Source organism: Streptomyces sp. NPDC057438 (genome assembly GCF_042802995.1).
Lineage (GTDB): Bacteria > Actinomycetota > Actinomycetes > Streptomycetales > Streptomycetaceae > Streptomyces.
Window position 1 is genome coordinate 113,531 of record NZ_JBHVDD010000008.1, and the last position, 41,183, is coordinate 154,713.

A 41,183-nucleotide genomic window follows, 5' to 3' on the forward strand; every position below is an offset into this window, starting at 1 on the left:
ATCCGGCGGTGCGCGGCACCCGTGAAGTGGGCCGGAGTCTCGCGGTCCCGGTCTGTTCGACTCCCCGCGGCGAGCGTCGCACAGTATGCCGTACGCGTACTCCTTCGCGCTGGAATATGCCCGAAGCGCTTGTTGGGGTGACTGTACGTCAACCATGCTGTCCTGTAAGGGGATCACGTTCCGTGATCCCGGTGCCGACGGTGTCGAAGACGGTGGCGTCGGCCAGGCAGCAGATGACCACGATCGTGGCCCCTGAGGGGCGTGCGGCGATGTGTCCGCCGGTTCGGATGGTGTGAGCGGTGCAGGTGCTTCAAGTGCAGCTGGAGATCCGGCCCGACCCCGCAGAGGTGGGTCGCGCACGGAGATGGGCCCGTTCACGGCTCGCCGGGTCCGGGATAGGGGACGACGAGCCGCTCGCCGAGACGCTGATCCTCCTCGTCTCCGAGCTGGTCACCAACGCGGTGGTCCACACCGGCCGTCCGGCGGTGCTGCGACTGCTGCTGTCCGGCCTGCGTGACGGCGTGGTCGGCAAGGTCCGCCTGGAGGTCGCCGACACCAGCGCGTGTCCGCCGGCCCCGCGGTGCGCCGACGGTGACGAGACGGGCGGGCGCGGCCTCGCCCTCGTCGAGGTCCTCGCGGACCGCTGGGGCTGGTCCTACGAGGGCATCGGCAAACGCATCTGGTGCGAGCTGGACCGGGTCGTGCCGGGTGTCGCCGGGGCGGTCGGCTTCTCGGGCGCGTCGGGTGGCGCGGGCGGCGGCGCCGTGGCGCCGGCGGTCTACCCGGCGTGCGGCGCGGTGACCGGGGTCGCGGCGGTGACCCACGAGAGCCGGGCACGCGAGGGAATGGCGTACGAGGCGGTCTAGGCGGGGGCTCGGGCTCGCCTGCGGGGCGCCGGCCCGGCGGAGCTCGGGTTCGCGGCCGGGTCCTCGGCTCACGCCCGGGTCCCGGGGTGTGCGGAGGGACCCAGGGGGGATGGCCGACCGGGTTGCCGCCGGGCCGGAGTCGCTGTCGGCCGGATGCGCGGCCGGGCGGGCCGGGCCGGGGGTGCCGCAGCCGTCACGCCGCCGACCGCCCGTTTCCCCGCACCCCTTCACCGGGGTCACCCCTTCGCCCCCGACCACGGACGACCCCGCCACCGGCACCCCACGCCACCGACGCGTGAAGGGTCCGGCTTTCGGTTCGTCAGAAGCGTGCGGTCGCCCGGCTGTGCGCCGCACGCGCCTGCGCGCGAGCGCGCGGCGCGGGGCGGTCGGTCGGCGGGGGCCGATCCGTGCGCCGGGACGTGCTTCCGTACGCACCGCCGCGATGCCGGTTCCGCGCGGTCGGCGCCCGAACGGGTGTTGACGTGTCGTGTCCGTTTGATCACGCTTGTGTCCAGCGATTCGCCGCGAGGGGACGACGAGGGTTTCGATGACGGAGGCCCTCGACGAGCGTGGGTCGTGTTCGGCGTCGGCTCGCGCAGGGTTCCCGGGGGCGGAGCGGGCCCGCCGAGGCCGGATGGCGGCGCGCGGTGCCGTGCTCGGGGCGGGCAGGGCGCGCCGCCAGCCGGCTCAGGGACCTCCCGGTCCGAGGCCCCGTGGCGCGGCGTGCCTAGAGGATGGCGATCGGCGCCACCGGTGTACCCGTGGCGCCGACGAACGGCTCGGGCATCGCCGAGAGCAGGAAGTCGTACCGTCCAGCTTGTCCACAGGCTGTGGACAACTCTTCCAGGTTCCAGTTCTGCCCCTGCGGCATGCCCATCTCCACCAGGTCGAGCGCGTGCACCGGCAGCCACAGGTCCTCGATCTCGGGCGGGAAGATCTCGAACGTCAGCGTGTCGTTGGCGACGGCGGCGACGTCGCGCGCGTGGAACCACTCCGGCGTGCGCAGGGAGAGCCCCGGCGAGGGGAACGCGTACGCGTGCTTGTCGCCGGTGAGGTAGGTCCGGATCTGCCCGGTGCGGACCAGCACGATGTCCCCCGCGCGGACCCGGGTGCCCGCCAACTCCTCGGCCGCGTCGAGGTCTTCGGGGGTGACCGCGTGGTTGCCGGGCAGTCGGTCGTCGCCCAGCCCGAGGGCGCGCGGGATGTCCAGGAGCACCCCGCGCGAGACGATGTGCCGGGCCTTGTCGATGCCGGCGAAGGCCGCGCCGCCGTGCGGGGTGATGGTGTCCGCCGGGCGGCCGTTGTAGATCCGGCCCGAGTGCGAGACATGGGTGAGCGCGTCCCAGTGCGTCGCCGCCTGGAGCCCCATGGTCACGGCGTCGTCGCTGCACGCGACCGTGCCCGGCCCGAAGATCTCCTGGTTGATCTGCACCATCGCGTGCAGCGGGTTCACCCGGCCCGGCATCATCCCCGTCTGCACCCCGTCCTGTTGCAGGGGCAGCGCGAGCGGTACCCGGCGTCCGGAACGGACCGAGGCGGCGGCCTCCCGGACGACCGCGTCGGTGATCAGGTTGAGGGTGCCGATCTCGTCGTCCACCCCCCAACGCCCCCAGTTGTTCACGCGCTTGGCGATGTCGTGGAACTCCACGGGCAATGACATCGGCCCTCCCCGGGGCTTGTGTGGGTGTGTCGGGCGGGCCGTAGAATCGCCGTACGAGCAGATCTGACGGCTCGTCAGGTAATGGTGCGTCAGATAACGGTCCGTCAGACACCGTGATGAGGGGAAGGGGCCGGGGTGGGAAACTTCTTGGCAGGCAAGGTCGTCGCCGTCACCGGAGCGGGGCGGGGGATCGGCCGGGCGGTCGCCCTCGGCGCGGCGGCCGAGGGCGCGCGGGTCGTCGTCAACGACTACGGCGTCTCCGTGGACGGTTCCGAACCCACCAGCTCCGTCGCCGAGACGGTCGTCAAGGAGATCGAGGCGGCCGGAGGCGAGGCCGTCGCCGTCGCCGACGACATCGCCACGATGGCCGGCGGACAGCGGCTCGTGGACACGGCGGTGCGGACGTACGGGCGCATCGACGGGGTCGTCTGCGTCGCCGGGATCCTGCGGGAGCGGATGCTGTTCAACATGGCCGAGGACGAGTGGGATCCGGTGATCGCCACCCACCTGAAGGGAACGTTCACCGTGTTCCGGGCCGCCTCCGCCGTCATGCGCAAGCAACGGGCCGGCACCCTGATCGGATTCACGAGCGGCAACCACCAGGGGTCCGTGTCGCAGGCCAACTACAGCGCGGCCAAGGGCGGCATCATCTCCCTGGTCCGCAGCGCGGCCCTGGGCCTGCACCGGTACGGGGTCACCGCCAACGCGGTGGCGCCGGTGGCGCGTACGCGGATGTCCGCGGGTGTGCCGACGGAACTGACCGAGATCGGTGAGCCGGAGGACGTGGCCGCGTTCGTGGTGTACCTGCTGTCGGACCGGGCCCGGGAGGAGCGGATCACCGGGCAGGTCTACACGGTCGCCGGGCCGAAGATCGCGGTGTGGGCGCAGCCACGGGAGCTGCGCTCGGCGTACGCGGAGCAGGGGTGGACCCCGGAGCGGATCGCGGAGGTGCTGCCGGGAGCGGTGGGCACGGACCCGATGCCGATGCTGGAACGGGTGGAGGCGATGGCCCGGGCGGCGGCGGCCGGCGAGCGGCCCAACGCGTGAGGAACGCCTGAGAGAGGGGGCCGCACCCCTAGGTGTGCGGCCCTCTGCCCGCGGCCGGTGAACGGGAGGTGGCATGGACTTCGGGTTCAGTGACGAGGACGAGGCGTTCCGGGCGGAGGTGCGGGCCTGGCTGGGGGCGCACGCCGGGGCGGGCGAGGACCGGCGGGCCTGGGAACGGACACTGGGGGCCGCCGGGTGGATCGGGCTCGGCTGGAGCGAGGGCGGCTACGGCAACCGGACGGCCACGCTCGTCCGACAGGTCGTGTGGGCCGAGGAGTACGCGCGGGCCGGGCTGCCCGCGCGGTCGGGGCACATCGGGGAGAAGCTGCTGGCGCCGACCCTGATCGCGTTCGGCAGCCCGGAGCAGAAACGGCGGTTCCTGCCGCCGGTCGCGCGCGGCGAGGAACTCTGGTGCCAGGGGTACAGCGAACCCGGCGCCGGATCGGATCTCGCCGGGGTGCGCACCAGGGCGGAGCACGCGGAGGACGGGTCGTACCGGATCACCGGGCAGAAGATCTGGACCTCGCTCGCCCACGAGGCCGACTGGTGCTTCGTGCTCGCCCGTACCGAGGCCGGGTCGAAGCGGCACCACGGGTTGTCGCTGCTGCTCGTGCCCATGGACCAGCCGGGGCGCGTCGAGGTGCGGCCGATCCGGCAGATGACCGGCACGAGCGAGTTCAACGAGGTGTTCTTCGACGGGGCGCACGCCCGCGCGGAACACGTCGTCGGGGGCGAGGGGAACGGCTGGCGGGTCGCCGTGGGCCTCCTCGGCTTCGAGCGGGGCGTGTCGACCCTCGCCCAGCAGATCGGTTTCGAGCGGGAGTTGGGCGACGTCGTACGGGCGGCCGTGACGAGCGGGGCGGCCGGCGATCCCGTCGTCCGCGACCGCCTGGTACGGCAGTGGGCCGAGTTGCGGGTGATGCGATGGAACGCCCTGCGGACGCTCGGCGGTGCCGAGGGCGGGGCGGAGCCGGGCGCGCCGAGTGTGGCCAAGCTGCTGTGGGGGCGGTGGCACCAGCGGCTCGGCGAGCTGGCGATGGAGGTGCGGGGCGCGGCGGCGGTGCTGGGGCCGCGGGACTGGTCGGCGCCGGAGCCGTACACCCTGGACCCCTTCCAGTACCTGTTCCTGTTCAGCCGGGCCGACACCGTCTACGGCGGTTCGGACGAGGTCCAGCGCACGATCATCGCCGAGCGGGTGCTCGGTCTGCCGAGGGAGCCGAGAGGCCGAGCGGAGGGGTGAGGGCCATGCGCGGAGTGGTGTTCGACGGGAAGCGGGCCGAGGTCGTCGACGATCTGGTCGTGCGGGAGCCGGGGCCCGGGGAGGTACGGGTGGCCGTCTCGGCCGCCGGGCTCTGCCACAGCGACCTCTCGGTGGTGGACGGGACGATTCCGTTCCCGGTCCCGGTGGTGCTGGGACACGAGGGGGCGGGGGTCGTCGAGGCGGTGGGGGCGGGGGTCCGGCATGTCCGGCCCGGGGACCATGTGGCCCTGTCCACCCTCGCCAACTGCGGGGCCTGCGCCGACTGCGACCGGGGGCGGCCGACCATGTGCCGCAGGGCGATCGGACGGCCCACGCGGCCGTTCTCGCGCGGCGGCCGGGAGTTGTTCCAGTTCGCCGCGAACTCCGCCTTCGCGGAGCGGACGGTGGTCAAGGCCGTACAGGCCGTGCGGATACCGGACGACGTCCCGCTCACCTCCGCCGCGCTGATCGGCTGCGGGGTGCTGACCGGCGTCGGCGCGGTCCTCAACCGGGCGCGCGTCGACCGGGGGGACGGTGTCGTGGTGATCGGTACCGGGGGCATCGGGCTCAACGTCGTGCAGGGCGCGCGGATCGCGGGGGCGACACGGATCGTCGCCGTGGACGCCAATCCGGAGAAGGAGGCGGTGGCGCGGCTGTTCGGGGCCACCCACTTCCTGACCTCGGCCGCGGGCGTCCGGGACATCCTCCCCACGGGCGCCGACCACGCCTTCGAGTGCGTCGGCCGCGTCGACCTCATCCGCCAGGCGATCGACCTGCTGGACCGGCACGGCCAGGCCGTCCTGCTCGGCGTGCCGGCCGCGACCGCCAAGGCGTCCTTCCTCGTCTCCTCCCTCTACCTGGACAAGTCGATCCTCGGCTGCCGGTACGGCTCCTCCCGCCCGCAACGGGACATCGCGCTCTACGCCGACCTCTACCGGGAGGGCCGCCTGCTCCTGGACGAACTGGTCACGGCCACCTACCCGGTGGAGGAGTTCGCCAAGGCGGCGCAGGACGCGGGGGAGGGACGGGTGGCGAGGGCGGTGCTCACCTTCTAGTTCACGGGTTCGTGGGCCCCGTGTGGGGCAACCGTTCCGGTCGGGGAACACTCCCTTCGAGTGGGAGGGGTGCCGGTGATGACGAGGATGGCGGCGGCCGGGGTGACGGGGGAGGGCACGGTCCGTGAGGGGGCCGCGCCGTCGGCGGTGTCCATGGCCGTGCTGGGGGTGGAGGGCGCGCTGCTGTGCGCGGTGCTGTTCCTCCTAGGGCTCGACGCGCTGCCCGGGCCCGGGATCGGTACGGCTTTCGCCGTCGCCCCGCTGCTGCTCGTGCTCGTCCTGTTCGCCGCGACCGTCCTGACCGTGGCGTACGTACTCCCGGCCGTCCTGCTCGCCCACTGGACGGCACGGCACCTGTCCGGCCGCATCGCCTGGTGGTGGATCCCGCCCGCCTGCACGCTGTGGGTGCTCCCCGCCCTGGCCGTCCCGTCGTGGCAGCTCACCGGCCTCGCCCTCTACGCGGCCGTCCTGCCCCCGGCCCTGTCCGCACACCACACCGTCGTTCGCGCCGAGGCCGGCCGCCCTGTCCAGCCCTGCACGGCGATCCTCGGGTGGGGGACGCTGGCCGTGCTGGGTGTGGCGGCCGTGGGTGCGGTGGTGGTCGTCAGGTCCTGAGCTGTCCGAAGCGTCCCTTGTGGAACAGCAGCGGCGCCGTCCCGTCGTCCGCGTCCAGCGCCTCCACGCGGCCCACCACGATCAGGTGGTCGCCGCCGGTGTGCACGGCGTGGATCGTGCAGTCGATCCAGGCGGCGGCGCCGGTGAGGCGAGGGGAACCCGTGACGGGGGCCGGGGTGTGGGCGACACCGGCGAACTTGTCCACCCCGCTGACCGCGAACCGTCGGCACAACTCGCCCTGGTCCGCGCCGAGTACGTTCACGCAGAAGACGCCCGCGCGGGCGATCCGGGGCCAGGTCGTCGACGTACGGCCGACCATGAACGCCACCAGCGGCGGTTCGAGCGAGAGGGACGAGAACGACTGGCAGGCGAAGCCGGCGGGGGGTTCGGCGGAGGGCTGGGCGGAGACCCGGGAGGGGAGCCGGGTGAGGGCTTCCGCGGGGGCCGAGGCGTCGGGCCCCGGCCCCGGCCCCGGCCCCGGCCCCGGTGCCGGGGCGGTGATCACCGTGACGCCCGTGGCGAAGGCGCCCAGGACGCGGCGGAACGCGGCCTGGTCGACCGGTGCCCGCTCGTTCTCGCCGACGCAGCGCAGCTCGGGGCGCGGCAGCGCTTCGACGACCGCTTCCGGATGCGTCGTCCGTCGGCCCCTGTCCGCCGGGTCCGCCCGTAGATAGCGGACGGCGGCGGCTGCCATTCCCGCATGTCCCATCACCCCACCATTGAAACTGACGGCCCGTCAGAAGTGAAGTGCGGTTCGGTAAAGTCCCGCCCCCGGTATCTCCGTGGCCGGGGAGGAGGTTCTCAGCGGCCCTCGTACCGCGGCGTCCGTCGCTCCACGAAGCTCGTCACGCCCTCCTGCGCGTCCGCCGTCGTCATGTTGATCTCCTGCGCGGCGGCCTCGGCGGCGAAGGCGGTGGCGCGGTCGCTGTCGAGGGAGGCGTTGACCAGGTGTTTGGTCAGCGCCAGGGCGCGGGTCGGGCCGACGGCGAGGCGTTCGGCCCACTCGCGGGCCGTCTTCTCCAGGTCCGGGGCGGGGACGACGCGGTTGACGAGGCCGAGGCGTTCCGCGTCGGCGGCGGACAGGGCGTCACCGAAGAACATCAGCTCCTTCGCCCGGTGGAGCCCGACGAGGCGGGGCAGCAGATACGCGCCGCCCCCGTCGGGCACGAGGCCGCGCCGGACGAACACCTCGATGAAGCGGGCCTCCTCGGCCGCCAGGACGAGGTCGCAGGCGAGGGCGAGATGCGCTCCGAGGCCGGCCGCCGTGCCGTTCACCGCCGCGATCACCGGCTTCTCGCAGTCGAGGACGGCCCCGACGAGGCGCTGTGCGCCGAGCCGGATGGTGCGCGCCACGTCGCCGGCCACCCGCTCCCCGCCGACCGATGCGCCGCGCAGGTCCGCCCCCGTGCAGAAGCCCCGGCCCGTCGCGGTGATGACGACCGCGCGCACGGCGGGGTCGCCGGAGGCCTCGGAGAGAAGCCGGATGAGGTGTTCCCGCTGCTCGGGGGTGAGGGCGTTCATCGCCTCGGGACGGTTGAGGGTGATCCACGAGACGCCGTTGTCAGTGGTGTGCCGTATCAATGAGTCACGGGATTTTTCGGGATGTTCACGGGGGGAAGCGGACATGTGGGTGCTCCTGTTCCTACGTGGAGTGATGGCTGTCCCAGTGGTGCCGGCCGTCCTGGGTGGCCTGACTGTTCCGGGTGTGCCGTCGCGCAGGCGCTCAGCGGCACACCGCCAGCGCGTCCAGTGCCACGGCCCCCTGTCCCCTCGGCAGCACCATCAGCGGATTGATGTCCAGCTCCGCTATCTCGTCCCCGAGTTCCAGCGCCATGCGCTGCACGCGGAGCACGACCTCCACGAGGGCGTCCACGTCGGCCGGGGGAGCCCCGCGCACCCCGTCCAGCAGGGCCCGCCCGCGCAGTTCGGCGAGCATGGCGTGCGCCTGGTCCTCGGCGAAGGGGGGCACGCGTACGGCGGAGTCGCGCAGCACCTCCACGAGGACACCGCCGAGACCGACCGTGACGGTGGGCCCGAAGAGGTCGTCGTGGGTGACGCCAACGACCATCTCCACACCCCGCTCGACCATCTGGCACACCAGCACCCCGTCGAGGGAGACGTCCTCGTAGCGGGCGATGTCGGTCAGTTCGCGATAGGCGTCCCGGATCTGGCTCGCGGAGGTCAGTCCGACCTTCACCAGGCCCAGTTCCGTCTTGTGGGCGATGCGGGCGCCGGACGCCTTCATCACCACCGGGTAGCCCACGAGGCTCGCCGCGCGTACGGCCGCCGCCGCGCTGGTCACCAACTGCTCGCGCGGCACACGTATCCCGTACGCGCGCAGCAGCTGCTTGGCCGCGTGCTCGCTCAGCTGCTGCCCCGGCCGCATCAGCGCCTTCGCCTTCCGGAAGGAGGGGGAGGGGGAGCGCGGGGCCTCGTCGAAGGGGGAGCGGTAGGCGCTGGTGAAGCGGGTGTGGTCGAGGTGGGCACGGACGGCCGTGATGCAGTTGGCGAAGGTACGGAAGGTCGCCACCCGGGACGAGCCGAGCAGCGTCTCGCGGTACGCGGCCTCGGTGCCCACCGGCGACCCCCACACCACGCACACCAGCTTGTCCGTACGCTCCGCGGCGGCCACCAGGTCCTGGGCCAGCTTGTCGCTCATCGGCGGGAAGGGGCCCGTGATGGGACAGATCAGCACGCCCACCGAGGGGTCGTCGAGGATCGCGTCGAGGATGCGGGGGCCGCGCCAGTCGCCCACGGGGTGGCCGCCGTTGTCGACGGGGTTGGCCACGCTCAGGTAGTCCGGGATCCACTGGTGCAGCTCTGCCTGCTTGGCGGCGGAGAGCGTGGGGAGGGGGAGTCCTGCCTCGGTGGCCAGGTCGGCGAAGTGGGCGCCTGTGCCGCCCGAGATCGAATAGACGACGACGCCCTCGGGCCTGGGGTCGGCCGCTCCGGCGGCGCGCGGGCGCCGTGCCCGCGCCAGCAGGGTAGCCGTGTCCTGCAGTTCGTCGAGACCGTCGACGCGGATCACGCCGTACTGCCGCATCGCCGCGTCGACCACCGCGTCCGCGCCGGTCAGCTTGCCGGTGTGAGAGGCGGCGGTGCGGGCGCCGGTCTCGGTGCGGCCGACCTTGACGGCGACGACCGGCACACCGCGCCGGGCGGCCCGGTCGGCGGCGAGCAGGAAGGCGCGGCCGTCCTTGAGGCCCTCGACGTAGGCGGCGATGGCGCCGACCTCGGGGCGTTCGGCGAAGTAGGAGATGAAGTCGGCGGTCTCCAGATCGGCCTCGTTGCCGGTGGGGGCCCAGTGGGAGAGGCGGATGCCGAGTTCCTGGAGGGAGAAGACGGGGCGGCCCTGGTGGCCGGACTGGGTGATCAGGGCGATCGCCGGGCCGTCGAGGTCGTCGCGGAAGCGCTCGAAGGCGTTGAGGTTGGTGTTGGGGCCGAGCAGTCGCAGACCGTCGGCGCGGGCCACGGCCGCGGCCAGCCGCTCCTGCGCGGCGGCGCCCTCCGCGCCGGTCTCGGCGAAGCCGGAGGCGAAGGCGACGGCGAACTTCACCTTGGCCTCGGCCAGTTCGCCGATCACGGGAAGGGGGTCGGAGAGGAGCAGCACGGCGAGGTCGACCTGCTCGGGCAGATCGGCGACGGAGGGGACGCAGGGGATGCCGAAGACCGCCTCCCGCGTGGGGTGCACGGGGTGCAGCCGGGCGCCGACGCGTTCGGACCAGGCGAGCAACTGCCGGGTGATCCCCGTGTTCGGTCGTCCTTCGGCGTCCGAGGCGCCGACGACGGCCACGGATTCCGGGCGGAACAGCCGGTCCAGATCGGGGACGTCGGCGTACAGCGGACGCCCGCTGACGTCCAGGTCGCCGGCCTCGGCGGGCCTGCCGTGCACGACCTGCGCGGGGTGCTCCCCGCACGCGATGGCCCGGGCCCGGCGGGAGTCGGTGGTGAGGGTGCCGTGGGTTGATCCAAGCATCGGTCCGCCCGCTCCTGTGTGACAGCCAATTCAGGGACGTGACGCGTTCACGTTTCTGACGACACGTCAGATTTCAGACTACTGAACTGACGCTGTGTCAGGAATGGTTGTGCGGGCAAAGCTACGCGGCAGTAAGGAGGTTGTACCCGTGCGGGGGGACGGTCAGACGTGGGGGAGGGGGTGGGTCTGGGACGGGAGGGGGCGAGGGGGGAAGGGGCGGGCGGCAAGCGGGAAGAGAGTGGGGGCGAGGTGGCCGGGTGGCCGGGTGGCCGGGTGGATGAGTGGGTGAGTGGGTGGCCGTGCGGGTGGCTGGGCTGGCGGGCCGGGTGGCGGACCGGTGACCCTCTGGTCGCTCGCCCGCCGTCCGCCCCCGTGGTCCGCCGTCCGCCGTCCGCCCCCGTGGTTCCCCGTCCGTCGCCCGTGGCCGTCGTCTTCTGCCGCTGCTCGCGGCCCGGTCCTTCCCTGTCCCGGCCCTCGTGTCTTCCGGAGGTCGGCTCAGCGGGTGGTGCGGATCTGTACGGTGACCGCGTCGCGCGTGGCGACGCCGCCCGTCTTCGCGACCTTCGTGGCGATCTTCGCTGCGTCGAGGGCGAGTTCGCGGAACATGCCGCTGATGGGGTTGGTGAAGCCGGTGAAGTAGAGGCCGGGCGCGTTCTTCGGGGTGTGGGCCCCGTGCACGACCGGCTTCCCGCGTCCGTCGAGGACGTCGAGGTGTCCGACGAGCCCCTCCAGGCCGCGGCGGTAGCCGGTCGCGGCGATCACGGCGTCGGCCTCGATCCGGGTGCCGTCGCCGAGGGCGACCTTGCCGTCCTCGAACCCCTCGACCGAGGCGACGATCTCGACCTTGCCCTTCCGTACGGCGTCGATGAGCCCGACGTCCTGCACGGGCACGGCGCCCTCCTGCACGCGGGAGTAGAGGCCGGTGTCGGGCCGGGCCAGGCCGTGCGCGGACAGGTCCGGCACGCTGAGCTTCGCCATCGGCTTGGCGAGCCGGTCCACGAGGGCGACGGGCAGCCGCCGTACGAGGACGCCCGTGTACTGGGCCGCCCAGCCGGCGGTCGACCGGCGCACGATGTGCGGGGCCGTGCGCACCGCGAGCCGTACGCGCCGGGCGCCGCCCTCGACGAGGTCGACGGCGATCTCGGCACCGGTGTTGCCGATGCCGACGACGAGGACGTCCCGGCCCGCGTAGGACTCGGGGTTGCGGTACCCGGAGGCGTGCACGAGGTCGCCGGTGTACGTGTCGCGGCCGGGCCAGTCGGGGACGTGGGGCGTGTGGTTGTAGCCGGTGGCGACGACGACCGCGCCGCCGGTCAGCTCGCGGCCGCCGGTGGCGTGCAGCAGCCAGCCGGTGTTGTCGGCGGTCCGCTCGACGCGGGAAACCTCGACGCCGGTCACGATCTCCAACTGGTGCACCTCGGCGTACTTCTCCAGGTAGCGGACCACGTTGTCCCGCGACACCCATCGGCCGAACCGGCGCGGCATGGGCAGGCCGGGCAGCGCCGACAGCCGGCGGGTGGTGTGCAGGTGCAGCCGGTCGTAGTGCCGCCGCCAGGACGCCCCGACCCCGTCGGCCTTCTCCAGCACCACGGCCCGAACCCCCCGAGCCCGCAACGCGTACGCGACGGCCAGCCCACCGGGGCCGCCGCCGATCACGTAGACGGGGCGGTCGGAAGAGGTGGGAGTCACGGAAGCTCTGGAGTCGGCCATGCGCCTGAGCGTATTCACGCCCTCATTTGTTGGGTCTCGGTCAAGCCCGGAATTGGTTGCGGATTGATCACGGGTGTAGGAGGTGTGGGTGAGGTCTGTGGCGTAGGTCTCTCGGAGTGTGGGGGTGAGGTGTTCCTCGGGGGAAGGCCCAATCAGTCACTGCGGGCTGGCCTTCCTCAGCGCGGCGGGATTCAGTGATGCTCTGCGCGCCAAGGCCGAGGAAGGTGGCGTGCTGCTGGTCGGCCTCGACGAACTCTACGGGCGTGCCATGCCGATCGGGTTCGCGCCCTGGGCTTCGTCGGCCCGCCCGGGTCTCTTGTGCATTTTCCTCCCATCCGCTGAACTGACGTACCGTCAGAAACCCGCGCGGGCGCGGAAGGGTGGCGATGTGCATGGAGACGATCTGGCTCGGCGGTGCCGAATGGCTGGCCGTTCTTCGTATCGGGCTCGGGCTGTGGTGGCTGGAGAGCTGGCGGCACAAGGACAAGAGGACGTGGTTCGAGGGGGCCGGGATCGAGTGGGCCGCGGGGGTGGCGGAGAAGCATCGGTGGGGGGCGGTGCGCAGCGGGTTCGACGTGGTCGTCAAGCCGCGGGCCAAGGCGATGGCGTACGTCGTCGCCTATGCCGAACTCGCCCTCGGGCTGGGGCTGATCCTCGGGTTCCTCACGCCGGTCGCGCTCGTGGCCGGGCTGCTGCTCAACCTTCTCTACCTCGTGCTGATGATCCACGACTGGGCCGAGCAGGGGCAGAACTCGATGATGGCGCTCATCTCGGTGGTGGGGCTGTTCGGGATGTCCTGGCAGTCGTGGTCCGTCGACAGCGCGTTGGGGCTGTTCTGAAGTCCGGAGTCCGAAGGGGGTGCGACGGTTGAGCGGTGGTGGCGGTGGTGACGCTGGTGGTGGTGCGCGGTTCGATCTGCCCGAGGTGGACGACTTCACGCGCACGTACTGGGACGCCGCCGCCGGCGGGCGGCTGCTCCTGCGGCGCTGCGGGGCGGCGGGATGCGGGCGCGCTCATCACTATCCGCGGGAGTTCTGCCCGTACTGCTGGAGCGAGGACGTGCGGTGGGAGGAGGCGTCCGGGCGCGCCACGCTCTACACCTGGTCCGTCGTCCACCGCAACGACCTGCCGCCCTTCGGGGGGCGGACGCCGTACGTCCCCGCGGTCGTCGATCTCGCCGAGGGGCCGCGGATGATGACCGAGGTGGTGCCGGAGGAGGGGGCTCCGGAAGGGGGGCTGGGGGTGGGGATGGCGTTGGAGGTCGTCTTCCGGGAGGGCGGGGGTGTGGTGGTGCCCGTATTTCGCGCGCGTTCGTGAGGGGGTGCGCGTTTCAATGGGGGCGTGAGCCGTACTGATGAGCGTTCCACCGGTCCGTTCCCCGATCCTCCGTCCCCACAGTCCTCCGGCGAGCTGCCGCACGGGCACGGCCTGCGGCTGTGTGCGTGGGACGCGGAGTCGGACGCCGACGTGGAGGCGTGGTTCCGGGGGCGGGCCGATCCCGACTACCGGCGCTGGAACACACCCCTCACGCTGGACGAGGGTCTCGACGGCGCCCGGGAGTCCCTCCGCCTGCGGGCCGAGTCCGACGCGGAGGGAAAGACCGTGTCCTTCCGGATCGCGGACGCACAGAGCGGTGTGACGCTCGGGCTGGTCGGGCTGAGCGGGATCGACATGTCCATGCGCAGGGCCGTCGTCGGCTACTGGGTGCTGCCCGAGGCCCGTGGCCGCCGGGTCGCCACCCGCGCACTCGACCTCGCCGCCCGCTGGACCCTCACCGACTTCGGCATCCACCGGCTCGAACTCGACCACGTCGTCGGCCATGCCGCGTCCTGCCGTGTCGCCGAGCTGTGCGGGTTCCCGTACGAGGGGACCATGCGCGGGGCGTCGTTCGAGGAGGGGCGCCACGATGCCTTCCGGGACGCTCACCTGCACGCACGACTGGCCACCGACCCGGCACCGGAAGGGATCTCATGAGCATGGACGACTCCGTCAGGTACGAGACCGTCGACGACCCCGACGGCTACTTCGGTGAAGCCGTCGCCGCGCACTACGACAACCCGTCCTCCCCCATGTTCGGCGCGGAGGCCGTCGACCCGGCCGTGGAGCTGATCGCCGGGCTCGCGGGCGGGCCCGGACGGGACGCGCGGGCGCTGGAGTTCGGCGTCGGCACCGGGCGGATCGCCCTGCCGCTCGCCCGGCGCGGTGTGCCGGTGCACGGCATCGACATGTCCCGGGCCATGGTGGAGCGGATGCGGGCCAAGCCGGGCGGCGCGGACATCGGTGTCACCCTCGGGGACTTCGCCACGACCCGGGTGGACGGTCCCGGATTCACCGTCGCCTATCTCGTCTTCAACACGATCAACAACCTCACCACGCAGGACGCCCAGGTGGACTGCTTCCGCAACGCCGCCGCGCATCTCGTGCCCGGCGGCTGTTTCGTGATCGAGGTAGGGGTGCCGGACCTGCGGCGGCTGCCGCCCGGGCAGAACGCGGTGCCCTACCATGTCGGGCCGACGCGGCTGGGGTTCGACACGTACGACGTGGCGACGCAGGGGATGCGGTCGCACCACCTGACGGTCGTCGAGGGGCGGCCGGTGTACCGGTCGATCCCGTTCCGCTACGTCTGGCCGGCCGAGCTGGACCTGATGGCCCGGCTGGCCGGCATGCGGCTGCGGAACCGCTGGGCGGGATGGAACGGGGAGCCGTTCACGAACGACAGCACCGGGCACGTGTCCGTGTGGGAGAAGGTCTGAGCGGTCCACGGGGGTGCCCTCTGCGCGCCCCCGCGGCCACGACCACGCGAAGGCCACCCCGTCCGTCACGGCCAGAGCAGCTCCGTGACCCAGCCGCCGTCCTCCCGCCGGTAGTTCAGCCGTACGTGACGCCGTCGCGCGTCCCCCTGGAAGAACTCCACCTCGTCCGGCTCCACGACGTACGCCGTCCAGGAGGGCACGGCCACGTCCGGCTCGCGCTCGGCGCGTTCCCAGGCGGCCTGCGAGGCGCGTTCCAGCTCCTCGTACGCGGGCAGCACCTCGCTCTGGTGGCCCACGAGGGCGGCGGCCAGCGCGCCCGTCGAGCGGGCGTGCAGGTCGGCGTGGGCGACCTCGGCGGGCTCGACCGTGACGCGGCCCCGCACCCGGACCTGGCGGCCGAGGAGGGGCCAGTAGAAGCCGAGGGAGGCGTACGGGCGGGCCGCGAGGTGGCGGCCCTTGCGGCTGCCGGCGTGGGAGGCGAAGTGCCAGCCCCGTGCGTCCACGTCGTGCAGCATCACCGTACGGACGTCCGGCCGCCCCTCCGCGTCCGCCGTGGCCAGCGACATCGTGTGCGGCTCCACCTCCCCGGCCGCCACGACCTCGCCGAACCAGGCGGCGAAGAGGGGCACCGGCTCGGCGGGGGCCGCCGCCGGATCGAACATCGGCAGGGCGCTGACCTGCGGATCCCAGACCCGCAGCCCTCGCAGGGCCTCGACGAGATCGGACGGCCGGGCGGGGGCCGGGGACGAGGACCGCGGCTGGGCGGGAGGTTCGATCATGGGTGGGACGGTCTCACACCGTCCCCAGGTCGGACGAGACCCACCTCTCGGGGCGCATGCGGACGACGACCTGTTCGCCGTGGTTCCTGGAGGCGAAGTCGACGTAGCCGTCGACCTTCTCGGCCGGGAGGTAGCGGGCCGAGATCTCGCGGAGGTCGTCGAGGGTGGCGGGGGCCGTGTCGGTGACCGGGCCCTCGACGGAGACGTAGCGGATGGTGGGTTCGAGCCGGTCGGCCATCAGCGAGAAGCGGCCTGCCGCCTGGATCAGCCGGTTCTTGCGGCTGTCCCGCCCGGTCATGATCCACAGGTCGCCGCCGGGCGCGTACTGGTACCAGATCGGCACGGTCAGCGGCGCCCGCCCCTCCCCGGCGTCCACCGCCAGCGCGGCCACATGGGCCTCGGCCAGAAACTCCTCGCGCTCCTTGCGGGACAGTGCCATGTCGCTTCCTCCGGGACCGGTACGGGGACGCCTTTCGTCTGCCGAGTCGGTGCAGCGCCCTCGGCGCGCCACCTATTCCGGCACCGGGCGAGAACACCGGCTGGGCCTCGTCCTCCGGCACCGGGCGAGAACACCGGCTGGCGCCTCGTCCTCCGGCACCGGGCGAAGACCCTCGTCCCGGCCCCCTACGACGCCGACGACACCGGCCCGCCCTTCCCCCCGACACCGGGCGAAGACCTCGGCCCGCCCTTCCCTCCGACACCGGGCGAAGACCCCTGCGCCCCCTCACCCCCGCCCCAGCACCACCGTCCCCGACGAGCAGAACCAGCCGCCCGTGCCCGACGCGACGGCCAGGCGGGGTGGGGTGCCGTCGGCGGTCGGGATCTGGTGCGGGCCCGCCTCGCCGCGCAGTTGGCGTACGGCCTCCACGAGGAGGAAGAGGCCGCGCATGCCGGGGTGCTGGGCGGAGAGGCCGCCGCCGTCGGTGTTGACGGGAAGGTCGCCGGTCAGGGTCAGGCGGCCCTTCTCCACGAACGCGCCGCCCTCGCCCTTCGCACAGAAGCCGAGGTCCTCCAGGGTCACGAGGGTCATGTAGGTGAACGCGTCGTAGATCTCGGCGAAGTCGATCTCGGCGGGGCGTACGCCGGCCCGTTCGAAGGCGAGACGGCCGCTGACCGCCGCCGGGGAGACCGTGAAGTCGGGCCACTCGGACATGGTCGTGTGGGAGGTGTACTCGCCGGTGCCGAGGATCCAGACGGGCGTGGCCGGCCGGCAGTCCCGTACGTACTCCTCCGCCGCCAGCAGGACCGCCGCGCCGCCGTCGGAGCGGATGCAGCAGTGCAGCTTGGTGAACGGGTCGGCGATCGGCGTGGAGGAGAGGACGTCGTCGACGGTGATCGGGGTGCGGAACATCGCCTCGGGGTTCGCCGCCGCGTTCGTCCGGGCCTGTACGGCCACCGAGGCCAGTTGTTCCAGGGTCGTCCCGTACTCGTGCATGTGGCGGCGCGCGGCCATGGCGTACTTGGAGATCAGGGTGTGCCCGTACGGGACCTCGAACTGCAGGGGGCCGCGCGCCCCGAAGGAGAGGTTGCCGGTGCGGCGGCCCGCCCTGATGTCCGCGCGGGCGGTGGAGCCGTAGACGAGGAGGACGACGTTCGCGTGCCCGGCGGCGATCGCGTCCGCCGCGTGCGCCGCCATGACCTCCCAGGTCGCGCCCCCGACCGAGGTGGAGTCCACCCAGGTGGGCCGCAGGCCCAGATACTCGGCCACCTCCACCGGAGCCAGCGTGCCGAGGCCCGCCGAGGCGAGACCGTCGACGGCCGTGTGCTCCAGTCCTGCGTCGGCGAGGGCCCGGCGGGCGGCCTGTGCGTGGAGTGCGTACGGGGTGGCGTCGTCCACCCGGCCGCAGTCGGACAGTGCGGCCCCGACGATCGCGACCTTCCGGCCGCCGCCTCGTCGTGCCGCGTCACGAGGGTCACCGGATCCGGGTGGAACAGGCGCAGCGGTCATGGATCTGACGGTACATCAGATGAGCGGGGCGGCAACCCTGTGCTTCGGCGGTCTTCCGGCCTAATATGACGGACCGTCAGATCAGGTGGACGATGGGGGAGTGGAAGGGGGACCGCCATGGACGCCCGTTTCACCGCCGAGCAGGAGGAGATCCGGCGCACGGTAAGGGAGTTGCTGCTCAAGCGCTGCGGACCGGAGGAGGTCCGGTCCGCCGTGCGGACGGGAGTGGGGTACGACGCCGGGCTCTGGCTCGCCTTGTCCGAACAGCTCGGGCTGCCGGGGCTCCCCCTCCCCGAGGCGTACGGCGGTGTCGGCTGCACGGCCACGGAACTAGCCCTGGCGAGCGAGGAGTTGGGGCGCGCCCTGGTCCCCTCGCCGCTGCTGGCCACCACCGTCCTCGCCGCTCCCCTGATCCTCGCCCTCGGCACCGAGCGGCAGCGCGCCGAACTGCTGCCCCTCCTCGCCGCGGGCCGGCTCACCGGGGCCCTCGCCGTACCGGGCACCGCACTCGCCGCCGCGCTGGCGCTGACCTGCGACAACGCGGGGCCGTGGGCCGGGGGCGGCCGGGCCGGCGGCATCCAGGCGCGACGGGTCGGGGACCGGTGGCGGCTCTACGGGGAGGCCGGACAGGTTCTCGACGGGCACAGCGCGGGGCTGCTCCTCGTGGCCGCGCACGCCGGGGGGTACGCCCGGTCGCGGACGCTGCTGTTTCTCGTACGGGTGCCACACGGGGAGGCGGGGGCCGGCAACGGCCTCGTACGGGTGCGGCAGACCTCCATCGACGAGACGCGGCCGGTGGCCCGGCTCGAACTCCGCGATGTCGAGGCCGAGTTGCTGGGGGAGGAGGCCGGTGCGGGCGTGCTGTCGGCCCTGGCCGGGGTCGGGGACGCGGCCGCCGCCGTGCTCGCGGCGGAGGCCGTGGGGGCCGCCGACCGGGCACTGGAGCGGACGGTCGCGTACGCGCGGCAGCGGGAGCAGTTCGGGCGGCCGATCGGGTCGTTCCAGGCGGTGAAGCACCGCCTCGCCGATGTGTACGTGCGGGTGCGGGCGGCCCGTTCGGCGGCGTACTACGCCGCCTGGGCGGCGGCCGCGCGGCCCGGCGACGAGTGCGGTGCGGTCGGCGGCGGCGAGCGGGTCGGCGGGCTGGCGCTCGCACAGGCGCTGGAGGCGTTGCGGGTGGCGGCCGGGGAAGGGATCCAGCTGCACGGGGGGATCGGGTTCACCTGGGAACACGAGGCGCAGCTGTACTTCAAGCGGGCGGCGGGGGACGAGGCGATCTTCGGGCCGGTGCACCGGCTGCGGGGGCGGGCGGCCGACATGGCGGGGGTCTTCACGGCCGACGGGCCGGGCGAGCGGAGGGTGGTGCGGGGCTGATGGTGTCGAAGAAGGCGGCCGGGACGACGGACGGGATGACGGCCGGGACGGTGAAGGGCATGAACGGCGTGCAGGACGTGAACGGCGGGAAGGACGTGAAGCACGTGAAGGGCGTGGCGGCCGTGAAGGGCCTGGGTGTGCGGCTGGTGCAGAAGGTGTCCTCGGCTCCGGCGTTCGCCCGGATCGCGCCGCACGTCATACCGGCGCTGGACCGGGCCGTGCACCGGGCCACCCGGGGGCGGGTGCTGCTCAGCGCGCAGCTGCTGCCCGGTGTCGTCCTGACCGCGACCGGCGCGCGCAGCGGGGAGCCACGCCGTACGCCGCTGGCCTGTATGCCGGAGGAGGGGCGGGACAGCTGGGTGCTCATCGGGTCGAACTTCGGCCGCCCCGGCCACCCGGCCTGGAGCGCCAACCTGCTGGCCCATCCCGACGCCGAGATCAACTGGAAGGGGCAGGACATCCCCGTCACCGCGCACCTGCTGGCCGGTGAAGAACGGGCGGCCGTGTGGGCGGAGTTGCTGCGCTTCTGGCCGCCGTACTCGACGTACCAGGCGCGGGTGGACCGGGAGATACGGGTGTTCCGGATCGTACGGCGGTGAGTCGCGCCCCCGGCGTGTCCACGGCTTCCCCGGCCCCAAGTCCCCCTGAGCAGTCCCCCTGAGCAGTCCCCCTGAGCAGTCCCCCTGAACGATCCCCTGAACAGTCCCCCTGAACGCGGCAGGCGGCACTCCTCGGCCGAGGGTGCCGTCTGCGTGACAGGAATCGCGTCCGGGGCGTGCCCGGGTGCTCCTGGTTACTTGGTGGGTTTCTTGCCGGTGATGCCCAGGTGGACCAACAGCGCCAGGTTGGGGCGCAGTTCGGCCTGCTTGACGCCCCAGGTCTGGAACCCCTTCTGGTGCCCGGAGACCGAGGCGAGCATCGCGACGAGGGAGCCGGCGAGGGCCGCCGGGTTCACGTCCTTGTCGACGCGGCCCTTGGCCTGCAGCTCGGAGACCGTCTCCGACAGGGAGTTGGTGACCGAGTTCAGGATCTTCATGCGGATCTTGTAGAAGCGTTTGTCGCCTTCGGCGGCTCCGAGGTCGACGACGCGGAGGATCGCGTCGTTCTTGCGCCAGAAGTCCAGGAAGCCGTCGACGAGTTCCTGGGCGGTCTGCCAGCCGGCCTTGCCGACCCAGGAGCGGCCGTCGAGGAGGCGCGTCAAGGTGGCGCCCTCTGCGGCCATTTGCTCGGCGATCTCCAGGACGGCGCCCTCGACGTCCGGGAAGTACTGGTAGAAGGTCGCGGGTGAAGTCCCCGCCTTCCGGGCGACATCAATGACTTTGACGTCCCGGTAGGGCGACGAGCTGAGCATCTCGCTGAGGCAGTCGAGCAGCTTCTGCCGGGTCGCCTGCCCTCGTCGGCCGGCCACGCGGCCGTCGACGGTACGCACTTGTCCTGTCATGCCGTCAGCTTACCGAGGGGTGATCGGAGCGCGATTCGGCCGACTGCAAATGGGGAGCAGCGGCGTCACCAAGGGGTTCATGAGGTGATCACTGGGCGTGTTGGCGGGATTCTTTCGCCTCCGCGGCCCTTACCCTTCCGCTCCTGCAGGGGCGGTGCCCCGCCGCCTCCCTCCGCGCTCCGCGGCTGGGTGGGTGGGTACGTGCGGGTCCGGTGGGGCGTCTCGCGCGGTTCCCCGCAGCCGTGCAAGAGCCCCGACGCGCGCATTCCGGGGGTGGCCCTTAGCTTGGCCCTATGGCCGATGAGACGGGAGCCGGTGCCGGGACGGGAGGCGTGGCGTACTCCGAGGGCGTCCCCTGCTGGGTCGACGCCCAGTTGCCCGACGTGGAGGCGGGGAAGCGGTTCTACGGCGACCTCTTCGGATGGTCCTTCAGGGTGGCCCCCGGGGACGGCGCTCACGAGGTGTGGGCGTATGTCGAGGGCGCCCCCGTCGCCGCCCTCGCCCCCAAGCCCGACGGCCGCCTCCCCACCGTGTGGACCGTGCACTTCGCCACCCCGGACGCGCTCGCCCTCACCGCCCGGATCACCGCGGCCGGCGGTCAGGTGATCACCCCGCCGGCCCCGGTCGGCACGCTCGGCGCCGCCGCGCTGGCCACCGACCCCGAGAGCGCCGTCTTCGGCCTCTGGCAGCCCGGTACGCACACCGGCTTCGGGCGGCGCCACGAGCCCGGCACGTTCGCGTGGGCCGAGCTGTACACGCGGGACACCAAGGCGGCCAACTCGTTCTACGCGCACCTCTTCCACGACGCCCTCTTCGGCCCGGACGCGGCCCCGGACTTCGGCCGGGCCGCGCTCACGGACGTCTTCCCGGCGGAGATGCCGCCGCACTTCCTGGTCCACTTCGCGACGGACGACTGCGAGGCGGCGCTCGGAACCGTCAGCCGGCTCGGGGGGCGCGTGCAGGTGCCGCCGTTCGACACCTCGTACGGAAATGTGGCGGTCGTCACGGACAATCAAGGCGCGTCGTTCGCCCTGCTGCAGCGGAAGAACGGAAACGGCCGGCGGGAGGCGCCGCAGGAGGCGGACCAGACCGAACAGCACCCGGACGAGCTGCGGCAGGAGGGGGACGACCGGCGTGCGGACGACACCCCGGCGCGGGGCGTACGCGACGTGAACGCCCCGGTGGACGAGGGCTGACCAGCGAGAAGACGGCGGTCGGCAGGGCTGGGCCCGAGCGCCCGACTCCAGGTTCGCGCGGGCGCTCCGGGGGCGTGACGGGGGTGCCGCGCGGGCAGGCGTACGGGGTTGTGCGCCGGTGGTACGCGGCTCGCCACGGTGTCCCACGATCCGGGCTCCCGCTTCCCGGGAGGCGGACGACGTGGTTTTGTCCTGAGACACCCCGACTCGCCCTTGGGTTCGCAACCTGCCCCCGGTACAGGAAGAATCGGGGTGCGTGCCGCCATGGCGGTGCGGTGGTGAGACGCTGCACGGGGCCGCGCGCACAATACGGGTGACGCGGTCCGTACGGGGAGGTGGCAGGGCAAGTGGTGGATCAGCTGACGCAGCACGATCCGCGGCGGATCGGGCCGTTCGAGGTGCTGGGACGGCTGGGTGCCGGCGGCATGGGGCTGGTCTATCTGGCGCGCTCGGCGTCGGGCCGGCGTGTGGCGATCAAAACGGTGCGGACGGAACTGGCCGAGGACCAGCTCTTCCGGGTCCGTTTCACGCGCGAGGTCGAGGCGGCCCGCGCGGTGTCCGGCTTCTACACGGCGGCGGTGGTCGACGCCGATCCCCGCGCCGCCGTGCCGTGGCTGGCGACCGCGTACGTCCCCGCGCCCTCCCTCGAGGAGATAGTGAACGACTGCGGACCGATGCCGGTCCAGGCCGTCCGCTGGTTCGCCGCGGGCGTGGCCGAGGCCCTGCAGTCCATCCACGGCGCCGGGCTCGTCCACCGCGACCTGAAGCCCTCCAACGTGCTCGTCGTCGAGGACGGGCCCCGCGTGATCGACTTCGGCATCGCGTCCGGCGTCTCGAACACGCGTTTGACGATGACGAACGTCGCCGTCGGGACGCCCGCGTACATGTCGCCCGAGCAGGCCAAGGACTCGCGCAGCGTGACCGGCGCGAGCGACGTCTTCTCGCTCGGTTCGATGCTCGTGTTCGCCGCCACCGGACACGCCCCGTTCCACGGCGCCAACCCCGTCGAGACCGTCTTCATGCTGCTGCGCGAGGGTCCCGACCTCTCCGGCCTCCCGGAGGACCTGCGCCCGTTGATCGAGTCCTGTATGCAGATGGACCCGACCGCGCGCCCGGGCCCGGCCGACCTCCAGGCACAGCTCGCCCCGCACCTCTTCGGCTCCGGCTCGGACGACAGCGGTACGGCGTCGGCGTGGCTGCCGGAGAAGGCCGTCGCCATGATCGAGACCCGCCGGGGCGGTCGCCCGGCGCCCAAGCCGCAGACCTCCTCCGGCCGCAGCGGAGGCGGCCGCCCCACCGCCCCGGTCCCCCCGCCCCCGCCCCCGTACGACCCCGCGCCCGTCCCCGTCGGCGCCCCCGACACCGGGCCGGTACGGCTCGCCGGCGGCCAGGTGCCCATCGGGCCCGGTCCGCGCGTCGCCGACGCCCGTGCGGCCGCCGTGAAGGCGCCCCCGCCCGAGGCGGGCCTCGCCGCGTCCTGGTCCCGGCCGCGCGCCGGCGTCAACGGCGCCGACCCCGCGCCCGTCGCCGCCCCGCCCGCCACCCCCGAGGCGGCCCCCTCCGGCTGGCGCCCCTGGCGTTTCCGCATGTCGAACGATGTGTGGGGCACCCCGTCCGTCGCCGACGACCTCGTCTACGTCACCTCCTTCGAGGTGCACGCCCTGGACGTGGCCACCGGTCGGCGCCGCTTCAAGACCCGTGACGTCGCCTGGTCGATGGCGGTCGCGGACGGCCGTATCCACGCCTCCGACGGCCCCACCCTCTTCGCGCTCGACGCCCGTGAGGGCGGGGACCTGTGGCGGCTGTCGACGGACGCCTGGGTGTACTCGCTCAAGGCCGACCGGGGCACCGTGGTCACCGCCACCCGCGGCGGCGGCGTCCAGGGCTGGGAGGCGTCCAACGGGCAGAAGCTCTGGGAGCTGACCGGCGCCCAGACCGACTTCGAGTCCCCCGAGGCCGGCCCGGTCGTCCAGGACGGCACGGTCTACGTCTGGAAGGACGCCCGGCTGCGCGCGCTGGAGGCCCGTACGGGCGACGAGCGCTGGTCGTACCCCATCGGCGACGCGGCCTCCTGCGGTGGCGTCCCGGTACGGCTCGCGCCGGCCGAGGACGGCTACGTGTACATCTCCGCCGGCAGCCGCGTCCTCGCCGTGGACATCGCGAGCGGCCACGTCCGCTGGCACTTCGAGGCACCGGCCGTCTTCCTCTCCGCGCCCACGTTCGCGCCGGGCCCCGCCGTCACGGGCGGCGGCGTCTACCTCGCCGACTACCTCGGCACGGTCTACGCCCTCGACGCGACCGACGGCCGCGACCGCTGGCGCATCGCGACGGAGTCCCGCTCCTCGCTGGAGCCGGTCCTGGTCGCCGCCGGACACGTCCATGTCGGCAGCGGCAAGGGGCTCTACACCCTCGACGCGGTCACGGGCACGCCGAAGTGGCGCTTCCAGGCGGGCGGCGAGATCGTCGGCGCCCCGTCGGTGGCGGAGGGGCGGATCCACTTCGGCTCGACGGACCACCTGCTGTACACGCTGAAGGCCGACGACGGCCGCCTGCGGTGGAAGCTCGCGACGGGCGGGGAGATCACGGGGTCGCCCGTGGTCAAGGACGGCGTGGTGTACGCCTGCAGCAAGGACCGGTGCGTGTACGCGCTGGACGCGGAGAAGGGGACGGGGACGGCCCGGACGTCCTAGGACCACGAGCGTTCCCCTCCTCCGCCCGCGCAGCGCACCGGACGTGACGCGGGTCACAGTCCATGAATCTCCGCTCCCCCTGTAAGAAGTCGGTCGCCCCGCGCACTGCTCGGTGAGACAGCCGATACGAGGGGACGGCGCGTGACACATGCGCAACGCTTCAGGGACATCTACGAGGAGTGCTATCCACGCGTCCTCGCCTACGCCACCAGCCTGGTGGGACGTCAGGTAGGGGAGGACATCACCAGCGAGACCTTCACCGTGGCCTGGCGGCGGGTACGGGACATTCCGCGCCCCCCGTTGCCCTGGCTCCTGGGGGTCGCCCGCAACCTGGTGCGCGAGCTGCGCCGCCGCGACGCCCACCAGTACGCCCTGGCCGCCGCCGAGGCGCAGCAGATCGGCCGCGGCGTCCGCGGCGACGCCGGCGACGTGGCGGCGGACGTGACCGAGCGGGAAGCCGCGCTGCAGGCCCTGGCGAGCCTGTCGGACGCCGACCGGGAGCTGCTGACGCTCATCGCCTGGCACGGGCTGAGCGCCCGGCAGGCCGCCCGGGTCCTGGGCTGCACCACCGCGACGCTGACCGTCCGGCTGCACCGGGCCCGCCGCCGTCTGGAGAAGGCCCTGGACCCGGCGCACCCGGCGTCCCCGGCACCGGCGGCCCCCGGACGGACCGCGCACTCCGCGGCGCCCGTACCGCCCGCATCCCCCACACCGCCCGCACCCCACGCACCCCAGGCCCCGGGCCGCACCGATCGCAGAGGAGCACTCACATGAAGGACACCCACGGACGGTCCGGGCGGCCCGACGTCATGCAGGTCCTCGCGGACGCCCGGCCCGACGAGCTGGACCCGGCGAGGCTCGCGGACTCCCCGCGGCAGCGCGCGCACCTCGAACGCCTCCTCGCCCGGGAGGCCGACGCTCCCCGCACGGCGCGCTTCCGCGTCCCGGAGCGGTTCCGGGGCGGCGTCCGGCCGCTGGGGACCATGGCCGCCCTCGCGGCCGTCGCCGCGTCGGCCGTGGTCGTGAGCACCCTCGACCGGGACCCGCTCGGCGGGAGGCCGGGCGCGCCCCCGCACTCCTCCTCCGCCGTGGGGCCGGACGCGTCCGCGGCGGACGGACGCCTCGAACTGCTCGGCGCGGCCAGGAAGGTGAGCACGGCGGACGGCGGGGGAGCGTACTGGCAGACCACCACGCGCTCGCAGGACGTGAACGTCGTCGGTGCGGAGAACGGCGAGGGACCGCTCCTCGCCGTGCGCGACACGGCGACCTCCCGGTGGTCGGTGGGGGTGCGTCCGGGAACCCGGAGCCTGATGGTCTCGGGTCTCGACGCCGAGATCGCCCCCCTGACCAAGGAGGACGCGGCACGCTGGCGGGCCGCCGGCTCACCCCGGACGATGCAGGCGGAGGTCCCCGGCAACGAGGCGGGCGGCACGCTCGGGTACACGATGGGGCCCCGGCAGCCGATGGTCATGCGTACGGACGCCGACGACAAGATCTACGCGCTCGGCCCGCGGAACGCCTCCTACCAGGATCTGCTCGCCCTGCCCTCCGACACCGCCGGGTTGCGGCGCGAGCTGGAGCGGCGGCACGGACAGGACGGCGGTGCCGAGATCACCGACCGCACGGCCCACGTGCTGCGTCAGGCCGCCGACCTGATCACGATGCCGGTGAAGCCCGCCGTCCGGGCCGCCGCGTACCGCGTGATGGCGGAACAGCCCGGCGTCCGGGGGCTCGGGCGGGTCACCGATCCGCTGGGGCGCGAGGGCGTCGGGATCGCCTTCCCGGGCACGCACGCGACAGCGCTGGGCGGCGTGGAGCAGCGGGTCGTCGTGGATCCGTCCACCGGCGAGCTGCTCGCCGAGCTGCTCGTGCTGGTCGAACCGTCGGCCAGGGCCCGCGAGGCGGGCCTCGACGCGGGCACGACGGTGAACTACACGGCGACGACCCGGATGGGCTGGGGCGAGCGCCAGATCGAGGTGCCGGCGAACGCCCGGCACTGAGCGGTGCAGCCGTCCGGCGAAGCACGCCCCGACATGCCAGTGGCAGCACCACCGACCCCAGCGACAGCAGGAGCACAGCACACGATGACAACTCCCTTACGGCGTCTGGTCCCACCCGCCGCCCGCGTGGCCACCGCACTCGCGGCCTGCGCCCTCGCGCTCACCCCGTACGCCGCGCAGGCGCAACCGCGTCCGCAGCCGCAAGCACCGGCCCAGGCACCCGCTCAGACACCGGCCCAGCAGCGGGTCTCCCTCGCGGAGTCGCCCTGGAAGCTGGCGCTGCGGCTGACCGGGCCGGACTCGACCGACTTCTACGACGTCGCCGCGACGGCCCGGAACGACGCGTGGGCGGTCGGCCGCACCCTGGACGACTCCTGGACCTGGGCTCCGGCGGCCAGGCACTGGGACGGTCGCACATGGAGCGACGTCCCGCTCGCCGGGACCGGCGGCAGACCCGCGCAGCTGGACGCGGTGGCCGCCTCGGGCCCGGGTGACGTCTGGGCCGCCGGAACCTACACGGACGTCGATATCGCCGCAGCAAAGGGCGCTCGCGAGGCCGAACGGCTGCCGGACTCCCTCCTGGACCGGCTGCCCGACACCCTGGCGCACCGGCTGCGCGAGGGCGCCGCGCCCCCGGCGACCACCAGCCCGATCGTGCTCCAGCACTGGGACGGCACCCGCTGGAGGGCGGTGTCACGGCCGGCGCCCGCCGAGGGTTCGATCCGCTTCGTCCTGAACATGAAGTCGCTGGGCGCGAACTCCGTGTGGCTGACCACCCTGGACTGGAACCCGACGGCGACGGACCCCGCCCAGGCGTACTCCGGGCACCTGGAGCACTGGAACGGCCGTACGTGGAGCCGTAGGGCACTGCCCCAGGCGCCGGACGGCGGCCCGGTGGAACCCTCGTCCATCGCCGGAACGGGACCCGACGACGTGTGGGTCAGCGCGCACAGCGAGAAGGACGGTGTCGCCAAGCCCCTGCTCCTCCACTACGACGGCCGCCGCTGGACCGTGCGGGCAATCCCCGCCCCGTACGCGTACGACCCCGGCTGGGTGGCCAACCACGTCGTGTCGACGCGGCGCGGAACGGTGCACGTGCTCGGCAAGACCAACGATCCCCAGGTGCCGAGCGGGCTGCTCTCCGCGCGCTGGGACGGCCGTGGCTGGCGGCAGTTGCCCGCCCCCACGGTCGACGAGGTGAACGCCGCCGGCGTGGACGCCTCGGGGAACGTGTGGGTCGCGGGCTGGCTGCCCGGGGGCAGCCCTCACACCGTGCTCTCCCGCTGGGACGGCACCGCCTGGACCGACGAGGAACTCCCGGCGGAACTCACCTCGACGAGCTGGGGCAGCACGGTCTTCGACATCGAGGGTGTCCCCGGCACGCGCGCCGTACTGGCCGCCGGCAGCGCCGGGTGCGAGAGCGCCACGGAGTCCTGCGGCCTGGTGGTCTCCCGCGGACTGCGCTGACGTCCACCACCACCTGTGTGGGGTTCACCGCACCCGGTACCCGCCGGTCCGGCGGCCCGTGAACAGTTCCGACTGCCGTTCCGTCGGCAGGTTGCCCAGGGAGACGAGGTGCGGGGCGTACGCGAGGGCGTGCGCCCGTGCCGTCTCCCGGGCGGCCCAGCAGGCGCGGACCGTGCCCTGGACGGCCTCCGGGGGGTACCCGGCGATCACCTCGGCGCAGCGGAGCGCGGCGGTGACGGATCCGCCGGGTTCCGTCACCTCCGAGACCAGGCCCACCTCGTACGCCCGGCGGGCCGACATCCGCTCGGCGGTGCCCGTCAGCGCCATCCGCGTGGCCTCCCCGTACGGCATGCGCTGGGACATGAGGATCGACTCGAAGGCGCTGACCATGCCGTACGTGGTGTGGGGGTCGAAGAAGGTGGCCGAGGGGTCCGCGACGAGGAACTCCGATTCGCCGAGGAGGTAGAAGGCGCCGCCGCAGGCCATGCCGTTCACCGCCGCGATCACCGGTTTCCAGAGGTCGTTGGACTTCGGGCCGACCCGCAGGAGGGGGTCCTCGATCGTGTAGGGGGAGTGCGGCTGGGGGACGGACGCCGCCGCCTCCCGGTCGAGGCCCGTGCAGAAGGCGCGGTCGCCGGCGCCGGTCACGACGACCGCCCGTACGGTGTCGTCGTAGCGCAACTCCCGCCAGGTCATGGCCAGTTGCTCTACCGTCGCCAGGTCCAGGGCGTTGTGCCTCTCCGGGCGGTCCAGGGTGAGGAGGGCGACGCCCGTGTCCTTGTCCGTCGTCGTGCGCAGGGTCACGGCCGCTCCAGTACCCATTGGGGGAGGCCGTCGGCGGTGAAGACCACCTGGACCCGGGCGCCGATCCGCAGGCGTTCGACGGGGACGGAGTCGAGCCGGGCGCCCGGTGCGCTCACCAGGTTGCCGACGAGGCGGATGCGGGGGGCGTCGGCGAGTTCGACGAGGACGACGTTGTACGGGGCCTGCTCGGCGTAGTCGGGGAGGAGGGGCGGGTGGGGCAGGACGTACGACCAGATGCGGCCCCGGCCGCCGACCCGGCGCCATTCCGTCGCGAACGAGCGGCAGTGGGGGCAGCAGGGGCGGGGCGGGAAGCGGAGTTCGCCGCAGTCGGCGCAGGCCTGGATGCGCAGTTCGCCGCGGGCGGCGTACTCCCAGAAGGGGGCGCCGTCTTCGTCCGTGACGGGGGTCAGCATGTCCTCAACTCCCTCAACTCCCTTGATCGCTCGGCTTCTCAGTTCCTCAGCAGCAGGGCCGAGGTCGGGACGCCCTCGCCCGCCGTCACCAGACAGGTCGCCGCTCCCGGCACCTGGGCGGTGCTCGTGCCGCGCAGCTGCCGTACGCCCTCGGTGATCAGGTTGAACCCGTGGACGTACGCCTCGCTGAGGCCGCCCCCGGAGGTGTTGAGGGGCAGCCGACCGCCGCTCTCCAGGGCGCCGCCCTCGGTGAACGCGCCGCCCTCCCCCCGGCCGCAGAAGCCGTAGCCCTCCAGCGAGAGGGGGATCAGCGCGGTGAACGCGTCGTAGATCTGGGCCACGTCGATGTCGTCCGGGGTGATGTCCGCGTGTTTCCACAGGTGCCGGGCGGCGGTCCAGGCGGGGCCCGTCAGCGGGTCGTCGTTCCAGTAGTTGACCATGCCGTGGTGCTGGGCGGGCAGGCCCTGGGCGGCGGAGTGGACGTAGACGGGGGTGCGGCGGCAGTCACGGGCGCGCTCGGAGCTCACCACCACGCAGGCCAACGCCCCGTCCGTCTCCAGGCAGTTGTCGAAGAGGCAGAGGGGTTCGCTGATCCAGCGGGAGTTCATGTACATCTCGCGGGTCAGGGGGCGCTCGTACATGATCGCGGCGGGGTTCTGGTTCGCCCGGTTGCGGCAGGCCAGGGCGACGTTGAAGAGGTGGTCGCGGGTCGTGCCGTACTCGTGCATGTGGCGGCGGGCGAGCATGGCTATCTCGTCGGCGGGGCGGAGCAGACCGTAGGGGCGGGTCCACTGCGCGGGGGTGGGGAGCTGAACCGTGGTGTTCTTCCACGGGCGGGGGCCCGAGCCGCGTTTCCGGGACCGCCAGGCGACGCCGACCGTGGCCTGGCCGGTCGTGATCGCGGCGGCCAGATGCGCGACCGTGGCGCACGAACCGCCGCCGCCGTAGCCGACCTTGCTGAAGAAGGTGAGGTCGCCGAAGCCGAGCGCCTTGGCGACCTCGACCTCGTCCGTCTCCTCCATCGTGTACGAGGCGAGCGCGTCGACCTCGTCCGGGGCTATCCCCGCGTCGTCGAGCGCGGCGAGTATCGCCCGGCACGCCAACGCCCGTTCCGTTTCCGGCAGTTGCTTGGCGAAAGCTGTCTGGCCGATGCCGACGATCGCCGTCGCGTCCTTGAGCACGGCCATGGGAGCCATAGGGGCACACCTCCGCACAGGGCTGCGGAGCGCACCTCCGCACAGGGGCTGTCGGCTGCTGACAGTCCGTCAGGGTACCGCTAATCTGACGGGTAGTCAGCTCATGCTCGGGCAGCACGTGGACACTGGTTTCTCGCTACGGAGGCCTGCTGTGATCGGTGAGGTGGAGGGGCGCACGGACCGGGGACGGGGGGCGTGGGGGACCGTCCCCGGGCTGGTCCGCTCGGCGGCCCGGCGGTTCGGCGGGGACGAGGCCGTCGTCGACGGGCGTACACGGGTGTCGTACGCGGAACTGGGCGCGCGGGTGGAGCGCGCGGCGGCCGCGTGCGTCGCGAACGGGGTCCGGGCCGGTGACCGGGTCGCCCTCTGGGCGCCGAACTCCCTCGACTGGATCGTCTCCGCGCTCGGCGCGGTCTCGGCGGGCGCGGTGCTCGTCCCGCTGAACACCCGCTTCAAGGGCGGCGAGGCGGCGGACGTGCTGGCGCGCAGCCGGGCCAAGCTGCTGTTCGTCACCGGGACGTTCCTCGGGACGTCGTACGTGGCCTCGCTGCGGCGGGCCGCCGGCGCGGACGGCGGGCGGCTGCGGGCCCCGGGCGCCGGGAGCGTGTGTGAGCGGCCGGGCCCGCTGCCCGGACTCCCGCACCTGGAACAGGTGGTGGTGCTGGCGGACGACGCGCCCGCCGACTTCCGCACCTGGAAGGACTTCCTCGCGAGCGGTGACGGGGTGGGGGAGGGGGTGCTCCGAGAGCGGGCGGAGGCACTGACCGGGGACTCCCCGTCCGACATCGTCTTCACCTCCGGCACCACGGGCCGCTCGAAGGGCGTGGTGATCACCCACGCGCAGACCCTGCGGGCGTACGAGGTGTGGAGCGAACTGGCCGGGCTCCGCCGCGGCGACCGCTACCTCATCGTGAACCCCTTCTTCCACACCTTCGGCTACAAGGCGGGCGTGATCGCCTGCCTCATGCGGGGCGCGACGATGATCCCGCAGTCGGTGTTCAACGTGGAGACGGCGATGGCGAACGTGGCGGCGGAACGCGTCTCCGTCCTCCCCGGCCCGCCCACCCTCCACCAGTCCCTCCTGGACCACCCCGCCCGCGACGACTACGACCTCAGCGCCCTGCGCCTGGTGGTGACCGGCGCGGCGGTGGTGCCGCTGCGCCTGGTCGAACGGCTGCGGGCGGAGCTGCGCGTGGACACCGTGCTGACGGCGTACGGCCTGTCCGAGGCGTCCGGCATCGTCACGATGTGCCGGCGCGGCGACGAGCCGTCGGTGATCGCGTCGACGTCCGGGCGGGCGATACCGGGGACGGAGGTGCGGGTCGTCGACCCGCTGGGGGCCGCCCTGCCGGCGGGCTCGCCGGGGGAGGTGCTCGTCCGCGGCTTCAACGTCATGCGGGGCTACTTCGAGGACCCCGCGGAGACCGCCCGCGCGGTCACGCCCGACGGCTGGCTCCGCACCGGTGACGTCGGCGTCCTCGACGAGGCCGGCAACCTCCGGATCACCGACCGCATCAAGGACATGTTCATCGTCGGCGGCTTCAACGCGTACCCGGCGGAGATCGAGCAGCTCCTCGGCCTCCACCCGGACGTGGCCGACGTGGCGGTCGTCGGCGTCCCCGACACCCGCCTCGGCGAGGTCGGCCGGGCCTACGTCGTGCGCCGCCCCGGCTCCCACGTCACCGCCGACGACCTCATCGCCTGGTCCCGACGGGAGATGGCCAACTACAAGGTGCCCAGAGCGGTGGAGTTCCTGCGCGAGCTGCCGCGGAACGCGAGCGGGAAGGTGGTGAAGGGGGAGTTGCGGGGGCGGTGAGGGTGCGCCGTGCGCGCCCGCCCGCCCGCGCCTCGTTCCCGGACGCCCGCCCGCGTCCCGTTCGCGGACGACCGCTTGACCGCCGCCCGTACGGGACGGTCCCCTCACTCTCGCTCGTACGCGGCCGGCCTGCTACCGGTCGGCCGCAGTCCGTTCGGTCGGCTCCTGGCCGGGTGGTTCCTGGTCGAGCGACTTCAGGGCCGTCGCGTGCAGGTCGCGGATCTCGTGCATCGCCTCGCGCCAGGCCGGGTCGTCGTGGTCGACGGTGCGGGCCGTGTGTTCGGCGGTGTGCAGGCGGGCGGCCGTGGCGGGGTTCCTGGCGATCTCCACGGTGACGGCCCACGTTTCGAGGAAGCGGGTGATCGGCCGGAGGCTGCCCGTGCGGGCGGCCAGGGTGATGGCCTCGTCCTTCTGCCGTTCCATCTCGCCCAGGCGGTGCGGCGCCACCCGCGCCAGGGCCGCGCGCAGCGCGGGCGGGGTCCTCTCGGGCCGGGGCACGACGGGCGTGCCCGGCCCGGCAGGCGCTGTGATCATCCTCGTCCCTCCCTGAGCACCGCCCCCGCCGCGCGCCGCGCGGCGGGGGCGGACACACCTCGGCCGCGGTGGCTCCCCCTCCGCGCCACCGCGGCCGATCCCCCGTCAGGAGAAGGTCACTTGCCGCCCAGGTCCAGGGCGGGCGGGGCCGGCGTGTGCTGGTCCATCGTGGTGATCTCCGGGCCCTCGCTCGGCGGGGCCGGAGTGTGCTGGTCCTGCGGGGTGACCGCTCCGTCCTTCTTCGGCGGTGCGGGCGTGTGCTGGTCCATCGTGGTGATCTCCGGGTCCTGCTTCTTCTTCTCGCTCATAGCTGGAACTCCCCGTGAGTGAACGGTGCTGCTGGGCGGAAGCGCCCGTTCGGCGACTCCCCCGGGGGCCGCCGAACGGGCGTTTCAGGTGGCCTCGACTGACGGTGAGGCCCTACGGATCCGCCTGCCCCCCGACGCGACGGATCGATGGATCGAGCATGTCAGCCGCCCATAAACGTTCGATGAACGTCCTGCCCCAGGGCTGTCACGCCGCCGCGAGCGGATGCAGCAGGCCGCGCACCTCGTCGGCCTCCGAGGAGTTGTTCCGCTCGTACATCGTCAGCGCCTCACGCCAGCAGACACGGGCCCGGTCCGACTGGCCGAGGGCCACCAGGGCCCTGCCCAGCAGGGTCAGGGCATTGGCCCGCATCCAGTCGCCGCCGATGCAGCCGATCGCCAGCGCCTGTTCGGCGTGGCGGGCGGCCTGGGCAGGACGACGGGCCGCCAGGTGGACCTGCGCCACCCGGAAATGGGTCGTCCCCTCCCAGAGACGCTGACGGCTCTCGGTGAAGATCCGCAGTGCCGCGTCGAGTTGCTCCAGGGCCTCCGGGAGACGGCCCGCCTGCGTGAGCACGGTTCCCGAGGCATAGCGGGCGTTCGCGAGGCGGACGGACAGACCCAGCTCGTCGTAGATCTCCACGCCTCGCTGCGCGAGCTCGACCGACCTGGCGGTACGTCCCATCGAGGCGAGGGAACGGGACAGGTTGCACACCGCGCTCGCCTCGCCGGGCTTGTTGCCGTCCGCCTGGAACGCCTCGATGGCCCTGAGCAGGAAGACCTCGGCGTCCGCGAATCGAGCCGTGCAGTTGGCGATGATTCCCAGCTGGTTGGGGGCGGTGCCGCTCGTCCAGGGGTCGCCGGCCGCCTCGTTCACGAGATCGGCGCGCTCGGCCTCCCGCTCGGCCTCGTCGAAGCGACCCGCCTGGCTGAGCACCTGGGCCAGTGTGATGCGGGCCCGGGTCTCCGCGTGCGCGTCCCCGAGCGCCGCCGCCGCGTCACGGGCGGCGAGCGCGGTCGTCTCGTAGCGGCGCGAACCGGCGCCGGACTCGGCCAGATCGATGGTGGCCAGCAGGAGGTCGACGGCCCGTCGCAAGGTGGACGCCCCCAGCGACTGCTGGACGCACGCGAGGAGCGGTTCGGCCTCCGCGTGCAGCCAGTCCAGCGCGTCCGAGGCGGAGACGAACTCCCGTCCGGCGTACCGGCTCCGCTCCAGGTGCGCGACCGTCCGGTCCCCGGGCCGCTCGATCGCGTACACCCGTGTCGCCGTCGCCAGATAGAAGTCCAGCAGCCGTGACATCGCCGCGGTCCGCTCGCTCGGCGGCTGTTCGTCGCGTTCGGCGCATGCACGCGCGTAGAGCCGGACGAGGTCGTGGAAGCGGTAGCGGCCGGGGGCGGCGGACTCCAGGAGGGACGTGTCGACGAGGATCTCCAGGACGTCCTCGGCGTCCTCCGGCGGCAGATCCAGTACGGCGGCGGCCGCGGCCAGCGAGATGTCCGGGCCGTCCGCGAGGCCGAGGAGGCGGAAGGCGCGGGCCTGGGCGGGCTCCAGCTGGCCGTAGCCCAGCTCGAAGGTGGCCTTCACCGCCAGGTCACCGGCCTGCAGCTCGTCCAGTCGGCGCCGCTCGTCGGCGAGTTTGGCGGCGAGGACGGACACCGTCCACGTTCTGCGCGCCGCCAGGCGGGACGCGGCGATGCGGATGGCCAGCGGCAGGAAGCCGCAGGCGGCGACGACGTCGAGCGCGGCCTTGCGTTCCGCCGCGACGCGCTCCTCGCCGACGATCTTCGTGAACAGCTGCAGGGCCTCGTCGGGCGACATCACGTCGAGGTCGACGAGGTGGGCGCCGGCCAGGTCCACCATGCGCACCCGGGCGGTGACCAGCGCCGCGCAGCCCGCCGTGCCGGGCAGCAGCGGCCGTACCTGGGCCGCGTCGCGCGCGTTGTCGAGCAGGACCAGGACCCGGCGGCCGTCCAGGACCGACCGGTACAGCGCGGCCCGCTCCTCCAGGGAGTCCGGGATCGCGGAGTCGGCCGTGCCGAGCGCGCGCAGGAACGAGCCGAGGACCGTCTCCGGCTCGGCGGGGCGGGAGCCGGCGCCCTGGAGGTCGACGTACAGCTGCCCGTCGGGGAAGGCGGGCCGGGCCAGATGGGCCACGTGCACCGCGAGCGTGGTCTTGCCGACGCCGCCGATACCCGCCAGTGCGGACACCGACATCACCTGGCCCTCGGCGCCGGACGCCTCCGCCAGCACCTCGCTCAGGTCGTTCACGAAGGCGGCGCGGCCGGTGAAGTCCGGGACGGTGGCGGGCAGTTGAGCCGGCCGTACGGGGGCCGCCGAGGTCTCGGCAGCGAGGGGCGCGGAGGGCTCCGCGAGACCCGGGTCCGCCTGGAGGATGCGCTGCTGCAGCTCCCGCAGGCCCGGGCGGGGGTCCACGCCCAGCTCGTCGGCGAGGAGGCGGCGTGTGTCGGCGTAGACGGCGAGGGCTTCGGCCTGCCGTCCGCTGCGGTACAGCGCCAGCATCAGCAGTTCGCGCAGTCGCTCCCGCAACGGGTGGGCGGCGGTCAGGGCGGTGAGCTCGGAGACGGCCTCCGCGTGGCAGCCCTGCTCCAGGTCCATGTCGAGCCGGGTCTCGACGAGTTGGAGGCGCCACTCCTCCAGCCGGGCGCGCTGGGTCTCGGCGTACGGTCCCGGCACGCCCGCCAGGACTTCCCCGTCCCACAGCCCCAGCGCCCTGTTCAGCAGCTCGCGGGCCTGGAGCAGATCGCCTGAACTCCTGGCCTTCTCGGCGTCGGCGGCCAGCTCCTGGGCCACGGCCAGGTCCAGCGCGCCGCCCGAGAGCGCACGGACCGCGTAACCGCCGGACTCGCTGACCAGCACACCCGGCAGCACCTTGCGCAGCCGCGAGGCGTACGTCCGTACCGCCGCCAGCGCCTGTGACGGCGGGTCGTCGCCCCACAGCGCGTCGATCAGTTCGTGCGCGGTGGCCGTACGGCCCTCGCGCAGCAACAGCGCCGCCAGCAGGGCCCGTTGCTGAGGCGAACCGGTGGCGAGGGGTTCGGTGCCGAGCCAGGCCCGGACGGGCCCGAGCACGGCGAAGCGCAGCTCGGCCGGTGGCTCAGGGGCCGGTGGCCGGAGAGCCGGTGGCTGGGGGGCCGGTTCCGGAATCCGGGGGTCCACGGCAGCCCTCTGCTCCGGCACGCGCGGCACACCGCTCTGCGGCACTCCCGGTTCACCACCCATCGACGTCACCCAAGCCTCCTTGGTGCACAAGCCAGTTTGCCTTGCTCGTGGCGTATCCGTCAGCCGTGGGAGGGCTCGATCACAGGAAGCCACGGGCATGTCACCAGGTCCACACAGGCGAACGGATTACTGACGGACCGTCAGATCGGCGCTACCGTGGCGGACATGGACACCTTGGAGACGAGCGCCACGGATCCCACCACCGCCCCCATTCCCTTCCCGAAGATCATCTCCGTCGACGACCACACGGTGGAGCCCCCGAACGTCTGGCAGGACAGGCTCCCCAAGAAGTACCTGGACACGGCCCCCCGTATCGTCCGCGCGCCGCTGAAGGAGATGACGTTCCTCGGGGGCCGCTTCAAGCCCGTGATGGGTGCCCCCGGCGACGACGGCCCGATCGGCGACTGGTGGGTCTACGAGGACCTGCACCGCCCGCTGACCCGCCTCGACACCGCCGTCGGCTACTCCAGGGACGAGATCAAACTGGAGATCATCACCTACGAGCAGATGCGCCCGGGCTCGTACGACGTCCCGCAGCGCCTCGCGGACATGGATGTCAACCACGTCCAGTCGGCCCTCTGTTTCCCGACCTTCCCGCGCTTCTGCGGCCAGACCTTCACCGAGGCGGCCGACCGCGAGCTGGGACTGCTGGGCGTGCGGGCCTACAACGACTGGATGGTGGAGGAGTGGTGCGGCCCCGACGCCCGGGGCCGGCTGATCCCGCTGACCCTCATCCCGCTCTGGGACGCGGAGCTGGCGGCGGCGGAGGTACGCAGGAACGCGGCGCGCGGCGTGCGGGCCGTGGCCTTCTCGGAGATCCCCCCGCACCTCGGTCTGCCCTCCGTCCACACCGACGACTGGGACCCCTTCCTCGCCGCCTGTGACGAGACCGGCACGGTCGTGGCGATGCACATCGGCTCGTCGAGCCGGATGCCGTCGACCTCCGCCGACGCGCCGCCCGCCGTCGGCTCCACGATCACCTTCGCCAACTGCTGCTTCTCGATGGTCGACTGGCTGATGAGCGGCAAGTTCGAACGCTTCCCCCACCTCAAGGTCATGTACGCCGAGGGTCAGATCGGCTGGATCCCCTACATCCTGGAGCGCGCGGACGTGGTGTGGGAGGAGAACCGGGGCTGGGGCGGGGTGGCCGACAAGGTCCACCGTCCGCCGTCGGAACTCTTCGCCGACCACGTCTACGGCTGCTTCTTCGACGACGCGTTCGGGCTGAGGAACATCGACGCGATAGGCGTCGGCAACGTGCTGTACGAGACCGACTACCCCCACTCCGACTCCACCTGGCCCGAGTCGCGGCAGGTCGGCGAGGCGCAGATGGGCCACCTGGACCCCGACGTCGTGGACCGCATCGTGCGCCGGAACGCGATCGACCTGCTGGGCCTGACGAAGGAGGGGCTGTGGGCGGGGCCCGGGAGCGCGAGGTGAGCGGGGGCGGGGGGCAGGGGCCGAGCGGGTCCGGGGGGCGGGAGCCGAGCGGGCCGGAGGAGCGTCGGTCGGGCGGGTCCGGCGGCGGGCTCCGTTACGGGATGCAGCTGCCGGTCCAGTCGCAGAGCACCCTCTACGCAGAGCCCTGGGAGGCGGACGCCGGTCCGGAGGAGCTGGCCGGGATCGCACGGGCCGCCGACCGGGCGGGGTTCGCGTACCTCGCCGTCTGCGACCACGTGGCCATCCCGCGCCGCCTCGCGCCGGCGATGGGGACGGTCTGGTACGACCCGGTCGCCACGCTCGCCTACCTGGCCGCCGTCACCCAACGGGTCCGGCTGCTCAGCCATGTCGCCGTCGTCGGCCTGCGTCATCCGCTCCTCACCGCCAAGCAGTACGCCACCCTCGACCACCTCTCCGGGGGCCGGCTGATCCTCGGCGTGGGAGCCGGTCACGTACGGGAGGAGTTCGAGGCGCTCGGCGTCGACTTCGAGCGCAGGGGCGCCGTGCTGGACGAGTGCGTGGACGCCCTGCGCGCGGCCCTCGGCCCGGACGAGTTCCCCTCCCACCACGGCAAGCTCTACGACTTCGAGGACCTGGGCCAGCGCCCGCGCCCCGCCCAGGCCCGCGTCCCGGTGTGGGTGGGCGGCTCGTCCCCGGCCGCCGTCCGCCGGGCCGCCGTACGGGGCGACGGCTGGCTCCCCCAGGGCGACCCCCGCGACCGCCTCCCGGCCCAGATCACCCGCCTGCGGCGCCTGCGGGAGGAGGCCGGCGTCACCACCCCGCTCACCGTCGGCGCGATCACCGAGCCGCTGTACGTGGGCGAGCCGGACTGGGATGTCGGCCGTCGCACCCTCACCGGCCACCCGGAGGCCCTCGCGGAGTCGCTGCGGGCGTACGGGGAGATGGGGGTGGACCAGATCCAGGTGCGGTTCCGTAGCCGTAGCCGACCCGAACTCACGGACCAGATGGCGCGGTTCGGGGCCGAGGTGGGGCCGTTGTTGTAGGAGCCACCCGCCCCGCGTGGAGGTTGCGACAGGGCAGGCGGCCGATGACGCGGTGCTTGCTACCGAGGTTCTGTTTCCTGCCCGGTCCGGCAACGGGGGCAGCGGCATGGCGGCCACTCCTGCGACTTCGGCAGGCGCTCGGTGTCGTGCTCGCTGGTGACCGTGCGCTGCTGCGCGTGGCCGTCGGACTCGGCGTCAGGGCTGATCCGGTAGGTCCGGACGGTCAGCCGGGAGGCCCCGTTCTCGGGGTACCGCCCAGCCTTCACCGGTGCCTGTCCCTGCCGGGCGCGCAGCCGGGCCGCCCGGCGAGCGCGCGTTCGGTGGACAGCTCCGCGTCCGCCTCCGGCGGCCTCAGCACGCCACCACCCGCTCGGCACCGACGGCCTTGCGCAAGGCCGTGAAGGTGCTCAAGGACGAGGGACTGGTGGAGACGGTGACGGGCATGGGGGTGTACGTGGTGGACAGGCGGGCCACGGGTTCGGCCGACACCGGCTGACTCGCGGACGAACCGCACCGCCGTACGGCCGGCAGGCGGCCGAAGGTTCGCGGTGCCCGCCGCTACTGCGGTCGCATCAGGCGCAGGTCCTCACCCCACGCGTCCAGCACGGCGCCGTGCCCGGCTCGCCGGGCCACGGCTTCGACCTGGGCGAAGAGACGACGCTGTGCGGACACGTCGCCCGTACCCGAGACGCGGTCCACGGCGTCGAGGAGCAGGCCGGTGTCCCAGCCGGGCAGCGGGAACCGGGTCAGCTCCCACTCCAGGTACTTGTTGTAGGGGCGGGGACGGCGGTCCAGGGTGAAGAGGGCCTCCAGCAGGAAGCGGACGCTGTCGGCGGCGTCGAGCCGGGCCGCGAGCGCATGCCCGTCGCGGTCGTTCTTGACCGAGCGGTAGAGGGAGTTGGCGTAGGCGTCGAGCCATCCTCCCGCTTCCCGGAAGCCCTCCTCGGCGTCGAGCCGGGCCTTGGCGGCCAGGATCCGGGCGATGCCTCCGCCCAGCCTGTCGAGCACGACCCGGGCGCGGGCGAGGGCGTACCGCTCGAATCCGGGCATCCCGGCGGCGCGGAACTCGTCGAGGGAGAGGACGACTAGGTCGAGTTCCGGGGTGCGGTGCCCCGCGAACCGGGTGAGAGTCGTCGTCGCACCCTCGGCGAGGACGACGTACAGGTCATGGTCCGAGTGCGCGGTGGTCATGCCCTCGTGGGCCCGGGAACCCTTGAGGACCAGGCCGACGACAGCCGGGTCGGAGGCGGCGAGCTCGACGAACGCGTCGTAGGAAGGCATGGGCTGCTGAGTGGTCATGGAGTGATCTCCGGTGGGGTGGACGACAGGCATGCAGACCGGGCGGCCCCGGGACTCATCGGGGTCACCCGCACCTTCTGCGGCAACACTCGGCCACCGCCCGGCAGATCAACGCACACCCGGACCCTACCGCCCACCCGCCGCAGAGGCTCCGCACTCGTCCCGACGCCCACAGCCGTGCAGGTCCATGCGTCTTTCTCCCGCCACCGCCGCCACCGTGGGAACGGTCCACCACGCACGTCGTTCGACCGACCTGAATGAACTCTCGTGCCTGGCGGGGGAGTTCACGGCCGAGGCGTTTCGCTCCCGGTGGTGGGCGGAGGCGGCCGAACCTGTCAGACAGCTTGGCGCTTCGTGATTGAAACTTCGAACAACTTGCGCCGGAGTCACGTATGTAGGGGAGTCATGGCTTCGGCGGAAGGACACGCGAAGTGCGATCCCCCCGGCACGTCGGCACGCCCCAGTACGTAGGCACTCCCGTCTCAGCTGTTCCCGCACGCCCCTCCCGTTTCCCGCCACACCCACCCCACCTGCCGGAAACGTCGTCCCAGGGCCTGTCCGTCGCGCTCGCCTGTGCCGAAAGGGAGTGGCCGCACGACGACTGGCCGGCCCCCGACGACCGGTACGTGAGCAGCGCGCTGCACATCCCGCCGCCCTATCGCACGATCCGGGAGACCGAGGCGGATGTCGTGGTCCTGCGCTGCGAGGACCCGTCGGTCTCCTTCGCGGAGCTGCTGCAGGCCATGGGCTCCATGAGCGCTCCGGTGATCGTCGTCAGCCCCCGCCGGGACGCCGAGGTGGTGGTGGAGGTGTTCCGCGGCGGGGCCGGCTATCTGGTCGAGGGCGACTACTGCACCTGCATGCTCTCCTCGGCGGTCATGGCCGCCACGGTCGGCCACACCTACTTCTCGCCCGTCGCCTGCGCCGCCGTCCGGGACGCGGCCAGGCGTCTGCCGGACCCCGGGGAGGCGATGGAGCGACTGCGCTCGCTGCTCTCGCCCCGCGAACGCCAGATCATGGAACTCCTCTCCACCGGCCTCGGCGCCCAGGAGATCGGGTTGCGTCTGCGGCTGAGCGAGAAGACCGTCCGCAACAACCTCAGCAACATCTACGCCAAGCTGGACGCCCGCGGCAACACGGACGCGGTGCTGAAGTGGCTGGGAGCCGCACAGGGCGACCCCATCGGACTGACCGCACGCTGACCTGGCGTGCACGAAGAAGCCCCCGCGTGATGCGCGGGGGCCGGTCGTGTTCCGGTCGTACTCTGCTTGCCGCTGTCCGTTGCGGCGGTCGCTGTCCGTTACGGACAGCGAC

The 41,183-nt window shown here is 73.1% G+C and carries 37 protein-coding genes; 21 read left to right on the forward strand and 16 right to left on the reverse strand.

The features are described from left to right. Positions 1–314 precede the first annotated feature (314 nt). Positions 315–866: an ATP-binding protein gene (locus ACFU5F_RS07660; protein WP_383883482.1), complete on the forward strand. Its 552-nt coding sequence runs from the start codon at positions 315–317 to the stop codon at positions 864–866. Positions 867–1,593: 727 nt separating this feature from the next. Here ACFU5F_RS07660 and ACFU5F_RS07665 read toward each other — a convergent pair. Further along, positions 1,594–2,526, reverse strand: a complete 933-nt coding sequence (locus ACFU5F_RS07665) for a cyclase family protein (RefSeq protein ID WP_383883371.1) — start codon at positions 2,524–2,526, stop codon at positions 1,594–1,596. Between the two features lie 135 nt (positions 2,527–2,661). On the opposite strand from ACFU5F_RS07665, the gene ACFU5F_RS07670 reads away from it, so the two are divergent. The 4 genes from ACFU5F_RS07670 (at position 2,662) to ACFU5F_RS07685 (ending at position 6,483) form a co-directional block, all read left to right on the forward strand. Beyond that, positions 2,662–3,573: an SDR family NAD(P)-dependent oxidoreductase gene (locus ACFU5F_RS07670; protein ID WP_383883373.1), complete on the forward strand. Its 912-nt coding sequence runs from the start codon at positions 2,662–2,664 to the stop codon at positions 3,571–3,573. A 73-nt stretch (positions 3,574–3,646) separates the two neighbouring features. Continuing rightward, positions 3,647–4,813 carry an acyl-CoA dehydrogenase family protein gene (locus ACFU5F_RS07675; RefSeq protein WP_383883376.1) on the forward strand — a complete coding sequence of 389 codons (1,167 nt, stop codon included), beginning with the start codon at positions 3,647–3,649 and terminating at the stop codon, positions 4,811–4,813. Between the two features lie 5 nt (positions 4,814–4,818). Next, complete coding sequence (locus tag ACFU5F_RS07680) at positions 4,819–5,868, forward strand: Zn-dependent alcohol dehydrogenase (RefSeq protein ID WP_383883379.1); 1,050 nt, start codon at positions 4,819–4,821, stop codon at positions 5,866–5,868. A 78-nt stretch (positions 5,869–5,946) separates the two neighbouring features. After that, entirely contained in the window at positions 5,947–6,483 is a 537-nt protein-coding gene (locus ACFU5F_RS07685) for a hypothetical protein (RefSeq protein WP_383883381.1), read from the forward strand. On the opposite strand, the gene ACFU5F_RS07690 is transcribed toward ACFU5F_RS07685, so the two are convergent. From ACFU5F_RS07690 to ACFU5F_RS07705, 4 genes are all read right to left on the reverse strand, one after another. Continuing rightward, the gene (locus ACFU5F_RS07690) at positions 6,473–7,192 is read right to left on the reverse strand and encodes a flavin reductase family protein (RefSeq protein ID WP_383883384.1); all 720 of its coding nucleotides are present in this window, start codon (positions 7,190–7,192) and stop codon (positions 6,473–6,475) included. The two genes, ACFU5F_RS07685 and ACFU5F_RS07690, sit on opposite strands and share 11 nt — an antisense overlap. A 92-nt stretch (positions 7,193–7,284) precedes the next feature. After that, positions 7,285–8,109: an enoyl-CoA hydratase/isomerase family protein gene (locus tag ACFU5F_RS07695; protein WP_383883387.1), complete on the reverse strand. Its 825-nt coding sequence runs from the start codon at positions 8,107–8,109 to the stop codon at positions 7,285–7,287. A 97-nt stretch (positions 8,110–8,206) separates the two neighbouring features. Beyond that, positions 8,207–10,459 carry an acetate--CoA ligase family protein gene (locus ACFU5F_RS07700; RefSeq protein WP_383883390.1) on the reverse strand — a complete coding sequence of 751 codons (2,253 nt, stop codon included), beginning with the start codon at positions 10,457–10,459 and terminating at the stop codon, positions 8,207–8,209. A 495-nt stretch (positions 10,460–10,954) separates the two neighbouring features. Next, entirely contained in the window at positions 10,955–12,169 is a 1,215-nt protein-coding gene (locus tag ACFU5F_RS07705) for a flavin-containing monooxygenase (protein ID WP_383883392.1), read from the reverse strand. A 392-nt stretch (positions 12,170–12,561) separates the two neighbouring features. On the opposite strand from ACFU5F_RS07705, the gene ACFU5F_RS07710 reads away from it, so the two are divergent. Genes ACFU5F_RS07710 through ACFU5F_RS07725 form a run of 4 tightly spaced genes read left to right on the forward strand, consistent with a single transcriptional unit; the run spans position 12,562 to position 14,922 of the window. Next, entirely contained in the window at positions 12,562–13,008 is a 447-nt protein-coding gene (locus tag ACFU5F_RS07710) for a DoxX family protein (protein WP_383883395.1), read from the forward strand. Between the two features lie 28 nt (positions 13,009–13,036). Then, positions 13,037–13,486 (forward strand): Zn-ribbon domain-containing OB-fold protein, encoded by a 450-nt coding sequence (locus ACFU5F_RS07715; protein ID WP_383883484.1) that lies wholly within the window; start codon positions 13,037–13,039, stop codon positions 13,484–13,486. A gap of 24 nt (positions 13,487–13,510) precedes the next feature. Further along, positions 13,511–14,143 carry a GNAT family N-acetyltransferase gene (locus ACFU5F_RS07720; RefSeq protein WP_383883398.1) on the forward strand — a complete coding sequence of 211 codons (633 nt, stop codon included), beginning with the start codon at positions 13,511–13,513 and terminating at the stop codon, positions 14,141–14,143. Further along, positions 14,140–14,922, forward strand: a complete 783-nt coding sequence (locus tag ACFU5F_RS07725) for a class I SAM-dependent DNA methyltransferase (protein ID WP_383883401.1) — start codon at positions 14,140–14,142, stop codon at positions 14,920–14,922. Before ACFU5F_RS07720 ends, ACFU5F_RS07725 begins: the two co-directional genes overlap by 4 nt. Before the next feature lie 65 nt (positions 14,923–14,987). Here the strand turns inward: ACFU5F_RS07725 and ACFU5F_RS07730 are convergent, their stop codons facing one another. From ACFU5F_RS07730 to ACFU5F_RS07740, 3 genes are all read right to left on the reverse strand, one after another. Next, a complete protein-coding gene (locus ACFU5F_RS07730) occupies positions 14,988–15,701 on the reverse strand; it encodes a pyridoxal 5'-phosphate synthase (RefSeq protein ID WP_383883404.1) in 714 nt (237 codons plus the stop codon). 13 nt (positions 15,702–15,714) lie between these two features. Then, positions 15,715–16,140, reverse strand: coding sequence for a pyridoxamine 5'-phosphate oxidase family protein (locus ACFU5F_RS07735; RefSeq protein ID WP_383883406.1), 426 nt, complete (start codon positions 16,138–16,140; stop codon positions 15,715–15,717). A 285-nt stretch (positions 16,141–16,425) separates the two neighbouring features. Continuing rightward, positions 16,426–17,649 carry an acetyl-CoA acetyltransferase gene (locus ACFU5F_RS07740; RefSeq protein ID WP_383883408.1) on the reverse strand — a complete coding sequence of 408 codons (1,224 nt, stop codon included), beginning with the start codon at positions 17,647–17,649 and terminating at the stop codon, positions 16,426–16,428. Between the two features lie 117 nt (positions 17,650–17,766). Here ACFU5F_RS07740 and ACFU5F_RS07745 point away from each other — a divergent pair, with 117 nt between their 5' ends. Both ACFU5F_RS07745 and ACFU5F_RS07750 read left to right on the forward strand, forming a co-directional pair. Further along, positions 17,767–19,023, forward strand: coding sequence for an acyl-CoA dehydrogenase family protein (locus ACFU5F_RS07745; protein WP_383883410.1), 1,257 nt, complete (start codon positions 17,767–17,769; stop codon positions 19,021–19,023). 122 nt (positions 19,024–19,145) lie between these two features. Continuing rightward, entirely contained in the window at positions 19,146–19,622 is a 477-nt protein-coding gene (locus ACFU5F_RS07750) for a nitroreductase/quinone reductase family protein (protein ID WP_383883487.1), read from the forward strand. Between the two features lie 194 nt (positions 19,623–19,816). Here the strand turns inward: ACFU5F_RS07750 and ACFU5F_RS07755 are convergent, their stop codons facing one another. Then, positions 19,817–20,464: a TetR family transcriptional regulator gene (locus tag ACFU5F_RS07755; RefSeq protein ID WP_383883413.1), complete on the reverse strand. Its 648-nt coding sequence runs from the start codon at positions 20,462–20,464 to the stop codon at positions 19,817–19,819. Positions 20,465–20,757: 293 nt separating this feature from the next. On the opposite strand from ACFU5F_RS07755, the gene ACFU5F_RS07760 reads away from it, so the two are divergent. From ACFU5F_RS07760 to ACFU5F_RS07780, 5 genes are all read left to right on the forward strand, one after another. After that, on the forward strand, positions 20,758–21,660 hold the full coding sequence (locus ACFU5F_RS07760) for a VOC family protein (RefSeq protein WP_383883416.1): 903 nt from the start codon (positions 20,758–20,760) through the stop codon (positions 21,658–21,660). Between the two features lie 347 nt (positions 21,661–22,007). Continuing rightward, positions 22,008–24,350, forward strand: a complete 2,343-nt coding sequence (locus ACFU5F_RS07765) for a PQQ-binding-like beta-propeller repeat protein (RefSeq protein ID WP_383883418.1) — start codon at positions 22,008–22,010, stop codon at positions 24,348–24,350. A 141-nt stretch (positions 24,351–24,491) separates the two neighbouring features. Beyond that, the gene (locus tag ACFU5F_RS07770) at positions 24,492–25,124 is read left to right on the forward strand and encodes an RNA polymerase sigma factor (RefSeq protein WP_383883421.1); all 633 of its coding nucleotides are present in this window, start codon (positions 24,492–24,494) and stop codon (positions 25,122–25,124) included. Beyond that, entirely contained in the window at positions 25,121–26,350 is a 1,230-nt protein-coding gene (locus tag ACFU5F_RS07775) for a CU044_5270 family protein (RefSeq protein ID WP_383883423.1), read from the forward strand. The genes ACFU5F_RS07770 and ACFU5F_RS07775 overlap by 4 nt, the downstream gene beginning before the upstream one ends. A gap of 84 nt (positions 26,351–26,434) precedes the next feature. Beyond that, positions 26,435–27,817 carry a hypothetical protein gene (locus ACFU5F_RS07780; protein ID WP_383883425.1) on the forward strand — a complete coding sequence of 461 codons (1,383 nt, stop codon included), beginning with the start codon at positions 26,435–26,437 and terminating at the stop codon, positions 27,815–27,817. Positions 27,818–27,841: 24 nt separating this feature from the next. Here ACFU5F_RS07780 and ACFU5F_RS07785 read toward each other — a convergent pair whose 3' ends face one another. Genes ACFU5F_RS07785 through ACFU5F_RS07795 form a run of 3 tightly spaced genes read right to left on the reverse strand, consistent with a single transcriptional unit; the run spans position 27,842 to position 30,221 of the window. Next, on the reverse strand, positions 27,842–28,621 hold the full coding sequence (locus tag ACFU5F_RS07785) for an enoyl-CoA hydratase/isomerase family protein (protein WP_383883428.1): 780 nt from the start codon (positions 28,619–28,621) through the stop codon (positions 27,842–27,844). Further along, entirely contained in the window at positions 28,618–29,034 is a 417-nt protein-coding gene (locus tag ACFU5F_RS07790) for a Zn-ribbon domain-containing OB-fold protein (protein WP_383883431.1), read from the reverse strand. Before ACFU5F_RS07790 ends, ACFU5F_RS07785 begins: the two co-directional genes overlap by 4 nt. Positions 29,035–29,072: 38 nt before the next feature. Continuing rightward, entirely contained in the window at positions 29,073–30,221 is a 1,149-nt protein-coding gene (locus ACFU5F_RS07795; RefSeq protein ID WP_383883490.1) for a lipid-transfer protein, read from the reverse strand. Between the two features lie 160 nt (positions 30,222–30,381). Here ACFU5F_RS07795 and ACFU5F_RS07800 point away from each other — a divergent pair, with 160 nt between their 5' ends. Beyond that, positions 30,382–32,046, forward strand: a complete 1,665-nt coding sequence (locus tag ACFU5F_RS07800; RefSeq protein WP_383883434.1) for a fatty acid--CoA ligase family protein — start codon at positions 30,382–30,384, stop codon at positions 32,044–32,046. A gap of 132 nt (positions 32,047–32,178) precedes the next feature. Here the strand turns inward: ACFU5F_RS07800 and ACFU5F_RS07805 are convergent, their stop codons facing one another. The 3 genes from ACFU5F_RS07805 to ACFU5F_RS07815 form a co-directional block, all read right to left on the reverse strand. After that, entirely contained in the window at positions 32,179–32,580 is a 402-nt protein-coding gene (locus ACFU5F_RS07805; protein WP_383883437.1) for a DUF6247 family protein, read from the reverse strand. Between the two features lie 116 nt (positions 32,581–32,696). Beyond that, positions 32,697–32,888: a sigma-like protein gene (locus ACFU5F_RS07810; protein ID WP_383883440.1), complete on the reverse strand. Its 192-nt coding sequence runs from the start codon at positions 32,886–32,888 to the stop codon at positions 32,697–32,699. Positions 32,889–33,093: 205 nt separating this feature from the next. Further along, on the reverse strand, positions 33,094–36,126 hold the full coding sequence (locus ACFU5F_RS07815; RefSeq protein WP_383883492.1) for a BTAD domain-containing putative transcriptional regulator: 3,033 nt from the start codon (positions 36,124–36,126) through the stop codon (positions 33,094–33,096). A gap of 165 nt (positions 36,127–36,291) precedes the next feature. Here ACFU5F_RS07815 and ACFU5F_RS07820 point away from each other — a divergent pair, with 165 nt between their 5' ends. The 3 genes from ACFU5F_RS07820 (at position 36,292) to ACFU5F_RS07830 (ending at position 39,066) form a co-directional block, all read left to right on the forward strand. Beyond that, entirely contained in the window at positions 36,292–37,566 is a 1,275-nt protein-coding gene (locus ACFU5F_RS07820) for an amidohydrolase family protein (RefSeq protein ID WP_383883443.1), read from the forward strand. 101 nt (positions 37,567–37,667) lie between these two features. Continuing rightward, positions 37,668–38,570: an LLM class F420-dependent oxidoreductase gene (locus ACFU5F_RS07825; protein WP_383883446.1), complete on the forward strand. Its 903-nt coding sequence runs from the start codon at positions 37,668–37,670 to the stop codon at positions 38,568–38,570. 268 nt (positions 38,571–38,838) lie between these two features. Next, positions 38,839–39,066 carry a hypothetical protein gene (locus tag ACFU5F_RS07830; RefSeq protein ID WP_383883449.1) on the forward strand — a complete coding sequence of 76 codons (228 nt, stop codon included), beginning with the start codon at positions 38,839–38,841 and terminating at the stop codon, positions 39,064–39,066. A gap of 62 nt (positions 39,067–39,128) precedes the next feature. Here ACFU5F_RS07830 and ACFU5F_RS07835 read toward each other — a convergent pair whose 3' ends face one another. Then, entirely contained in the window at positions 39,129–39,869 is a 741-nt protein-coding gene (locus tag ACFU5F_RS07835) for a hypothetical protein (protein ID WP_383883452.1), read from the reverse strand. 626 nt (positions 39,870–40,495) lie between these two features. Here ACFU5F_RS07835 and ACFU5F_RS07840 point away from each other — a divergent pair. Beyond that, positions 40,496–41,071, forward strand: coding sequence for a LuxR C-terminal-related transcriptional regulator (locus ACFU5F_RS07840; RefSeq protein ID WP_383883455.1), 576 nt, complete (start codon positions 40,496–40,498; stop codon positions 41,069–41,071). Positions 41,072–41,183: the final 112 nt, after the last annotated feature.

What these genes read in the sequence shown, in the direction of transcription:
- ACFU5F_RS07665 (WP_383883371.1), bottom strand. Translation starts at nt 2,526, where the DNA reads ATGTCATTGCCCGTGGAGTTCCACGACATCGCCAAGCGCGTGAACAAC.
- ACFU5F_RS07675 (WP_383883376.1), top strand. Translation starts at nt 3,647, where the DNA reads ATGGACTTCGGGTTCAGTGACGAGGACGAGGCGTTCCGGGCGGAGGTG.
- ACFU5F_RS07680 (WP_383883379.1), top strand. Translation starts at nt 4,819, where the DNA reads ATGCGCGGAGTGGTGTTCGACGGGAAGCGGGCCGAGGTCGTCGACGAT.
- ACFU5F_RS07685 (WP_383883381.1), top strand. Translation starts at nt 5,947, where the DNA reads ATGACGAGGATGGCGGCGGCCGGGGTGACGGGGGAGGGCACGGTCCGT.
- ACFU5F_RS07690 (WP_383883384.1), bottom strand. Translation starts at nt 7,192, where the DNA reads ATGGGACATGCGGGAATGGCAGCCGCCGCCGTCCGCTATCTACGGGCG.
- ACFU5F_RS07695 (WP_383883387.1), bottom strand. Translation starts at nt 8,109, where the DNA reads ATGTCCGCTTCCCCCCGTGAACATCCCGAAAAATCCCGTGACTCATTG.
- ACFU5F_RS07700 (WP_383883390.1), bottom strand. Translation starts at nt 10,459, where the DNA reads ATGCTTGGATCAACCCACGGCACCCTCACCACCGACTCCCGCCGGGCC.
- ACFU5F_RS07705 (WP_383883392.1), bottom strand. Translation starts at nt 12,169, where the DNA reads ATGGCCGACTCCAGAGCTTCCGTGACTCCCACCTCTTCCGACCGCCCC.
- ACFU5F_RS07710 (WP_383883395.1), top strand. Translation starts at nt 12,562, where the DNA reads ATGGAGACGATCTGGCTCGGCGGTGCCGAATGGCTGGCCGTTCTTCGT.
- ACFU5F_RS07725 (WP_383883401.1), top strand. Translation starts at nt 14,140, where the DNA reads ATGAGCATGGACGACTCCGTCAGGTACGAGACCGTCGACGACCCCGAC.
- ACFU5F_RS07730 (WP_383883404.1), bottom strand. Translation starts at nt 15,701, where the DNA reads ATGATCGAACCTCCCGCCCAGCCGCGGTCCTCGTCCCCGGCCCCCGCC.
- ACFU5F_RS07735 (WP_383883406.1), bottom strand. Translation starts at nt 16,140, where the DNA reads ATGGCACTGTCCCGCAAGGAGCGCGAGGAGTTTCTGGCCGAGGCCCAT.
- ACFU5F_RS07740 (WP_383883408.1), bottom strand. Translation starts at nt 17,649, where the DNA reads ATGACCGCTGCGCCTGTTCCACCCGGATCCGGTGACCCTCGTGACGCG.
- ACFU5F_RS07745 (WP_383883410.1), top strand. Translation starts at nt 17,767, where the DNA reads ATGGACGCCCGTTTCACCGCCGAGCAGGAGGAGATCCGGCGCACGGTA.
- ACFU5F_RS07755 (WP_383883413.1), bottom strand. Translation starts at nt 20,464, where the DNA reads ATGACAGGACAAGTGCGTACCGTCGACGGCCGCGTGGCCGGCCGACGA.
- ACFU5F_RS07760 (WP_383883416.1), top strand. Translation starts at nt 20,758, where the DNA reads ATGGCCGATGAGACGGGAGCCGGTGCCGGGACGGGAGGCGTGGCGTAC.
- ACFU5F_RS07775 (WP_383883423.1), top strand. Translation starts at nt 25,121, where the DNA reads ATGAAGGACACCCACGGACGGTCCGGGCGGCCCGACGTCATGCAGGTC.
- ACFU5F_RS07780 (WP_383883425.1), top strand. Translation starts at nt 26,435, where the DNA reads ATGACAACTCCCTTACGGCGTCTGGTCCCACCCGCCGCCCGCGTGGCC.
- ACFU5F_RS07790 (WP_383883431.1), bottom strand. Translation starts at nt 29,034, where the DNA reads ATGCTGACCCCCGTCACGGACGAAGACGGCGCCCCCTTCTGGGAGTAC.
- ACFU5F_RS07795 (WP_383883490.1), bottom strand. Translation starts at nt 30,221, where the DNA reads ATGGCCGTGCTCAAGGACGCGACGGCGATCGTCGGCATCGGCCAGACA.
- ACFU5F_RS07805 (WP_383883437.1), bottom strand. Translation starts at nt 32,580, where the DNA reads ATGATCACAGCGCCTGCCGGGCCGGGCACGCCCGTCGTGCCCCGGCCC.
- ACFU5F_RS07810 (WP_383883440.1), bottom strand. Translation starts at nt 32,888, where the DNA reads ATGAGCGAGAAGAAGAAGCAGGACCCGGAGATCACCACGATGGACCAG.
- ACFU5F_RS07815 (WP_383883492.1), bottom strand. Translation starts at nt 36,126, where the DNA reads ATGGGTGGTGAACCGGGAGTGCCGCAGAGCGGTGTGCCGCGCGTGCCG.
- ACFU5F_RS07820 (WP_383883443.1), top strand. Translation starts at nt 36,292, where the DNA reads ATGGACACCTTGGAGACGAGCGCCACGGATCCCACCACCGCCCCCATT.
- ACFU5F_RS07825 (WP_383883446.1), top strand. Translation starts at nt 37,668, where the DNA reads ATGCAGCTGCCGGTCCAGTCGCAGAGCACCCTCTACGCAGAGCCCTGG.
- ACFU5F_RS07835 (WP_383883452.1), bottom strand. Translation starts at nt 39,869, where the DNA reads ATGACCACTCAGCAGCCCATGCCTTCCTACGACGCGTTCGTCGAGCTC.